General features: G+C 57.5%; 57 protein-coding genes (2 of these 57 only partly in view). 33 read left to right on the top strand and 24 right to left on the bottom strand.

Annotation, left to right across the window (positions count from 1 at the left end):
• Together PEL8287_RS00795 and PEL8287_RS00790 are read left to right on the top strand one after the other, a co-directional pair.
• Positions 1 to 1604, top strand: partial view of a dipeptide ABC transporter ATP-binding protein gene (locus PEL8287_RS00795; RefSeq protein ID WP_085890461.1) — the 3' portion only. 487 nt of this gene lie to the left of the window's left edge; only the last 1604 of its 2091 coding nucleotides appear in the window; its start codon lies beyond the left edge, outside the window; the stop codon is at positions 1602 to 1604.
• A gap of 118 nt (positions 1605 to 1722) precedes the next feature.
• Positions 1723 to 3207 carry an ABC transporter substrate-binding protein gene (locus PEL8287_RS00790; protein ID WP_235862099.1) on the top strand — a complete coding sequence of 495 codons (1485 nt, stop codon included), beginning with the start codon at positions 1723 to 1725 and terminating at the stop codon, positions 3205 to 3207.
• A 2-nt stretch (positions 3208 to 3209) separates the two neighbouring features.
• On the opposite strand, the gene PEL8287_RS00785 is transcribed toward PEL8287_RS00790, so the two are convergent.
• A complete protein-coding gene (locus PEL8287_RS00785; RefSeq protein ID WP_085890460.1) occupies positions 3210 to 3836 on the bottom strand; it encodes a response regulator transcription factor in 627 nt (208 codons plus the stop codon).
• A 246-nt stretch (positions 3837 to 4082) separates the two neighbouring features.
• Between PEL8287_RS00785 and PEL8287_RS00780 the strand changes: the two genes are divergently transcribed.
• From PEL8287_RS00780 to sucD, 5 genes are all read left to right on the top strand, one after another.
• The gene (locus PEL8287_RS00780) at positions 4083 to 5255 is read left to right on the top strand and encodes an aminotransferase class V-fold PLP-dependent enzyme (protein WP_085890459.1); all 1173 of its coding nucleotides are present in this window, start codon (positions 4083 to 4085) and stop codon (positions 5253 to 5255) included.
• 11 nt (positions 5256 to 5266) lie between these two features.
• Complete coding sequence (locus tag PEL8287_RS00775) at positions 5267 to 6241, top strand: 2-hydroxyacid dehydrogenase (RefSeq protein ID WP_085890458.1); 975 nt, start codon at positions 5267 to 5269, stop codon at positions 6239 to 6241.
• A 306-nt stretch (positions 6242 to 6547) separates the two neighbouring features.
• Positions 6548 to 7486, top strand: a complete 939-nt coding sequence (locus PEL8287_RS00770; protein WP_085890457.1) for an HpcH/HpaI aldolase/citrate lyase family protein — start codon at positions 6548 to 6550, stop codon at positions 7484 to 7486.
• Positions 7487 to 7498: 12 nt separating this feature from the next.
• Positions 7499 to 8683, top strand: a complete 1185-nt coding sequence (locus tag PEL8287_RS00765) for a malate--CoA ligase subunit beta (RefSeq protein ID WP_085890456.1) — start codon at positions 7499 to 7501, stop codon at positions 8681 to 8683.
• Positions 8683 to 9564: a succinate--CoA ligase subunit alpha gene (gene sucD, locus PEL8287_RS00760; RefSeq protein ID WP_139837652.1), complete on the top strand. Its 882-nt coding sequence runs from the start codon at positions 8683 to 8685 to the stop codon at positions 9562 to 9564. The genes PEL8287_RS00765 and sucD overlap by 1 nt, the downstream gene beginning before the upstream one ends.
• Before the next feature lie 238 nt (positions 9565 to 9802).
• On the opposite strand, the gene glnT is transcribed toward sucD, so the two are convergent.
• The 6 genes from glnT to PEL8287_RS00730 all read right to left on the bottom strand — a co-directional run bounded on the left by glnT (position 9803) and on the right by PEL8287_RS00730 (position 15347).
• Positions 9803 to 11140, bottom strand: a complete 1338-nt coding sequence (gene glnT / locus PEL8287_RS00755) for a type III glutamate--ammonia ligase (RefSeq protein WP_085890454.1) — start codon at positions 11138 to 11140, stop codon at positions 9803 to 9805.
• Positions 11141 to 11205: 65 nt separating this feature from the next.
• Positions 11206 to 12543 (bottom strand): FMN-binding glutamate synthase family protein, encoded by a 1338-nt coding sequence (locus PEL8287_RS00750; RefSeq protein WP_085890453.1) that lies wholly within the window; start codon positions 12541 to 12543, stop codon positions 11206 to 11208.
• A gap of 12 nt (positions 12544 to 12555) precedes the next feature.
• The gene (locus PEL8287_RS00745) at positions 12556 to 13239 is read right to left on the bottom strand and encodes a GltB/FmdC/FwdC-like GXGXG domain-containing protein (protein ID WP_085890452.1); all 684 of its coding nucleotides are present in this window, start codon (positions 13237 to 13239) and stop codon (positions 12556 to 12558) included.
• Between the two features lies 1 nt (position 13240).
• Complete coding sequence (locus PEL8287_RS00740) at positions 13241 to 14137, bottom strand: class II glutamine amidotransferase (protein WP_085890451.1); 897 nt, start codon at positions 14135 to 14137, stop codon at positions 13241 to 13243.
• A gap of 90 nt (positions 14138 to 14227) precedes the next feature.
• Positions 14228 to 14860 (bottom strand): helix-turn-helix domain-containing protein, encoded by a 633-nt coding sequence (locus PEL8287_RS00735; RefSeq protein WP_085890450.1) that lies wholly within the window; start codon positions 14858 to 14860, stop codon positions 14228 to 14230.
• A 238-nt stretch (positions 14861 to 15098) separates the two neighbouring features.
• Positions 15099 to 15347 (bottom strand): hypothetical protein, encoded by a 249-nt coding sequence (locus PEL8287_RS00730; RefSeq protein WP_085890449.1) that lies wholly within the window; start codon positions 15345 to 15347, stop codon positions 15099 to 15101.
• A 183-nt stretch (positions 15348 to 15530) separates the two neighbouring features.
• On the opposite strand from PEL8287_RS00730, the gene PEL8287_RS00725 reads away from it, so the two are divergent.
• Positions 15531 to 15902, top strand: coding sequence for a DUF4112 domain-containing protein (locus PEL8287_RS00725; protein WP_235862098.1), 372 nt, complete (start codon positions 15531 to 15533; stop codon positions 15900 to 15902).
• A gap of 62 nt (positions 15903 to 15964) precedes the next feature.
• Here PEL8287_RS00725 and ndk read toward each other — a convergent pair whose 3' ends face one another.
• Positions 15965 to 16387 (bottom strand): nucleoside-diphosphate kinase, encoded by a 423-nt coding sequence (gene ndk, locus PEL8287_RS00720; RefSeq protein WP_085890448.1) that lies wholly within the window; start codon positions 16385 to 16387, stop codon positions 15965 to 15967.
• Positions 16388 to 16518: 131 nt separating this feature from the next.
• On the opposite strand from ndk, the gene PEL8287_RS00715 reads away from it, so the two are divergent.
• Positions 16519 to 18363 carry an ABC-F family ATP-binding cassette domain-containing protein gene (locus PEL8287_RS00715; protein WP_085890935.1) on the top strand — a complete coding sequence of 615 codons (1845 nt, stop codon included), beginning with the start codon at positions 16519 to 16521 and terminating at the stop codon, positions 18361 to 18363.
• 72 nt (positions 18364 to 18435) lie between these two features.
• Here PEL8287_RS00715 and PEL8287_RS00710 read toward each other — a convergent pair whose 3' ends face one another.
• Complete coding sequence (locus PEL8287_RS00710) at positions 18436 to 19257, bottom strand: methyltransferase domain-containing protein (RefSeq protein ID WP_085890447.1); 822 nt, start codon at positions 19255 to 19257, stop codon at positions 18436 to 18438.
• A gap of 71 nt (positions 19258 to 19328) precedes the next feature.
• On the opposite strand from PEL8287_RS00710, the gene PEL8287_RS00705 reads away from it, so the two are divergent.
• Positions 19329 to 19946: a MarC family protein gene (locus PEL8287_RS00705; protein ID WP_085890446.1), complete on the top strand. Its 618-nt coding sequence runs from the start codon at positions 19329 to 19331 to the stop codon at positions 19944 to 19946.
• A gap of 37 nt (positions 19947 to 19983) precedes the next feature.
• Entirely contained in the window at positions 19984 to 20565 is a 582-nt protein-coding gene (locus PEL8287_RS00700) for a retropepsin-like aspartic protease family protein (protein ID WP_085890445.1), read from the top strand.
• A gap of 100 nt (positions 20566 to 20665) precedes the next feature.
• On the opposite strand, the gene PEL8287_RS00695 is transcribed toward PEL8287_RS00700, so the two are convergent.
• The 3 genes from PEL8287_RS00695 to PEL8287_RS00685 all read right to left on the bottom strand — a co-directional run bounded on the left by PEL8287_RS00695 (position 20666) and on the right by PEL8287_RS00685 (position 23236).
• Complete coding sequence (locus tag PEL8287_RS00695; RefSeq protein ID WP_217807655.1) at positions 20666 to 21157, bottom strand: GFA family protein; 492 nt, start codon at positions 21155 to 21157, stop codon at positions 20666 to 20668.
• A 148-nt stretch (positions 21158 to 21305) separates the two neighbouring features.
• On the bottom strand, positions 21306 to 21764 hold the full coding sequence (locus PEL8287_RS00690; RefSeq protein ID WP_085890443.1) for a DNA polymerase III subunit chi: 459 nt from the start codon (positions 21762 to 21764) through the stop codon (positions 21306 to 21308).
• Positions 21764 to 23236, bottom strand: a complete 1473-nt coding sequence (locus tag PEL8287_RS00685; protein ID WP_085890442.1) for a leucyl aminopeptidase — start codon at positions 23234 to 23236, stop codon at positions 21764 to 21766. The genes PEL8287_RS00690 and PEL8287_RS00685 overlap by 1 nt, the downstream gene beginning before the upstream one ends.
• Positions 23237 to 23463: 227 nt before the next feature.
• On the opposite strand from PEL8287_RS00685, the gene lptF reads away from it, so the two are divergent.
• From lptF to rsmA, 6 genes are read left to right on the top strand one after another with little or no spacing between them, the layout of a single operon-like run.
• Positions 23464 to 24585 (top strand): LPS export ABC transporter permease LptF, encoded by a 1122-nt coding sequence (gene lptF / locus PEL8287_RS00680; RefSeq protein ID WP_176228543.1) that lies wholly within the window; start codon positions 23464 to 23466, stop codon positions 24583 to 24585.
• Positions 24582 to 25673, top strand: a complete 1092-nt coding sequence (gene lptG / locus PEL8287_RS00675; protein ID WP_085890440.1) for an LPS export ABC transporter permease LptG — start codon at positions 24582 to 24584, stop codon at positions 25671 to 25673. The genes lptF and lptG overlap by 4 nt, the downstream gene beginning before the upstream one ends.
• Positions 25670 to 27859, top strand: a complete 2190-nt coding sequence (locus tag PEL8287_RS00670) for an LPS-assembly protein LptD (RefSeq protein ID WP_085890439.1) — start codon at positions 25670 to 25672, stop codon at positions 27857 to 27859. The genes lptG and PEL8287_RS00670 overlap by 4 nt, the downstream gene beginning before the upstream one ends.
• Positions 27860 to 27864: 5 nt before the next feature.
• Positions 27865 to 29109, top strand: coding sequence for a peptidylprolyl isomerase (locus tag PEL8287_RS00665; RefSeq protein ID WP_235862097.1), 1245 nt, complete (start codon positions 27865 to 27867; stop codon positions 29107 to 29109).
• Complete coding sequence (gene pdxA / locus PEL8287_RS00660) at positions 29106 to 30077, top strand: 4-hydroxythreonine-4-phosphate dehydrogenase PdxA (RefSeq protein ID WP_085890437.1); 972 nt, start codon at positions 29106 to 29108, stop codon at positions 30075 to 30077. The genes PEL8287_RS00665 and pdxA overlap by 4 nt, the downstream gene beginning before the upstream one ends.
• Positions 30074 to 30913 (top strand): 16S rRNA (adenine(1518)-N(6)/adenine(1519)-N(6))-dimethyltransferase RsmA, encoded by an 840-nt coding sequence (rsmA, locus tag PEL8287_RS00655; RefSeq protein WP_085890436.1) that lies wholly within the window; start codon positions 30074 to 30076, stop codon positions 30911 to 30913. Before pdxA ends, rsmA begins: the two co-directional genes overlap by 4 nt.
• A gap of 92 nt (positions 30914 to 31005) precedes the next feature.
• Here rsmA and PEL8287_RS00650 read toward each other — a convergent pair whose 3' ends face one another.
• The 3 genes from PEL8287_RS00650 to prfA all read right to left on the bottom strand — a co-directional run bounded on the left by PEL8287_RS00650 (position 31006) and on the right by prfA (position 33685).
• The gene (locus PEL8287_RS00650; protein WP_085890435.1) at positions 31006 to 31593 is read right to left on the bottom strand and encodes a DUF4167 domain-containing protein; all 588 of its coding nucleotides are present in this window, start codon (positions 31591 to 31593) and stop codon (positions 31006 to 31008) included.
• 227 nt (positions 31594 to 31820) lie between these two features.
• On the bottom strand, positions 31821 to 32639 hold the full coding sequence (gene prmC / locus PEL8287_RS00645) for a peptide chain release factor N(5)-glutamine methyltransferase (protein WP_085890434.1): 819 nt from the start codon (positions 32637 to 32639) through the stop codon (positions 31821 to 31823).
• Positions 32636 to 33685, bottom strand: a complete 1050-nt coding sequence (gene prfA / locus PEL8287_RS00640) for a peptide chain release factor 1 (RefSeq protein ID WP_085890433.1) — start codon at positions 33683 to 33685, stop codon at positions 32636 to 32638. The genes prmC and prfA overlap by 4 nt, the downstream gene beginning before the upstream one ends.
• Before the next feature lie 76 nt (positions 33686 to 33761).
• On the opposite strand from prfA, the gene PEL8287_RS00635 reads away from it, so the two are divergent.
• Positions 33762 to 34034, top strand: coding sequence for a hypothetical protein (locus tag PEL8287_RS00635; protein WP_370737909.1), 273 nt, complete (start codon positions 33762 to 33764; stop codon positions 34032 to 34034).
• On the opposite strand, the gene PEL8287_RS00630 is transcribed toward PEL8287_RS00635, so the two are convergent.
• From PEL8287_RS00630 to PEL8287_RS00620, 3 genes are all read right to left on the bottom strand, one after another.
• Positions 33969 to 34388, bottom strand: a complete 420-nt coding sequence (locus PEL8287_RS00630; RefSeq protein WP_085890934.1) for a DUF1499 domain-containing protein — start codon at positions 34386 to 34388, stop codon at positions 33969 to 33971. The two genes, PEL8287_RS00635 and PEL8287_RS00630, sit on opposite strands and share 66 nt — an antisense overlap.
• 123 nt (positions 34389 to 34511) lie before the next feature.
• Entirely contained in the window at positions 34512 to 34907 is a 396-nt protein-coding gene (locus tag PEL8287_RS00625; RefSeq protein ID WP_085890431.1) for a cell division protein ZapA, read from the bottom strand.
• The gene (locus tag PEL8287_RS00620) at positions 34907 to 35416 is read right to left on the bottom strand and encodes a hypothetical protein (RefSeq protein ID WP_085890430.1); all 510 of its coding nucleotides are present in this window, start codon (positions 35414 to 35416) and stop codon (positions 34907 to 34909) included. The genes PEL8287_RS00625 and PEL8287_RS00620 overlap by 1 nt, the downstream gene beginning before the upstream one ends.
• A 186-nt stretch (positions 35417 to 35602) precedes the next feature.
• Between PEL8287_RS00620 and tkt the strand changes: the two genes are divergently transcribed.
• A complete protein-coding gene (gene tkt, locus PEL8287_RS00615) occupies positions 35603 to 37621 on the top strand; it encodes a transketolase (protein WP_085890429.1) in 2019 nt (672 codons plus the stop codon).
• 37 nt (positions 37622 to 37658) lie between these two features.
• On the opposite strand, the gene PEL8287_RS00610 is transcribed toward tkt, so the two are convergent.
• Both PEL8287_RS00610 and PEL8287_RS00605 read right to left on the bottom strand, forming a co-directional pair.
• Positions 37659 to 38261 (bottom strand): hypothetical protein, encoded by a 603-nt coding sequence (locus PEL8287_RS00610; RefSeq protein ID WP_085890428.1) that lies wholly within the window; start codon positions 38259 to 38261, stop codon positions 37659 to 37661.
• Positions 38258 to 40228, bottom strand: coding sequence for a hypothetical protein (locus tag PEL8287_RS00605; RefSeq protein ID WP_085890427.1), 1971 nt, complete (start codon positions 40226 to 40228; stop codon positions 38258 to 38260). Before PEL8287_RS00605 ends, PEL8287_RS00610 begins: the two co-directional genes overlap by 4 nt.
• A 265-nt stretch (positions 40229 to 40493) precedes the next feature.
• Here PEL8287_RS00605 and gap point away from each other — a divergent pair, with 265 nt between their 5' ends.
• From gap to PEL8287_RS00580, 6 genes are all read left to right on the top strand, one after another.
• Positions 40494 to 41495, top strand: coding sequence for a type I glyceraldehyde-3-phosphate dehydrogenase (gene gap, locus PEL8287_RS00600; RefSeq protein ID WP_085890426.1), 1002 nt, complete (start codon positions 40494 to 40496; stop codon positions 41493 to 41495).
• A 207-nt stretch (positions 41496 to 41702) separates the two neighbouring features.
• The gene (locus PEL8287_RS00595; protein ID WP_085890425.1) at positions 41703 to 41966 is read left to right on the top strand and encodes a PepSY domain-containing protein; all 264 of its coding nucleotides are present in this window, start codon (positions 41703 to 41705) and stop codon (positions 41964 to 41966) included.
• Between the two features lie 68 nt (positions 41967 to 42034).
• Positions 42035 to 42574 (top strand): cytochrome b/b6 domain-containing protein, encoded by a 540-nt coding sequence (locus PEL8287_RS00590; protein ID WP_085890424.1) that lies wholly within the window; start codon positions 42035 to 42037, stop codon positions 42572 to 42574.
• The gene (locus PEL8287_RS00585; protein WP_085890423.1) at positions 42571 to 43104 is read left to right on the top strand and encodes a helix-turn-helix transcriptional regulator; all 534 of its coding nucleotides are present in this window, start codon (positions 42571 to 42573) and stop codon (positions 43102 to 43104) included. Before PEL8287_RS00590 ends, PEL8287_RS00585 begins: the two co-directional genes overlap by 4 nt.
• A 59-nt stretch (positions 43105 to 43163) precedes the next feature.
• The gene (locus tag PEL8287_RS19900) at positions 43164 to 43307 is read left to right on the top strand and encodes a hypothetical protein (RefSeq protein ID WP_176228521.1); all 144 of its coding nucleotides are present in this window, start codon (positions 43164 to 43166) and stop codon (positions 43305 to 43307) included.
• A gap of 158 nt (positions 43308 to 43465) precedes the next feature.
• Complete coding sequence (locus PEL8287_RS00580; protein WP_085890422.1) at positions 43466 to 44677, top strand: bifunctional alpha/beta hydrolase/OsmC family protein; 1212 nt, start codon at positions 43466 to 43468, stop codon at positions 44675 to 44677.
• A gap of 68 nt (positions 44678 to 44745) precedes the next feature.
• Here PEL8287_RS00580 and PEL8287_RS00575 read toward each other — a convergent pair whose 3' ends face one another.
• Positions 44746 to 45108: a response regulator transcription factor gene (locus PEL8287_RS00575; RefSeq protein WP_085890421.1), complete on the bottom strand. Its 363-nt coding sequence runs from the start codon at positions 45106 to 45108 to the stop codon at positions 44746 to 44748.
• A gap of 168 nt (positions 45109 to 45276) precedes the next feature.
• On the opposite strand from PEL8287_RS00575, the gene PEL8287_RS00570 reads away from it, so the two are divergent.
• From PEL8287_RS00570 to PEL8287_RS00555, 4 genes are all read left to right on the top strand, one after another.
• Positions 45277 to 45654: a DUF1636 family protein gene (locus tag PEL8287_RS00570; protein ID WP_085890420.1), complete on the top strand. Its 378-nt coding sequence runs from the start codon at positions 45277 to 45279 to the stop codon at positions 45652 to 45654.
• A gap of 73 nt (positions 45655 to 45727) precedes the next feature.
• Positions 45728 to 46630, top strand: a complete 903-nt coding sequence (gene cbiB, locus PEL8287_RS00565) for an adenosylcobinamide-phosphate synthase CbiB (RefSeq protein WP_085890419.1) — start codon at positions 45728 to 45730, stop codon at positions 46628 to 46630.
• A gap of 45 nt (positions 46631 to 46675) precedes the next feature.
• Positions 46676 to 47842, top strand: a complete 1167-nt coding sequence (locus PEL8287_RS00560; protein ID WP_085890418.1) for a lytic murein transglycosylase — start codon at positions 46676 to 46678, stop codon at positions 47840 to 47842.
• A gap of 136 nt (positions 47843 to 47978) precedes the next feature.
• Positions 47979 to 49091 (top strand): THUMP domain-containing class I SAM-dependent RNA methyltransferase, encoded by a 1113-nt coding sequence (locus PEL8287_RS00555; RefSeq protein ID WP_085890417.1) that lies wholly within the window; start codon positions 47979 to 47981, stop codon positions 49089 to 49091.
• A gap of 174 nt (positions 49092 to 49265) precedes the next feature.
• Here PEL8287_RS00555 and coaD read toward each other — a convergent pair whose 3' ends face one another.
• The 3 genes from coaD to PEL8287_RS00540 form a co-directional block, all read right to left on the bottom strand.
• Positions 49266 to 49757, bottom strand: coding sequence for a pantetheine-phosphate adenylyltransferase (coaD, locus tag PEL8287_RS00550; RefSeq protein WP_085890416.1), 492 nt, complete (start codon positions 49755 to 49757; stop codon positions 49266 to 49268).
• Between the two features lie 104 nt (positions 49758 to 49861).
• Positions 49862 to 50296: a CBS domain-containing protein gene (locus PEL8287_RS00545; protein WP_085890415.1), complete on the bottom strand. Its 435-nt coding sequence runs from the start codon at positions 50294 to 50296 to the stop codon at positions 49862 to 49864.
• Positions 50297 to 50356: 60 nt separating this feature from the next.
• Positions 50357 to 51253, bottom strand: a complete 897-nt coding sequence (locus PEL8287_RS00540; protein WP_085890414.1) for a LysR family transcriptional regulator — start codon at positions 51251 to 51253, stop codon at positions 50357 to 50359.
• A gap of 102 nt (positions 51254 to 51355) precedes the next feature.
• Here PEL8287_RS00540 and PEL8287_RS00535 point away from each other — a divergent pair, with 102 nt between their 5' ends.
• The 4 genes from PEL8287_RS00535 to PEL8287_RS20215 all read left to right on the top strand — a co-directional run.
• Positions 51356 to 52855, top strand: a complete 1500-nt coding sequence (locus tag PEL8287_RS00535) for a CoA-acylating methylmalonate-semialdehyde dehydrogenase (RefSeq protein ID WP_085890413.1) — start codon at positions 51356 to 51358, stop codon at positions 52853 to 52855.
• Positions 52856 to 53129: 274 nt separating this feature from the next.
• Positions 53130 to 54260: a carboxylate-amine ligase gene (locus PEL8287_RS00530; protein ID WP_235862096.1), complete on the top strand. Its 1131-nt coding sequence runs from the start codon at positions 53130 to 53132 to the stop codon at positions 54258 to 54260.
• Positions 54261 to 54345: 85 nt separating this feature from the next.
• Positions 54346 to 55488, top strand: coding sequence for an acyl-CoA dehydrogenase family protein (locus PEL8287_RS00525; protein ID WP_085890410.1), 1143 nt, complete (start codon positions 54346 to 54348; stop codon positions 55486 to 55488).
• A protein-coding gene (locus PEL8287_RS20215; RefSeq protein ID WP_235862095.1) for an enoyl-CoA hydratase/isomerase family protein crosses the window boundary here: on the top strand, positions 55485 to 55923 show its beginning. It continues 605 nt past the right edge of the window; only the first 439 of its 1044 coding nucleotides appear in the window; the start codon lies at positions 55485 to 55487; its stop codon lies beyond the right edge, outside the window. Before PEL8287_RS00525 ends, PEL8287_RS20215 begins: the two co-directional genes overlap by 4 nt.

The raw sequence follows: 55923 nt of genomic DNA, 5'->3' as shown, positions 1-55923 counted from the left end.
CGGGCGGGCAACAACAGCGCATCGTGATCGCCATGGCGTTGATGTCAAAGCCCTCTTTGCTGATCCTGGACGAACCGACAACTGCGCTGGATGTGACCGTCGAAGCCGCCGTTGTGGAACTGGTAAAGAATCTGGGTAAAAAATACGGCACCTCAATGCTGTTCATCTCGCATAACCTTGGGCTGATTCTGGAAACCTGCGACCGGTTGTGCGTAATGTACTCGGGCGAGGCCGTCGAGCGCGGTTCGATCGAGGATGTGTTCGACAAGATGCAGCACCCCTATACACAGGCATTGTTCCGCTCAATCCCCCTGCCCGGCGCCGACAAGAATGCCCGCCCGCTGGTTGCTATTCCGGGCAACTTTCCACTGCCACATGAACGGCCGCATGGTTGCAATTTCGGACCGCGCTGCGACTATTTCAAAGAAGGGTATTGCGACCAGGGCTTCATCCCGATGGCGCCGGTCGAAGGCGATGCGCGTCACGAAAGCCGCTGCCTGCGCTTCAGGGACATCGACTGGGACGCGCCGATAGTCGCAAAGGAAACGACCGAAAAAGGTAAGATCGGCAACGTTGTTCTGAAGGTGGACCACCTCATGAAATATTATCAGGTGGCAGCGAACGCATTGTTTGGTAGCTCTGGCAATATGAAAGTCGTCAAAGCCAACGAGACGTTAACCTTTGAGGCGCGCGAATCTGAAACCCTTGCGATTGTTGGCGAATCCGGCTGCGGCAAGTCTACATTTGCCAAGGTTCTGATGGGTCTAGAAACGGCAACTGACGGCAAGATTCTGCTAGGAAATACGGAAATTCAGGACATCCCGATCGAAGATCGCGACACGCAAACAGTGTCCTCGGTTCAGATGGTGTTCCAGAACCCGTTTGACACGCTGAACCCGTCCATGACGGTTGGCCGTCAGATCATCCGTGCGCTTGAGGTTTTTGGCATCGGAGCCAACGATACCGAACGCAGGGAGCGTATGCTGAAGCTGCTTGATCTGGTAAAACTGCCCCGTGCCTTTGCCGACCGCATGCCTCGGCAGTTGTCGGGAGGCCAGAAACAGCGCGTCGGCATCGCCCGAGCCTTTGCAGGTGACGCCAAAATTGTTGTCGCAGACGAACCTGTGTCAGCATTGGATGTTTCGGTTCAGGCTGCTGTAACCGATCTGTTGATGGAAATTCAGCGCGAAAACAAGACGACGCTCCTGTTTATCAGCCATGACTTGTCGATCGTCCGCTATCTCAGTGATCGAGTGATGGTGATGTATCTGGGCCATGTGGTTGAAATGGGCACAACAGATCAGGTTTTTGCCCCGCCTTACCATCCCTATACAGAGGCTTTGCTATCGGCAGTTCCGATTGCGGATACCTCGATCGTGAAGGAACATATCGTGCTTGACGGCGATATACCGTCTGCCATGAACCCGCCGCCGGGCTGCCCGTTCCAAACACGCTGCCGCTGGAAAACCGAAGTTGCGGGCGGACTTTGCGACAAGGAGGTTCCCTCTATTCGGTATCTGGAAGATGGCCATCAGATCAAATGCCATTTGCCTGACGAAATTCTCGCGAAAATGACACCTGTTATCAAATTGGCGGCAGAATAAAGTTCGTAGGACAATTTGCTCAGACAGTGAGACGGCCCGAATGCCATCGACCTCATTCAATTGATTTGTTCGGCGGGTTGCGTCACAAATGTATCATGGGTCTTTTAGGAATTTGGCAATGCGGTATCTGAGCAGCATCATTCTGGTTTCTTTAATTCTAACCTCGGCGGTTCAAGCCGAACCCAAAGGAACCTTTCGCCACGCCCATAATGTCGGATTTGGGGCTCACTCAAGCCTCGATCCGGCCTCGAAAGGCCGGGTGCTGCAAATCATCGAAAAAATCATGAACCGGCTTGTTCGCCCGGGCCCCAAGGGCAAACCGCAACCCGATCTGGCGACATCATGGCAAGCCAATGAAGACGGCACTGTCTGGACCTTCAAGTTGCGCGAAGGTGTACGTTTCCACGATGGCAGCACTTTTGATGCGGGCGATGTGGTGTATTCCTTTGAACGGGTCATGGACCCGGACCGCGCCAGCCCCGCACGATCTGCAGTCAAGATGGTCACCTCGGCCAAAGCATTGGATGACCACACGGTTCAGCTCACGCTTGGATCGCCTTTTGCAGACCTGCCTCTGCAACTTATGGACCCTCGACTCAGAATCATCCCTGAAAATTCCGGGGAAACGATTGCAGCCCTTGGCATCGGCACCGGTCCCTTCAAGGTTGATGTTTTTGATCCTGACGGCATAACCAAGCTGTCCGCCAACCTTGAATATTATGAAGGTCTTCCCGGTGTCGCCCATGTAGAGGTGATCGGCATTCCCGACGCTCAGGCCCGTCTGCAAGCCTTTCTGGGCGGGCAACTTGATATGGAGCGCGGCATTGTACCATTGCTGCGGCGTGCACTTATAAAATCAGACCGTTACAAAACTCAGGAGGTGCCTACCGGCAACTGGACTGGTCTGGTTTTCCGTACTGATGTCGCACCCTTTGATGACGTCCGCGTGCGCCGGGCCCTGCGCATGGTCGTCAACCGCGAAGACCTGTTGAAACTGGCCCTTGATGGGGGCGGTGTTGTTTCCTGTGACACACCAGTGGCGCCGAACGACCAGTATCGCGCGTCGATGGAATGCCCGCGCGATATCGAAACAGCACGCAAGCTTTTGTCAGAAGCGGGGTATGCGGACGGGTTGTCGTTTGATCTTTATATTTCGACAATCGACCAATCCTGGCCCGCCATGGCCGTTGCCTTTCAGGAACAGGCTGCTGCGGCAGGTATTCAGGTGAATATCATCAAGGCCGCTGCAGATGGCTATTGGTCAGAGGTCTGGCGCCAAAAGGATGCCGTAGCCACAGCATGGGGCGAGAGACCTGCTGACCAGGCCCTGAATGAGGCGTTCCATTCGACTGCTAAATGGAATGAGAGCTATTTTAAGGATCCTGAATTTGACCGATTGATTGAAGCCGCGCGAAAAGAATTGGAATTTGACAAGCGTCGTGCGCTCTATGTCGCTGCGCAGGAATATCTCAGACAAAATTCCGGCACGTTAATTCCATTCCATGTCACCCAGTTGGTTGGCGTTGGCGCGCGCGTGCATAATCTTGATCCGGTGCGAAATGATGCCGTGCGCTGGCATCTGATCGAAGTAGATGAACAATAAGTTCAGTAGTTGCCAGCCACGTATTTGGCGATGGCCCCCCCCCGCGAGTTGACATCCAACTTTTGATAAATGGCTTTGAGGTAATATTTCACGGTATTCTCAGACAAACCCAGCCGGGCCGAAATCTGAAAGTTGGTCAGCCCGTTTACAAGCAGCCCCAATATCTCGTGTTCGCGCCGCGACAGGGTATCCGTCTGCTCGCTGGTCAGGCGATTTAAGATATCGGTTGGCACGATACTGTGTCCCTCTACCAGTTTGCCCAAAATCTTTGGCAGGCTGGTCAGGATGTGGCTCATCATACAGACGGAATTCGCGCCTGACTTTACCGCCGTGCGGATAAACGCAAATTCCGTTTCTTCAGCCACGACAACGACCATTACCTTCGGATAGTCTTTGCGCAGATTGCCAAGCACCACGTTCAGGTCACCATCTGCCAGACGCACCCCCAAGATTACGATTGTCGGCCCATCCACCGATTCAATCGCTTTTCTAAGGCTTTTTTGATCGGTCGCGAATGGCCCAAGCCTGACCTCTTCAATCTGCGAAACAAGCGAACCCAGGCCCTGACAAACAATCAACTGTCTGTCGGCAACAATTACTTCCGGTACTGTCATGTCACGATTCTGCATGGCCCATCACATCACCTTAGCGAAAGATTAGAACAGCATATTGCGACAAATAAGCATTGGAAACCGATGAAATAAAACAATAATTTTGTATGCAGCCGCATGCCGTTCCGTCGCCACCCAAAGGGGTGGCTGCTCCTACCCGTTAGGTGGCACCACTTCGCCAATGCTCGTTACGACCATTCCAACGGGCGTTACCTGCCAGTGATTTCCCGCCGATAAATTCACAAACCATCGGAGAGACACACAATGTACGGCAACCAGCACCTATTCATTCCCGGCCCCACCAATGTTCCTGAGCCTGTGCGTCAGGCGATGAACATTCCTATGGAAGACATGCGCGCACCCGACTTTGGCGCATTTACCAAGCCGCTGCTTGCCGACTTGAAAAAAGTCTACCGCACCGAAACCGGCACAGTTTTTCTTTATCCGTCATCAGGCACGGGCATGTGGGAAACCGCCATCACCAACACCCTCAACGTTGGCGACCATGTACTGATGTCACGCTTTGGCCAGTTTTCGCTTTTGTGGGTCGATATGGCAGAACGTCTGGGGCTGGTTGTTGATGTGATCGACGTTGAATGGGGCAAAGGCGTACCGGTTGAGCAATACGCCAAAAAGCTGGCCGCCGATAAAGAGCACAAGATCAAGGCGGTCTTTGCCACCCAAAACGAAACAGCAACCGGCGTCGGATCAGACATCGCAGGTGTTCGCGCCGCCCTTGATGCAGCCAACCACCCTGCCCTGCTTTTTGTCGATGGGGTCAGCTCGATCGGGTCGGTCGAGTTCGAGATGGATAAATGGGGCGTCGATTGCGCGGTGTCCGGCTCTCAGAAAGGTTTCATGCTGCCGGCAGGCCTTGGTATACTGGGCGTCAGCCAAAAAGCACTGGATGCACGCGCCAACGCCCGGATGCCACGCTGTTATTTCGATCTTCAGGATATGCTGAACCTGAATGGTGATGGATATTTCCCCTACACGCCCGCCACGCAATTGTTTCGTGGATTGAGGGTCTCGCTTGATATGCTGCTTGAGGCCGGCATGGAAAATGTCTGGGCGCGTCAAGGCTGGCTGGCCGCAGGTGTGCACAAGGCAGTCGCCGCCTGGGACGGGTGCGAATTGGTCGCGCGGGGGCCTGAATGGGCATCGGATACCGTATCGGCAATCTATGCGCCCGAAGGCGTTGATGCCCGTGATGTGATCTCGGGGGCCTACAACAAGTACCAGACGTCACTGGGAACGGGCCTGAACAAGTTGATGGGCAAGGCATTCCGTATCGGGCATCTGGGGTCATTGAACCCGGTCATGCTGTGCGGTGCCATTTCGGCTGCCGAAATGGCCCTGCGTGATGCCGGGGCCAAGATCGTGCCAGGCTCGGGCGTGGCGGCCGCGCAGGAACATTATCGCAAGCCGGTGGCATAAGGAGAAAGATTATGGCAAAGCCCAAAATTCTGGTCACCCGTAAATGGCCGCAGGAAACGCTGGATCGCGTAGCGCAGGTTGGCGACGTAACCTTTCGCGACCCAGACACCACGATGAGTCATGACGAATTCATGGCCGCGGCAACGACCTATGACGTGATCATGCCCACGGTATCGGACAAAATCCCGGCCGAATTCTATCCGGCCGCCAAAGGCACGGTGAAAATTCTGGCCAGTTACGGCGTCGGGTATAACCATATCGACGTGGACGCCGCCCGCGCCAATGGTATCGCGGTTACCAACACACCGGACGTTCTGACCGATTGCACCGCCGATCTGGCCATGGGCCTATTGCTGGCCGCCGCACGCCGCATTGGCGAAGGCGAGCGTGAAACCCGCGCCGGAAAATGGGAGGGTTGGCGCCCCACCCATATGATTGGCAAAAAGGTTAGCGGTGCCACATTAGGGATCGTGGGCTTTGGCCGTATCGGACAGGCAACGGCGCGACGCGCGCATTTTGGCTTTGGCATGAAAATCGTGTTTCAGGATGCCTGGGACGTTCCGGATGACATCAAGGCGGCCAATGGCAACGCCACGCAATTGCCCAGCATTAACGACGTCGCCGCTCAGTCCGACTTCTTGTCGCTGCACTGCCCCGGTGGGGCTGACACCTATAAGCTGATCAATGCCGAGGTGTTTGGCGCAATGAAACAGGGCTGTATTCTGGTCAATTCAGCCCGCGGTGACGTGGTCGACGAGGACGCGTTATTTGACGCGTTGGACAGTGGCAAACTGACCGCTGCGGGCCTTGATGTTTACCACAATGAACCCGCGCTTGATCCGCGTTTCTTATCTTATGAAAATGTCGTTCTGGCCCCGCACCTTGGCAGTGCCACCGACGGCACACGTGCCGCCATGGGGTTTCGTGCGATTGAAAACCTTGAGGCGTTCCTTGCCGGAAAGACGCCGCGCGACTTGGTTAGTTAAGCACCCAAGGTTTGCCAGGCAAGCCTTTGTCTAAAAACAATTATCTCTCCCAAACATGATCACCCGGATGCTCCATCCGGGTGTTTTTTTATGTGCGTTCAACATCTCACCGGCTGGTGTGCTGACGCATCCCCAAAAGGGCAAAGTAGGTAGTCATCCCTACCCGGTCGGGCCCAGCCTCCAACCCCGGGCGTGCTTTGTTACCCGTGCGTAAGTGTCTCTCAAAACATTTCCGCGCGACACTCAATCTATGAAGAAATCAACCGAGCCGCCAATCCCGGCGAATCGTGGGAGGAAGGACAATCCATGAGCTACACGCTGCACCCTCTGAAAAAACAACGCCTGCAACGCTCTGAACTGGCGGTGCCGGGGTCAAACACGGCGATGTTCGAAAAAGCGGCGGCAAGTAACGTCGATTACATTTTTCTGGATCTCGAAGATGCCGTGGCCCCACCGGACAAGGTCCAGGCCCGTAAAAACATCATCGAGGCGCTGAACGACATCGACTGGAAAGGCAAAACCATGTCGATCCGCATCAATGGTCTGGATACGCATTACATGTACCGTGACGTGGTTGATATCCTTGAACAGGCCGGGCAGCACGTCGATACAATTCTTGTGCCCAAAGTGGGCGTACCCGCCGACATGTACACGGTCGAAACCATGGTCTCCCAGATCGAGGAATCCATGGGGTTCACCCATAAGATCGGTCTTGAGGCTTTGATTGAAACCGCCCTCGGCATGGCCAATGTCGAAGCCATCGCCGCCGCCCCCGGCCGTCTGGAAGCGATGCATTTTGGTGTGGCTGATTATGCCGCGTCAAACCGGGCGCGTACCGTTGTGATCGGTGGTCTGAATCCCGATTACCCGGGCGATCAATGGCATTTTGCTCTGTCGCGCATGACTGTTGCCTGCCGCGCTTATGGCCTGCGCGCCATTGACGGGCCTTTCGGTGATTTCAGCGATCCTGACAGCTATATCCTGTCGGCCAAACGCGCCGCTGCTTTGGGGATCGAAGGGAAATGGGCCATTCACCCCAGCCAGATTGATCTTGCCAACGATGTATTTTCGCCGCCCGAGGCCGAGGTTACCCGCGCCCGCCGCGTGATCGAAGAACTGCGCAAGGCCGAGGCCCAGGGCAAAGGGGCTGCCGCCCTTGATGGCAAACTGATCGACGCCGCATCAGAGCGCATGGCCAACAACGTGCTGACCGTGGCTGACGCCATCGCGGCCCAGAAAATATAAGGAGGCCCGAAGATGGACATTCATGAATATCAGGCCAAGGAGCTGCTGAAACGCTTTGGCGTGGCGGTCCCGCGCGGCGGCATCGCCTACAGCCCTGAACAGGCAGTTTACCGCAGTAACGAACTGTCCGGCGACAAATGGGTTGTCAAAGCTCAGATCCATTCGGGCGCACGTGGCAAGGCGGGTGGCGTCCGCATCTGTTCGTCCGAAGAAGAGGTCGCCGAGGCTGCCCAATGGATGCTTGGGCGTAAGCTCGTCACACATCAGACCGGCCCCCAGGGCAAGCTGGTGGGCCGCCTCTACATCGAGGAAGCCACGAACATTGCGCAGGAAATCTATCTGGGCTTCGTATTGGACCGTAAAGAAGAACGCGTTGTCGTTGTGGCCTCGGCCCAGGGGGGCATGGAAATCGAGGAAATCTCTTCAAACGAGCCCGATTCAATCATCCGCTCTGTGGTCGATCCAGCCGTTGGCATGCAGGCGTTTCAGGCGCGCGAAATTGCCTTTCAACTGGGGCTTGACGCCGCTCTCATCCCGCAGGCAACCAAGACCATCATCGGCTGCTATCGCGCGATGAGCGAACTGGACGCCAATATGGTCGAGGTCAACCCGCTGGTGGTTACTACATCCGGCGAGATCGTGGCGCTTGATGCCAAGCTGAGCTTTGATGAAAACGCACTATTCCGTCGCCCTGACATTTCCGAACTGCGCGACAAAAGCCAGGAAGATCAACGCGAGACATATGCCTCGGATCGTGGCCTTTCGTACATCGGACTTGAGGGTAAAATTGGATGTATCGTTAACGGTGCCGGGTTGGCTATGGCTACGCTCGACATGATCAAGATGGCCGGCGGTGAACCTGCCAACTTTCTTGATGTCGGCGGTGGTGCCTCACCAGAACGGGTGTTGATGTCATTCAAGGCCGTCCTCAACGATAAAAACGTCGAAGCAATTCTGGTCAACATCTTTGCCGGTATTAACCGCTGCGACTGGATCGCCGAGGGCGTGGTGCGTGCTGTCAAGGAACTTAATCTCAAATTGCCGCTCGTGGTGCGACTTGCGGGCACCAACGTAGAAGAAGGTCGCCAGCTTTTGGCCGACAGCGGGCTCAATATCACAACAGCAGACACTCTAACCGACGCCGCCAGCAAGGTCGTAGCGGCCTGGAAAGAAGCAAGCCAGAAGGAACCTGTATAATGGCTATTCTGATCGACAAGGATACTAAAGTTCTGGTTTTGGGCCTTACAGGTCGTATCGGCAGTTTTCACACGCAGGACATGATCAACCACGGCACCAACGTGGTGGGCGGCGTAACACCCGGCAAGGGCGGTACCACCCATAATGGACTGCCTGTGTTCAACACCGTCAAAGGGGCCGTGGCCGAAACCGGGGCCGACTTGGCCATTTGTTTTGTGCCGCCCCCTTTTGCTGCTGATTCAATCATGGAAGCGGCCGATGCGGGCATCAAGACCTGCGTTTGCATCGCGGACGGCATCCCGGCGCAGGATATGATTCACGTCAAACGTTATATGCGGCGCTATAAATCGGAAAACCGCATGCGTCTGATCGGCCCCAACTGTGCAGGGATCATCACACCGGGTCAGGCCTTTGCGGGGCTTATGCCGCCGCATATTTACCTGCCCGGTCGCATCGGCATCATTGGCCGCTCGGGCACTTTGGGGTACGAGGCCGCCAGTCAGATGAAGGAAAAAGGAATCGGTGTATCCTCCTCCATCGGTATCGGCGGTGATCCAATCAACGGCTCATCGTTCCGCGATATTCTGGAACTGTTCGAAAACGACCCCGACACCGATGCCGTAGTGATGGTGGGCGAAATCGGCGGCCCGCAAGAGGCCGAAGCCGCCGCCTATATCCGCGATCACATGAAAAAGCCTGTTGCGGCCTATATCGCAGGTCTGTCGGCGCCTAAAGGGCGTCGCATGGGACATGCGGGCGCAATTGTGTCAGCCTTTGGGGAATCCGCGCAGGAAAAGGTGGAAATCCTCAGCGAGGCAGGCGTTACAATCGTCCCCACCCCGTCCTCCTTTGGCGAGGTTGTGGAAAAAATGATTGCCTGACGCTTCTGACGGCGCGACTGAAACTCCTCCCAAAAGCAGCCGCGCCGTTCGGATTGCCGCCACGAAAATTGAAAAAGCAGACCATGCTGCCTTTCTACTTGCCAAAATTCCCCAAGGTGCTCGAGGAACAGCGTCCCTCTATATAAAAAATGGGCGGCAAAGCCGCTCAATCGGACCATCCCATCTGACAGGTTTCAACCAAGGCATGGGGCGGGGTTTCCCGCCCCATGCCTTGCCTTTAGATATCCAGCGTGTGCTCTTTTTCCCAAGCGGAAAAATGGCTTGTGAACGCATCCCATTCCTTTTGTTTCAGCTTCAGATAGGCGGCTGAAAACTCTTCGCCCATCATCGCCTTCAACTCTGTGTCACTGTCATATTGACGCATCGCATCCAGCATGTTCAGCGGCAGCAAGGGGGCCCCTTTCACGGTGTGCCCTTCGGCATACATGTCGATATCATACCGTGGACCCGGATCGGCTTTGGTGCGGATACCTGACATTCCCGCCGCGATGATCACCGCCTGCAACAGGTAAGGATTCACCGCCCCGTCCGGCAAGCGCAGCTCAAAACGACCGGGCCCCGGAACACGTACCATATGCGTGCGGTTGTTACCGGTCCAGGTGACGGTATTCGGGGCCCATGTGGCCCCTGACATGGTCCGCGGCGCATTGATGCGCTTGTAGGAATTCACCGTCGGGTTGGTAATTGCGGCCAGAGAAGAGGCGTGTTTCATGATCCCGCCCAGAAAATACGCACCTTTCTCTGACAGACCAAGCTCACCGACCTGTCCCTTGCCAGTGCCCTTTTCGATCGCAAAAACATTGGTTTTCGCCTTGTCGCCCGGCGCATCCCAGACCGAGATATGTGCGTGGCAACCGTTACCGGTCAGGCCTTCAACGGGCTTGGGCATGAATGTTGCGCGGAAACCGTGTTTTTCCGCGACCGATTTGGTCATGAATTTGAAAAAGCTGTGTTTATCCGCAGTTTTCAGAGCGTCATCAAACTCCCAGTTCATCTCGAACTGGCCATTGGCATCCTCGTGGTCATTCTGGTACGGCCCCCAGCCAAGATCCAGCATGTAGTCGCAGATCTCACGCACGACATCATAACGCCGCATCACGGCCTGCTGATCATAACAGGGTTTGGCTGCCGTATCGTACTCGTCGCTTAGCGCGCTGCCATCGGCGGTGAGAAGAAAATACTCTGCCTCAATTCCTGTTTTCACATGCAGACCTTCTGCAGCGGCTTCGTTAATCAGGCGACGCAAGACATTGCGAGGGGCTTGCGCCACATCTTCCCCTTCCATCACGCAATTCCCGGCAACCCAGGCCACTTCGGGCTTCCAGGGTAGTTGGATCACGCTGTCAGGATCAGGCACGGCCAGCATATCGGGATGGGCCGGCGTCATGTCCAGATAAGTGGCAAACCCGGCAAAACCCGCGCCATCCTCCTGCATGTCGGCAATCGCCTGTGCCGGCACCAGTTTGGCCCGCTGACCACCGAAAAGGTCGGTAAAGGAAATCATGAAATACTTAACGCCATTTTCTGCGGCATAAGCGGCCAGATCTTTTGTCATGGTTTTTTGTCCTCTCGCTGTTGTCACCCAAAAGGGGCAGCCGATGGCTACCCCTCTCACTTGTCTCAGAAACTGCTTCCCGGCTTGCCTGGCCACCATTCTGTGCCTGCCAAGGGCACCTGTGCCATGGCAGCAGCCTCCATTGTCAGCGCTACCAGATCCTCGGGCTCCAGATTGTGCAGATGGTTCTTGCCGCAGGCCCGCGCTATCGTCTGCGCCTCCAACGTCATTACCTTCAGATAATTGCGCAACCGGCGTCCGCCCTCGATCGGGTCAAGACGCTTTTCCAGTTCCGGGTCCTGCGTGGTGATGCCCGCCGGGTCACGACCTTCGTGCCAGTCGTCATAAGCCCCTGTGGTGCTGCCCAACTTCTGATACTCGGCCTCCCACTTGGGATCATTGTCGCCGATCGCGATCATCGCCGCTGTGCCGATCGAGACCGCATCGGCGCCCAGTGCCATCGCCTTGGCCACATCCGCGCCCGAGCGGATACCGCCCGACAGGATCAGCTGCACCTTGCGGTGCATGCCAAGATCCTGCAGCGCCTGAACCGCGGGCCGGATAATTGCCAGTGTGGGCTGACCGACATGTTCGATAAACACATCCTGCGTCGCCGCCGTACCGCCCTGCATCCCGTCCAGCACAATCGCGTCCGCCCCCGCCTTGATGGCCAGCGTGGTGTCGTAATAAGGTCGTGCGCCCGCCACCTTGACGTATATCGGGACTTTCCAACCAGTTATCTCGCGAAGCTCAAGTATCTTGATCTCCAGGTCATCCGGCCCGGTCCAGTCGGGATGCCGACAGGCCGACCGCTGGTCGATCCCTTTGGGCAAATTGCGCATTTCTGCCACCCGGTCACTGATCTTTTGACCCAGCAGCATGCCGCCGCCACCGGGCTTGGCGCCCTGACCCACAACAATCTCAATCGCATCGGCCTTGCGCAGGTCGTCGGGGTTCATCCCATAGCGCGACGGCAAATACTGATAGACCAGCTTGGTCGAATGCCCGCGCTCTTCGGGTGTCATGCCGCCATCACCGGTGGTGGTAGACGTCCCCGCCGCCGAGGCCCCCCGCCCCAAGGCCTCTTTCGCCGGACCGCTCAGCGCGCCAAAGCTCATGCCAGCAATGGTGATCGGAATATCCAGCTCAATCGGGTTTTCGGCATGCAGCCCGCCGATGGTGACCGAGGTCTCGCATTTTTCTCGGTAGCCTTCCAACGGGTAGCGCGAGATCGACGCGCCCATGAAAAGCAGATCGTCAAAGTTGGGCACGCGCCGCTTGGCCCCGCCGCCGCGAATGTCATAAATGCCCGTCGCTGCCGCCCGGCGAATTTCACTGTTCACCTCGTTGGTGAAGGTGGCCGACTGGCGTGGCAGGGTCATGGGGATTTTTTTATCTGTCATCTTTTCAACCCCTTAGTACGCCGCAGCGTTATCAACATCAAAATTATAGAGCTTCCGGGCAGAACCATAGCGCGTAAACTCTTCCGGTTTGGCATCGCATCCTGCCTCGGCCAGCAGCCGCGTCAGTATCTCGATATGCTCGGGTCGCATTTCCTTTTTCTCGCAATCCGCGCCCAGGCTTTTGACCTTGCCGCGCACAAAAAACCGCGCCTCGTAGCAGCTGTCGCCAAGCGCATCGCCCGCATCGCCGCACACCACCAGATTGCCCGACTGTGCCATGAATGCCGACATATGCCCGACATTGCCATGTACCACGATATCGACCCCCTTCATCGAAATCCCGCAGCGCGATGCGGCATTGCCCTTGACGACAATCAGCCCGCCATGCGCTGTGGCGCCCAGATACTGGCTGGCATCGCCTTCGATCACGATCTTGCCGGACATCATGTTCTCGCCCGTGCCCGGCCCGGCCGAGCCGTCAATGGTTATCGTCGCCTGCTTGTTCATGCCGCCGCAATAGTACCCTGTCGATCCGCGCACCGTTACTTCAATCGGCGCATCCAGACCCACGGCGATCGCGTGGCTGCCGCGGGCATTCACCACTTCCCAAGCGGTCTGATTGCTGGCTGGATCGGTTACCTGCAAGGCTTTGTTCAGGGCGCGCAGCCCGTTTTGTTCCAAATCAAATGTCTGCATCTTAGTGGTTCCAGAAATAAACGGTTGCGGGTTCGGGCTCCCATACGCGGGCGTTTTCAATCCCGGGCAGATTGACCAGTGCGCGATATTCACTGCCGAAGGCGACATATTGATCTGTCTCGGCCATTACCGCAGGTTTGCAGGCGATCGGATCGCGCAAAACGCCAAAGCCGTCTTTGGTCCCGACGACAAAGGTGTAGAAGCCATCCAGATCATTCAGTCCGCTTTCCAGTGCTTCCCCCAGAGTGCTGCCGTTCTGCATCTTCCAGGTCAGGTAGGCTGCCGCCACCTCGGTGTCGTTTTCTGTTTCAACAGTCACACCCTCTCGGGCCAGTTTTCGCCGCAAAGAATTGTGATTCGACAATGAACCGTTGTGCACAAGACATTGATCCGCCCCGGTCGAAAACGGGTGCGCACCAAGAGTTGTCACCGCAGATTCCGTTGCCATCCGCGTATGCCCAATGCCATGTGTGCCGGTAAGCTTGGGAATATCAAAGCGTTTCGCGACGTCGCCGGGAAGGCCGACTTCTTTATAAATCTCAATCACTTCCCCGGCACTCATCACCCGGGCACCTGGCCGCAACTCTTTCAGCGCCGCACGTGCCTCGGCCATCTTGTCTTCAGGTAGATCAATAACAGCGTGGGTATCTATTACCCGGACCGTGACATGTTCGTTGATCGCAGCGGCAAGGTCTTTGTCCAGATTTTCAAAAGCTGTCGCAGGGTCTGCGGCCTGAATTGTCAGCTTGGCAAAGCCCTCGTGATCATCCCCATAAACCGCAATCCCGGCGCTGTCGGGGCCGCGATCCGACATGGTGATCAGCATATCCGTCAGCATTTCACCCAACTTGGGTTCCAGTGACTTGTCCTTCAGAAATAGTCCGACAATCCCACACATTTGACATCTCCATGAGTCGTTCCGACGCAGGCTATCCAATCCCCATCAGGTTTTCAACCATAAGAATTTTTGTTTCCTGCCAGGAATAATTTAGTGATTTGATTGCGGGTATGCAATGACGGACAGGTAGCGGATCGGTAATTTGATCAGTTCGTCCGGGCCATGTGGTGCGTCGGCATCAAAGAAAAGGCTGTCGCCGGGACGCAGATGAAAACTTTGGTCACCGTGGCGGTAGCCCACTTCGCCCTCCAGTACATAGAGCAGTTCAATTCCCTCATGCTGAAACGTCGGGAAAATATCAGAAGTTTCAGTCAGCGTGATGAGATAAGGCTCTACCACCACACCGCTGTTGTTCGAACCCAAATGACCCAACAGATTGTACTGATGCCCTGCGCGCGTTCCCGCACGTTCCATCTCGATTGCCTGTCCGGTCTTGACATGCACTGCCTCTCGCCGTTCTTCAAACCGACGGAAAAACAATGTTACCGGCACGCTCAGCGCTGCCGACAGGGCCTGCAGGGTTGTCAGCGATGGTGACGTTACGCCATTTTCGATCTTGGATAACATCCCGACAGACAACCCCGTGACTTCGGCCAGATCAGCGACCGTCATATTGCGTTGTCGGCGGCATTCCCGCACCTCACGGCCAATTGCCGTTTCCAGGTTTTTTTCCCTGTTTTCTTTTGTCTTGTGTGGATCCTGGCTAAACTTGCTGCCGGGCATTGAATGTCCTTTTTCTACCGCAGGTTACATCGTCAAACGATACCAGGGATGCCTTAGGATGCGAAATGTCATACTGAATTGCAAGCGTAAGCAAATATCGCCTTGAAACATCATAAAAACTGGCATTCACAACCTGAAGCCTTCGACAAATTTTTCCCGATAAACCGGGTGGATGCCCTGAACTGACCTGATTTCCGAAGCAATTCGACCAAAAATACGCCCATTTCATGTGTTTTTCTTACAGAATAATCAGTTGGCGCCAGTCGGGCGCTCTCCGACTGGACTGCCTTTTTGAAAGGAGCAGCCCAATGGCAAGTTCAAAGCCGAAACCAAGAGAACAAGAGACGCCCCAATCCACGGCCAAGCCCAAACCCAAGCCAGAAACCACCAAGTCAAAGCCGATCATTACTGACTTCGCAAGTATCTGACTTTTAGCGGTTAAAGCCCGGCCGGCTAAACGGCGCATGTTGATTGGAACCTCATCCATTCACATCAGCTTCCAGTATTTACTTACTGTTTATAATATATATTTTTTTGCAGTAAGGTTTTCTTGCTCTTCAGAACACCCGGTACCGCGGCAATATTTTTCCGATTTCGACTTAGAAATCATATTATGCATACATATGTATACATAATGCGAAATCATACTCAACAGGACCTGAATTCCGAGTTGGAACGCCTGAAACACGTCGCCCAAAGGCTTGATGCGCTGTTCCGCATTCCCGGCACAAAACTTACGGTGGGGCTGGATAACCTGCTGGGTTTCATTCCCGTCATCGGCGACGCAGCAGCCATGGCGCCTGCCCTTTGGTTGGTCTGGAAAGCGCGCCAGCTTGGCGCCACTCCTGGTGCTTTAGCTTACATGATGTTCAATCTGGTAATAGACTTTGTGATAGGGTCCATTCCGCTGATCGGTGATTTATTCGACATCGCCTACAATGCGAATGTCCGGAATATCAACCTGCTTGAGGTCAATCTTGCCAGGCGCACACAGCGCGCTCAACCCGTTGTTGAAAGATCCGTGCAAAATTTACCAGTTTGAAAACAAAGGGCGACCCACCAGTGTTGATGAGCCGCCCCAAGCATTGTGTTCGGATGAATAGCTTAACCGACCAGTTCCAGACCAGAGAAGAAATAAGCGATTTCAACTGCTGCTGTTTCAGGAGCATCCGATCCGTGGACCGAGTTTTCGCCAACCGATTCAGCAAATTCGGCGCGGATTGTGCCGGGGGCTGCATCTGCGGGGTTCGTTGCGCCCATCACTTCGCGGTTCTTGGCGATGGCGCCTTCACCTTCTAACACCTGAACCACAACCGGTTCGCTTGCCATGAACTCACACAGTTCACCATAGAACGGGCGCTCTTTGTGCACCTCGTAGAACACACCGGCCTGTGCCGGCGTCAGGTGAATACGTTTTTGTGCAATGATACGCAGTCCTGCGTCTTCAAACTTTGCATTGATCTTGCCGGTCAGGTTACGTTTGGTTGCATCGGGTTTGATGATGCTCAGCGTGCGTTCAACAGCCATGTCAGCCTCTTTTCAGTTGTTCCGGTCGGGCCCTTTGCCCGCCCCTTCAGGATTGCGGCCCCGATACCATGGCCAAACCCACTTGAAAAGCCGCGATTGACGCCAGCGCGCGCATGCGGCATGCGTGCCCCATGTTGCGCATATCTGATATATCCTATTCCGTCGCGGGCCGCCCGCTGATCGAGCACGCCTCGGCCACCATTCCTGATGGCCACAAGGTGGGCATCGTCGGTCGCAATGGCACCGGCAAGACCACTCTTTTCCGCCTGATCCGTGGCGAGTTGGCGCTTGAGACCGGCGAGATCACCCTGCCCAAGCGCGCCCGCATCGGCGGCGTGGCCCAAGAGGTGCCGTCAAACGAGGTTTCACTGCTCAATACAGTCCTGGCCGCAGACACGGAACGTGCCGAATTACTAGAAGAATCACACACTGCCACTGATGCTGCAAGGATCTCTGAAATCCAGACCCGACTGGCTGATATCGACGCCTGGTCGGCCGAGGCCCGGGCCTCTTCCATCCTGCGTGGCCTTGGGTTTACCAGTGCTGAACAGCAGATGCCGTGCTCGGATTTCTCGGGCGGGTGGCGGATGCGGGTGGCGCTGGCGGGGGTGTTGTTTTCTCAGCCTGACCTGCTGCTGTTGGACGAACCGACCAACTATCTGGACCTTGAAGGGGCCTTGTGGCTTGAAACCTATCTGGCGCGCTATCCGCACACGGTGCTGATCGTCAGCCATGACCGCGAACTTTTAAACCGCGCGGTGGGGTCAATCCTGCACCTTGAGGACAAGAAACTTACATTATATCAAGGCGGTTACGAGACTTTTGCCGAAGCCCGCGCGGCCCGTCTGGCCGCCGCAGAATCCGAAGCGCGCAAGCAAGACGCGCGGCGCGCACATCTGCAAAGTTTCGTTGACCGGTTCCGCGCCAAGGCCAGCAAGGCGGTTCAGGCGCAATCGCGTCTCAAGATGATTGCCAAGCTCAAACCTATCACCACACCGCAAGAAGCCGCGCTGAAACGATTCACTTTTCCAACGCCGGAAGAGCTGTCTCCGCCGATTATCCGGATCGAAAACGGTGTTGTCGGCTATGACGGCAAACCGGTCCTGTCACGGTTGGATCTGCGCATTGATCAAGATGACCGGATTGCCCTTCTGGGTCGGAACGGTGAAGGAAAATCAACTCTTTCCAAACTGTTATCTGACAGACTTGATCTAATGCAGGGCCGCATGACCAAAGCGTCAAAGTTGCGCGTGGGCTATTTTGCGCAGCATCAGGTGGATGAGTTGCACATTGATGAAACCCCGATTGATCACATCCGCCGTCTGCGCCCGACCGAGACCCCATCGCGCCTGCGTGCCCGGCTGGGGGGCTTTGGTATCGGGTCGGAACAGGCCGAAACGCTGGTTGGACGGCTTTCCGGGGGGCAGAAGGCAAGGCTTTCGCTGATGCTGGCGACATTGGATGCGCCGCATATGCTGATCCTGGATGAGCCGACCAACCACCTGGATATCGAATCGCGCGAAGCCTTGGTGGAGGCGCTAACAGCTTATTCTGGTGCGGTAATTCTGGTCAGCCACGATATGCACCTGCTAAGTCTGGTGGCGGACCGGTTGTGGCTGGTCAAGGATGGCGCAGTCGCCCCATACGAGGGTGATCTGCAAAGTTACCGGGCGATGTTGCTGGGCAATGACAAGCCTGCCAAGGTCGAAAAACCCAAAACCAATAAGCCTAAACGCCCGTCGCGCGATGCAATTCTTGCGCTCAAGAAAGACGTGAAGATATGCGAGCAACGCGTTGAAAAGCTGAATGAAATGCGCGAAAAAGTGGCTGCTAAACTGGCGGACCCTGCGATCTATGAAGATACTTACGGTGTCGCCGATTGGCAGAAGAAATATGCCGAAATCGAAGACGGCCTGGTGCGTGCCGAAGCCCTTTGGATGGCCGCGCTTGAGCGGTTGGAACACGCCGAAATCTGATTTGCACAAGGGGACGCGCTGCGTTTTAATACCTGGTAGGTTTTTACGCGAATACCCTAAGGTCCGATCAGATCAGGCGATACCCGAAACCATGGCTGCCGGAACGGGCAATGTCCACGGTCCCGTGGCGCCGAATTTCGACAGCACCTTATCGATGACCCCCTGACGGATCGCAGCTTGACAGGCCTCCGACTGCGCGCGCAGCACGGCGCCGCCGCGCACAGTGCCTTCGTAGAAAAAGTCGAATGGCGCACCGGGGTCATCCACAACCCAATGAGACGCTATCGTTTGGATCTTCGCATCCAGGAACCCTTCCGTGGCCATCTCAGGCAAAGAGAACTCGGGGTCGGCGCGGATATGGGCATCGGGACCGGGCGGCAAGGCAACCAAAGGATCGCCATGCTGCTTGATCGCCCCAAAGACGTCTCCGACAACCGAAACAGACGGATCACCATGCCACACTGTATAGGCCAGGCGACCGCCGGGGCGCAGCACACGCTTGGCCTCGGAAAGGGCGCGCTGCGGTTCGGGAATATGCGGCATCCCGAATCCGATGGTGACCGAATCAAAGCTGTTATCCTCAAACGGCAGTTCCATGGCATTGCCTTCGATAATATCTGCTTCGGGCACTGCACGGCGAGCAAGTTCCAGCATCGCAGGAGAGAAATCGAGCGCCGTTACGTCAGCGCCGGCATCCACTAGGCCGCGCGCGACAACGCCATGACCGCAACACATGTCGAGTGCCTGGACCCCAGGCCTGGCCTGCACTGTCGCTACAAACACCGGAACGCATTGTGCTGCTGCTTTTGCAAAGCACCCGGCATAGGATCCGGCCGTCGCATTATCCGACCAACCCTGGTACTCCAGTGCTGCAAATTCTTCAAATTTCGGCATTTTACGCTCCTCTTGGCTTGCACATCCTGAACGGGCCCCCTACCCCTGAGTGCACTTACCCGGAAAGTACCATGGATTCATCCTTTCTGATTACCGCATTTGTGACGCTGTTTGTCATTATGGACCCTCCGGGGCTGGTGCCTGCCTTTCTTGCGGTCACCCAGGGGCTAAACAGCAGGCAAAGACGCAAGATTGCCCTGCGCGCCTGTCTTGTGGCCATCGGCGTTCTGGCTGTTTTTGCGGCTTTTGGCGATTCGGTTTTGGAATTTGTCGGCATTTCAATGTCGGCTTTCCGCGTTGCCGGGGGGATTTTGCTGTTTCTCACGGCACTGGACATGCTGTTCGAACGCCGTACGCAACGGCGCGAACACCGGGCTGATGACGACGACCACCCTGACCCCTCGGTCTTTCCCCTGGCCATCCCGCTGATTGCGGGTCCGGGTGCGATTGCCTCGGTCATCCTGCTGGTGGGCCAGCAGCCCGGTTGGGTTGGATTTTCGTGGGTCATGCTAGTGACCTGCTTTGTCGTGGTGCTGGTTTTTGTCAGTTTCCTTATTGCCGGACTTTTCGAGCGGTTGTTGGGCAAAACCGGGATCATCGTTGTCACGCGCCTGTTCGGGATGCTGCTGGCGGCACTGGCGGTACAATTCGTGCTGGATGGTCTGAAAGGATTCGGTTTTGCCGGGTAATCTTTAAGTCCCGGCCCGACCTGCATATATGGATCCCATGAGTGAATTTGATACCGCCCGACTTATGTATCTTGTCCTTCTTGGGGGCGCGATACTGGCATGGTTTTTTGCCCAAAACCGCAACTCGCTTGGCAAGCTGACGCAGCAGGCACTGGTCTGGGGCCTGATTTTTGTAGGTGTGATCGCCGCCGTTGGCCTTTGGGGCGATATCCGCCAGACGGTGCGCCCGACGCAAATAGTGCTGGCGCAGGACGGCCGGATTGAACTACCTCGCGCGATGGACGGGCATTACTACCTAATCGCCGAGGTTAACGGCGAGCCCATTCATTTTGTTGTCGATACCGGGGCGTCAGAAATTGTTCTGACCAAGGAAGATGCGCAAAGCGCCGGCATCGATACAGCCAATCTGGCCTATGCGGGCCGCGCCTATACCGCCAATGGAGAGGTGCGCACAGCCCCGGTTCGCCTGGAAAGCATTGCTATTGGCCCCATCCGCGACGAAGGCGTGCGTGCAGTGGTCAACGAAGGGCAGATGGACAAATCATTGCTGGGAATGAGCTATCTGCAGCGTTGGACAAGCGTTGAGATCGGTGGCGGCAAGTTGGTTCTGACACGGTAAACGTTCGATGTCGGCCAAGCCGGAAAGCGACTTTTTAAAAAACCGCCACCCGTTGAAGTTTCGCCACCGATGGCGTCAGATGACCGGTGCCCTGGCAGGTCTACTCCGGAACAGTCTCTCCTGAACCGCCGAATTCAGAAGGAAAGTCCTTCATCTTTGGCAATCCATCTTTCATGGGAAGAACAGTTTCAGCGTAATTGACGTGGATTCCGGGTTTGAAATCAACCGTCGGGATAATTGCCGCGTAAACATCCGTGAGACCAAGCCCAGGGTGTCCTGACATCAGGTGGCCGCCGCATTTATCGCACCATTTCCGATCGCTGTTTTCGGTCTTGTTATATTGCCGGATGTGCTCTTCGCCCTTTACCACCTTTACCGCATCGGGGTCCCAGAGGGTAAAGGCGTTAACCGGGCCCGCAGACCACGTTCGACAACTTTCACAATGGCAATAGCCCATCCCTGCGGGTTCGCCCGTCACTTCGATTTCGACAGCTCCGCAAAAACACTGACCTTTGTGTGTATCAGACATGATTTCCCCCATTTTTTCTAATGATTGCAACGTAGCACAAAACAACGGCAAAAATGGAAACATTTGTTCGGCCAGCGCGAAGATCGGTTATGGATTGACTGCAGTGGGCTCAGATATGCCCTTGGCGTTGATCCCGCCTGGAACCGCGTGAAGGCACCGGGCATCCCAATCTGGAACGTGTATTGTCAGGAGTATACGCGTTTCAAAAACTTTATTTCTCGGCCTTCTTCTCCCAACGACCACCCTCTTCCGACCAGTATTGCGCCGGGCACCCCGCGTCGGTCAGAGCCTTCCATTGGCCACGTGCGGTCTGCAACGCGGGTTCATCGTTGCCGTCAAACAGCACGCAGACCCGATCAAGCGACTGCACCTCGTCGGGCGCCACATCGGCGCCGTCGACCGTCATCAGGCAGGTGGCCCCGTTTGGCATGGCCACATCGGTGGTCAGCAGAACCGGCTGGTCGGCAGCGTGCGGGCGGCCAGCCAGCCCGTGGGGCAAAAACGCGTCATCCCCCCCCAGCCACAGCTTTTCATCCAGCCACTCCATCCGGGCCTGATCGCGCCCGCGAACGGCCACGCGCCAACCTGCCTGCCGCGCCTTGCCCAGAAGCATGGGCAAGGTCACCTCAAGAGGGTGCCGTGTCAGGTGATAGAAATAGGCCGCCCCCATCAATCGCCCTCAAGCATATCCGCGACCAGACGGTTGAGCGACATGACACCCCAGCCAGTCGCCCCTTTGGGGGCATAGGTCGTCTCGGCCTTGACCGAAGCGACACCGGCGATATCCAGATGGACCCATGGCATATCTTCGGCCACGAACCGGCGCAGGAATTGCGCGGCGGTGATGGTGCCGGCAGGACGTCCGCCGCTGTTCTTGATGTCGGCGATCTGGCTATCCATCATCTTGTCATAGGCTTTGCCCATTGGCATCTGCCAGGCGCCTTCGCCCTCGGCCTCGGCGGCCTTGAGGAAGGCCTTGCAGAGGTCATCATTATTGGTAAGAACAGCGGCGTTTTCATGGCCAAGTGCCACGATGGCGGCACCCGTAAGGGTAGCCAGGTCGATGATGCCGCGGGGCTTGTAGTGCTCCTGCGCGTACCACAGCACGTCGGCCAGCACGAGACGGCCTTCGGCGTCGGTGTTGATCACCTCGATGGTGTCACCTTTCATCGAGGTCACCACATCACCGGGGCGGGTGGCACGATCAGAGGGCATGTTTTCAACCAGACCGACAAGGCCGACAACATTAGCCTTGGCCTTGCGCAAGGCCAGCACACGCATCACGCCGGCCACCACGCCCGCACCGCCCATGTCCATGGTCATGTCTTCCATGCCGGCAGCGGGTTTGAGGCTAATGCCGCCGGTATCAAACACCACGCCCTTGCCGACCAGCGCCAATGGGGCGTCACCTTTTTTACCGCCATTCCATTCCATCACCGCCACTTTCGAAGGGCTGATACTGCCATGTCCAACGCTAAGCAGCGCCCCCATGCCCAGCTTTTCCAGCTTGTCCTCGTCCAGCACGGTGATCTTGAGACCAAGATCCTTCATCGCGCTGATGCGGTTGGCAAATTCGGTGGTCGTCAGGTGGTTGGCCGGTTCACTGACCAGATCGCGGGTAAAGAATACGCCCTCGGCGACGGCCAACGCCGGGGCCGTCTCGGCGCGGACCTCTTCGGGTTTGGCGACCATCAGGGTGACGTCGCCATTTTCTTTTGCCTCAGAAGTCTTGTGGGCCGTGAAGCTGTAGGCGCGCAGAACAATACCCAGCGTCAGCTCGGCAGGTTTACGAACCTGACCTGCCAGCACCAGCAGCGCGGCATCACCCTTGGCGCGGCCCAGGGAAACGCCGGCCGCGCGGAAATCCTCTGTCTTGGCAGCGCGTGGCAGACAGACCACATCGAGGGCATCCGCCGCCATACCCGCAGGCCAGGCCAGGGTTTTGATCTCACCCGGTTTCATCTTTTCGACGGCCCCGCTTTCGACCATCCGCGTCAACGCACCTTTGGTCAGGCGGTTCACCCGGCGCGCCCCGGCATCCAGTTTGCCGTCAGGGGTGACAACAACTGCCACGCGGCCCTTGGCGGTGGCAATCTGGTCAAGGTCGGTATCCTGAAAAGATACGGAAACGGGTGTAGTCATCAAGCTGCTCCTTAGGTGGATTTGCCTTAGTCCTAGCGCGCCATGACGGCCTTGACCAGTTAAAGCGTTTGCAACGGTCACCACACCGCCGGATCCGATTGCAGCGACGCAACGAGCCTTGAGTCGGACAGCGCTTTTTAGCAGTTTTCCCCCGCGCTCAATTCCGATAGGTTGACACCCAAATCAGCTGTCGCAGGGGGAAATGAGTGACCAGATTCGACAGATACATGCTGTCGCAATTGATGGTAATGTTCGGTTTTTTTGCACTGGTTCTGGTGTCGATCTTCTGGATCAACAGGGCCGTGCGCATGTTCGACAAACTGATCGGTGATGGCCAGCCAGCATGGATTTTTCTTGAGTTTACGGCGCTTACACTGCCGGCGGTGATCAGTGCCACCTTGCCAATCGCCACCTTTGCTTCGTCGGTTTTTGTCACCAACCGTCTGAGTACCGAAAGTGAGCTGACGGTGATGCAGGCGACGGGATATTCGCCATGGCGCCTGATCCGGCCGGTTTTTGTCTACGGTGTGATTATCGCGGCGATGATGTCGCTGCTGACCCACGTTCTGGTGCCCGCAAGCCAGAGCCAGCTAAAGCTGCGCCGCGCCGAGATCAGCCAGAACATCACGGCCAAATTGCTGACCGAAGGCGAATTTCTGCACCCTGCCCCCGGAATTACCTTTTATATCCGCGACATCACCCCCGAAGGTGAGTTGAGAAACGTATTTCTGTCAGACCGGCGCAATGCCGATGTGCCCGTTACCTATTCATCGACCCAAGCCTATCTTGTTCAGGAGGGCGATGGCACAAAACTGGTCATGGTTGCCGGGCTGGCGCAGAATCTTCGGCGCGACGGGAACCGACTATTCACAACACATTTCGACGATTTTTCCTATGATATCAGCAGCCTGATCACCAAGGGGCCGACCAATCTGGATAATGTCCAGTTTGCCACCACACCTGACCTTGTGCTGCGCCCTGACGAGGTGATGAAACGCAGCGGGGCGACATACGGCAATGTCATGTACGAGTTGCACAGCAGGTTCACTCAGGCCCTGATCTGCATTCTGGCAGCGATGATCGGATTTGCCACCCTGCTATTGGGGACCTATAGCCGCTTTGGCGTCTGGTGGCAGATTCTGACGGCCTTTGTTCTTCTGGTGGGGATCAAGATGATCGAAGGCGCGGTCGCAGGGCCTGTTCTGAAAAACGGCACCATGTGGCCGCTGATGTATTTTCCGGTGCTGGTCGGCATTATAACGACAATTGTGCTGCTTTTCTGGTCCTCGCGCCCGGGGGCGCTGAAACGCCTTGTATTCCGACGCTTTACCGCAGGAGAAGCCACATGATCCTGCATGCCTATTTCGCGCGTAAATTTCTGTGGACCTTTCTTGGCATTTTCATGATTTTTGTGGTTTTGCTGACTCTGGTCGACCTTATGGACGAGTTGCAGGATTTCTCGGAGTTGCCTTTTGGCGGTGTGCTTGAAATTGTTCTTTTGAACTTGCCGAGCGCCAATTATGAAATGCTGCCTCTGATCATGATCCTGTCCACCGCAGCCCTGTTCGTGCGACTGGCACGCAGTTCCGAGTTGGTTGTGGTGCGCGCTGTCGGACGTTCAGCCCTGCGCGCCCTGATCGGCCCACTTGTGGTAGCGTCGGCAGTGGGAGTGATATCGGTGACGATGCTGAACCCGATCGTTGCAGCCTCGTCCAAGCGATACAGTGATCTGGTTAAAGGCTATCGCCAGGGCGGATCGAATGTTCTGGCAATTTCCAGCGAAGGATTATGGCTGCGGCAGGGCGATTTGCATGGGCAGATAGTGATCCATGCCAGCCGCGCCAGTTCGGATCTCAGCACACTCTATGACACCTCATTCATAGCCTTTACGCAGGACGGCGCGCCGCTGCGCCGGATCAATGCAGAAGAGGCAACGCTGGGAAATGGCGAATGGCTGCTGAGCAATGTGAAGCTGTGGGATCTCATGCGCGGGGGAAACCCTGAATCCACAGCCCTGACGCTGGCGACATACTCGGTTCCCTCGGCACTGACAAAAGAGGGGATCATCGACAGTTTTGGCAAACCTGAATACATCCCGCTTTGGGATCTGCCCGCTTTTATACGACAACTGGAAAAGGCCGGATTTTCAGCCCGACGCTATTCGGTCTGGTTTCAGATGGAGCTGGCAAAGCCAATCTTCCTTATCGCGCTTGTGCTGGTTACCGCAGCCTTTTCGATGCGCCACACTCGGCTTGGCAATACCGGGGTTTCAGTCCTGACAGCAATCATGCTGGGGTTCGGTTTGTATTACATCCGGAATTTCGCGCAGATTTTAGGTGAGAACGGGCAGATACCTGTGCTGCTGGCCGCATGGGCGCCACCGGTGGCCTCGCTTTTTCTGGCGATTGGCATCCTTCTGCACATGGAGGACGGATGAAGCGATTGCATCTGCTTTTAGGGGTGCTGCTGGCCTGCGTCAGCCTGCCTGTGATCCTTGCTGCGCAAACGGCGCCGGGCGCACCATCACTGCCTGCGATATTGGTGGCGGATGACGTGTATCTGTCGGGCGACGATACGCTTGTCGCCGAAGGTAATGTTGAGGCGATATATCAGGGCCGACGCCTGCAAGCCAAGGCGATCACCTATGACCGCGCCAAGGACACGCTGGAAATTACCGGGCCGATCATCCTGCAGGAACAGGGCAATACGCTGATTCTGGCGGATGCCGGAATGCTGGACGGTGATTTGCAAAACGGTCTGTTGTCGGGTGCGCGGATCGTGATGGAAAACCAGGTCCAACTAGCTGCCAACGAACTGCGCCGCGTCAACGGCCGTTACATGCAGCTTTACAAAACATCGGTGACCTCGTGCAAGGTTTGCCACGACGGACGCCCACCACTCTGGCAGATCCGGGCGCGGCGGGTGATCCATGATCTGCAGGAACGGCAACTGTATTTTGATGACGCACAGTTGCGGGTACTGGATACACCGGTGTTCTATCTTCCACGCCTGCGGTTACCCGATCCGACACTGGAGCGCGCGACGGGCTTTCTGATCCCATCGCTGAAAAATTCGACGCTGCTGGGTTTCGGTGCCAAGGTTCCGTATTTCATTCGTATTGGAGATCACAAAGACCTGACGCTGACGCCCTTTTTGTCCACCAAGACGCGGACACTTGAATTTCGCTATCGGCAGGCTTTTCGCAACGGCACGATCGAAGTTGAAGGGGCGGCGTCGGATGATGATCTGGGCGGGCGCAGTCAGCGTGGGTATATCTTTGCCGAAGGTGAATTTGATTTGCCAAAGGATTTCCAGCTGACCTTCAATCTGGAGGCAGTGAACGATGATACCTACCTGGTAGATTATTCCTATTCCAACAAGGACCGGCTGAGCAGCGAAGTGGCGGCCGAACGGGCCCGGCGCGATGAATACATCCGCGGAGCGGTCACGCACTTCCGAACCCTGCGGGTTGGTGAAAGCAACTCGACCCTGCCGACATTGGTCACCAATGCCGAATACCAGCGGCGGATTTTCCCCAACCGGCTGGGAGGGGAGTTGTTTCTGGCGGCGGCAGCCCACAATCACTTCCGTTCATCTGATCTGGAAATAGATGGCGCCGACTTTGACCGGTTTGCAGACGGCCGCGACGTAACCCGCCTGACCGCCAGCGCAGACTGGCATCGCAACTGGATTCTACCCGGCGGCGTTCTGGGTAAGGTCCAGACCGGGCTTGCCTTCGATGGCTTTGAAATCAACCAGGCCGGTACAACCAGTGCGTCATCAGCCAGCGAAGTCACGCCTTCTGCTGCCGTCCACTTGCGTTGGCCGCTGCAAAAGGTAACCGGCACCGGGGTGTCACATGTGATTGAACCGATGGTGCAACTGGCCTGGGTTGGCGGATCGAACCCGGACGTTCCCAATGATGAAAATACACGTATCGAATTTGACGAGGGGAACCTTTTCAACCTGTCGCATTACTCAGCACCAGACCGGCGCGAACGCGGAACGATGGCCGCTTACGGTGTAAACTGGACCCGGATTGATCCCGATGGATGGCAAAGTTCGCTGGCTCTTGGCCAGGTTGTCCGTGACGAACAACAACTGGAAAGCGATGGCTCGCCCAGCTTCAGCAAGGTGTCCGGACTGCAGACCAGATTTTCCGATGTACTGGTTGCAGGGCAGTTCAAAAATGCCAATGGTCTGACCGTGACCGCGCGCAGCCTTTTTGACGATGCATTTGACCCGACCAAAGCCGAAGCCCGAGCCAGCTGGCGCAACGATCTTGCCGATATCGGCGCGACCTTTGTTTGGCTGCGCAATGACCCTGCCGAAGAGCGGCCCGGAACGGTTTCGGAATGGGCGTTTGACGGCAGTTACCGGGTGGCAAAGCATTGGACCGGCAATGCCGAATGGCGCTACGACGCTATTGCAGATCGCAGCATTCGCGCAGGTGTTGGGGTGAATTATACCAATGAGTGTGTTGATATCGCGATTTCGGTCTCGCGTCGGTTTACCTCTTCCACTATTCTTGAACCATCGACCGATATCGGCTTCACTGTTGGGCTTAGGGGCTTTACGACAAAAACCGGCGATAAGAGCTACGTCCGGACTTGCAGGAAATAAGCAGTATGACATCTACAATGCGCAATTTCATCGCCGCGATGGCCCTGCCGGCTGTGCTGGCAAGCTTTGGATGGCTTGCCCCGACACCCGTCGTGGCCCAAAACCTGTTTGAACCCGTGATCAAGGTCAACGACCAGGCCATTACCCGCTATGAAATCGAACAGCGTGCGCGGATGCTGACGCTGTTTCGCGCGCCGGGGGACCCCCAGAGGCTGGCCCGTGAACAATTGATCGAGGACCGGCTGAAACTGGATGCGGCACGGGTAAACGGCCTCATTCTGGAAGACAGCGATATTGCCGATGGCATGGAGGAATTCGCCGGGCGTGCTAACATGACCACAGAACAGTTCACTCGGGCACTCGATGGCGCAGGCGTTTCAGAACCGTCCTTCCGTGAATTTGTACGCGCGGGCCTGACCTGGCGCGAATTGTCACGCGCTAAATTCGCGCCGCGTGTCTCGGTCAGCGACGCTGATATAGAACGCGCCGAAGCGGCTATTTCTGGCGGCTCTGGTGTCAGGGTTCTTCTCTCCGAGATCATCATGCCAGCCCCCCCAAGCCAGGCCCAGACGGTTCAGGCGCGGGCAGCCCGTATTTCTGAAATCACCACCGAAGCTGAATTTGCAGCCGAGGCACGCAAGTATTCGGCAGCCCCCAGCCGCGGGCGTAGCGGGCGCCTGGATTGGGTGCCAATCACCAATCTTCCCCCGGCGTTACGCTCGGTTGTGATCGCACTGGCGCCCGGCGAGGTATCAGACCCCCTGCCGCTGGATGGTGCCGTGGCGCTTTTCCAACTGCGCGACATCGAAGAACTGGATACGCCAGCGCCCGAATATTCGGCCATTGAATACGCGGCCTATTACATTCCCGGCGGTCGCAGCGATCAGGCCCGCGCCAGAGCGGCCCGCGTGAAGGCCGATACGGATACCTGCGACGATCTTTACGGCATTGCTCAGGGTCAGCCGCCCGAGGTGCTTGAACGCGGGAGCAAGGCCCCCGAGGAGATTCCGCAGGATATCGCCATGGAACTGGCCAAGCTGGACCCCGGCGAAGTGTCAACCACACTGACGCGTTCTGATGGCCAGACGCTTGTATTCCTGATGCTGTGCGGTCGCGCGCCAAAAATAGATGGTGAAGGCCCGTCAACCGACGAGCTGACCAATTTCATCCGCAGCCGGCGACTTGAATCCTTTGCCAACGGTTATCTTGAGCAGTTGCGTGCCGAGGCACGGATCATCGAGTTTGAATGACCCTGCCTGTCGCACTCAGCTGCGGCGAACCGGCAGGTATCGGGCCGGAACTTGCGGCCATGGCCTGGGCGCAGCTAGGGGCGGAATTGCCGTTTTTCCTGTTGGGGGATCCCCTACATGTACCCCCAGGAACGCCATTGGTTGAAATCACCCATCCGGCTGAAACTTCTGAGGCGGCGGTACGCGGTCTGCCGGTCTTGCGTCATGATTTCACCGGCAAGCTGACCCACGGAGTGCCGAACCCGGCCCACGCGCAGGCCGTTATCGACGTGATCGCACGCGGTGTGGAACTGGTAGACTCCGGCGCAGCACTGGCCCTGTGCACGGCGCCCATTCACAAGCAGGCGCTGCAGGATGGCGCCGGGTTTGCCTATCCCGGCCATACTGAATATCTGGCCGCCCTGGCGGGTGTGGACCGCGTGGTGATGATGCTGGCCAGCGACCAGTTGCGGGTGGTGCCCACAACAATTCATATCCCTTTGGCCAAGGTTCCCGACGCGCTGACATCTGATCTTTTGTCCGAAACGATCCGCATAACACATGCCGCACTAATCCGAGATTTCAGCGTCAAAGCGCCACGCCTTTCTGTTGCAGGCCTGAACCCGCATGCCGGCGAAGGTGGCAAGATGGGACGTGAAGAGATCGAACTGATCACTCCGGTGTTGGATATGCTGCGTGCTGAAGGGCTTGACCTGCGCGGACCGCTTTCAGCAGATACGATGTTTCACGCCCGCGCCCGCAAGGGTTATGACGCCGCGATCTGCATGTACCATGATCAGGCACTCATTCCTATAAAGACACTGGATTTCGACCAAGGAGTAAATGTGACTCTTGGTCTGCCGTTCATTCGCACCTCGCCCGATCATGGCACGGCGTTTGATATTGCAGGGCAAGGTATTGCCAACCCGACCTCGATGATCGAAGCGCTGAAGATGGCAGCCCGGATGGGCGCTGCGCGGCAGGCATGAGCACAATCGACGATCTTCCCCCGTTGCGGCAGGTGATCGCCGATCATGCGCTTTCGGCGCGTAAATCTCTGGGGCAGAATTTTCTGCTGGATCTGAACCTGACCGCCAAGATCGCCCGACAGGCAGGTGATCTGACTGCATGCGATGTGCTTGAGATTGGCCCGGGCCCTGGCGGGTTGACCCGGGGTTTGCTGTCAGAAGGCGCCCGTCACGTGCTGGCAATTGAAAAGGACATCCGCTGCCTGCCCGCACTGAAACAGATCGCCGCCGCCTTTCCGGGGCGGCTGGACGTGATCAATGCCGACGCGTTGGAGCTTGACCCGCTGGCGCACCTCGCCCCGCCTATCCGCGTAGTTGCCAACCTGCCTTATAACGTTGGCACCGAATTGCTGATCCGCTGGCTTACACCGAAAGACTGGCCACCGTTCTGGCAAAGCCTGACGCTGATGTTCCAGCGCGAAGTGGCCGAGCGGATTGTGGCAAAGCCAGGAAGCAAGGCCTATGGTCGGCTGGCGTTATTGGCGCAGTGGCGTTCCGAGGCACAGATTGTCATGCACCTGCCGCCCGGCGCCTTTACCCCGCCGCCCAAAGTGTCCAGCGCCGTGGTGCATCTGACCGCCCTGCCCGAACCGCGCTTTCCGGCGAATCCCAGAATTCTGGAGCAGGTTGTTGCCAAAGCCTTTAATCAACGCCGTAAGATGCTGCGCGCGGCCCTCAAGGGACTGGCGCCTGACATCGAAGATCGCCTGACGCAGGCCGGAATCAAGCCCACTGACCGCGCCGAGACCGTGGGACTGGAACAGTTTTGCGCACTGGCCCGGTTGATGGAAAGCTGATCCGAAACGACTTGAACAACTTCACATACTAAAAAGGCGAGATGGCCCTGTGGCCACGCGCCTTTGATGTCATGTCCGAAAATGCGCGACGGCTACTCGGCCGCTTCAGGCGCGTCGGGTTTCGACGCCGGGGCCTCGTCACCGATGGGCGCTTCGGACGCGACCGACTGAGGTGGCTTTTTCGCGCGCGGCTTGCGCGGGCGTTTCTGCGGGGGGGGATCCTGAGTTTCGGGGGTTTCTACCAACCCGCTGTCAGCACTATCTGTACCCAAAATGTCGGGCTGTGGGGCTTCGGAAGGGTCGCTGCCACCGACATTCGATTCGCGCTCTTGGCGCTGAATACGTTCGCGGTCGCGTTCGGCCTGCCGATCCCGTTCGGCCTGACGGTCGCGGTTTTCACGCTCTTGCTGCTCGCGGCGGGCGTCCTGTTCTTTCTGGGCCTCGCCCAGCAGGCGCAGATAATGCTCGGCGTGTTGCTGAAAGTTTTCCGTGGCAACACGGTCGCCCGACAACTGGGCATCGCGTGCCAGCTGATTATACTTCTCAATAATTTGTTGCGGGGTACCGCGCACCTTGCCCTCGGGGCCCGAGCTGTCGAATACCCGATTTACGACATTGCCGACCGACCGGTTGCTATTGCGGTTCGACTTATTACGCGAACGTGACTTGGATGATCTCATGTTTTGGTTGTCCAGCCCTATGCTTAAATTGCCTTGTGATCCGATTGGCGCCCCTTGCGCCGAAAAATTTACCCGGATCGGACATATATTGGCTTGGTGTCAAGCGGGACCGCCCAAAAGGCATCCACCATCTTGACCGGACCACACTAACCATGGGATTTGCCGGTACACAAGAGGAAACGAACGTTTTTATTAGTTTTGTGACCTGTTTGGCTGCAAACGGCACGTCACCCGGGCCAGATTCCACTAACCACCCGGTCACGGCCATCAAGGTCGGGCAGCACGCGTATCCTGTCAAAACCGGCTTGCGCAAACATGTCACGCACCGCCCTGCCCTGCTGCCAGCCAATTTCAACCATCAGCCGCCCGGCAGGCTTCAGATGTGCCGGTGCCCCCGGCACGATCACGCGATAGGCACCCAGCCCGTCACCTTCATCAGTCAGGGCCTTACGGGGTTCAAAGGACAGTTCCGGTGCCAGGCCTTCCATCTCGTCCAGCGCGATATAGGGCGGGTTCGAGACGATCAGATCGAACGACCCCTCGATCATGTCATACCAGTCGGACTGTATCAGCGCGGCACGGCCTTCAAGTTCCAAGCTGGCAAGGTTTGAGCGCGCAACGCGCAAGGCGGCGTCCGACACGTCAGTGCCGACACCTGTTGCCTCTGGCCGCGCAGCAAGAAGGCTGAGCAAAATACAGCCCGACCCTGTCCCCAGATCAAGCAATCGGGAGAAGGCCCCTTCAAGCGCCGCGATAACCAAAGTTTCCGTCTCGGGGCGTGGATCAAGCGCATCACCGCTGACATTGAAACGATGTTCGTAAAAATCCCGATATCCCAGAAGGTGCGACATCGGCTCTCGTGCGCAGCGACGCTTGATAAGGTCAAAAAACGACTCTTCCATTCCACCGGCCATCGCGGCCTCGTAATCTGCGTAGCGGCGCGGGATGGCGGCCCTCAATAGTAGGCGCGCCTCTCTTTGGGCGTCAGTAATGCCATGTTCTGCCAGGATGCCTGCGCCACGGGAAAGGGTCTCGGTCTCGTTCACCCGTCCATCTCCGCCAGCATCGTCGCCTGCGCATCTGCTGTCAGGGCATCAATCACCTCATCCAGATCGCCCTGCATCACCTGATCCAGCTTGTATAGCGTCAGGTTGATGCGGTGGTCAGTCATGCGGCCCTGCGGAAAATTATAAGTGCGGATGCGTTCGCTACGGTCGCCGCTGCCCACCTGAGCGGCGCGATTGGCCGAGCGTTCGTCATCCATACGTTGACGTTCCAGATCAAACAGCCGGCTCTTCAGCACCTGCAGGGCAATCTCGCGATTGCGATGCTGGGATTTTTCCGAACTTGTCACCACAATGCCGGTGGGCAGGTGGGTAATCCGCACAGCGGAATCGGTTGTGTTAACGTGCTGCCCCCCCGCGCCCGAACTGCGCATCGTATCGATCCGCAGATCATTCGCGTCGATCTGGATGTCCACATCCTCGGCTTCGGGAAGAACGGCCACGGTGGCCGCTGACGTGTGGATACGCCCGCCGCTTTCGGTTTCAGGCACGCGCTGCACCCGGTGCACACCGGATTCGAACTTGAGCCGGGCAAAGACGTTTGTGCCTTTAACATGGGCAACAACCTCTTTGATGCCGCCCAGTTCGCTTTCGCTCAATTCGATGATCTCAAAATTCCAGCCCTTGTTTTCGGCATAGCGCTGATACATGCGCAACAGGTCGCCGGCAAAAAGCGCGGCTTCATCCCCTCCCGTACCGGGCCGGATTTCGATGATCGCGGGGCGGGCATCGGCCTTGTCCCTGGGCAACAGGGCCAGTTGCAGGGCCGCTTCCAATTCGGGTTGGCGCGCGCGCAGTTCTACTAGTTCCTCCTGCGCCAGATCCTTCATTTCAGGATCGCTCAGCATCGCCTGTGCGGTTTCGATATCAGCCAGAAGCTGCCGGTAGGCCTGAATTTCGGCAACCACCGGGCGCAACTCGGCATACTCGCGTCCAAGCTTGGCAAAATCGCTGCCCCCGTCGGCCATCTTGGCCTCGAGAAATTCAAAGCGTTGCGTGATCTGTTCTAGTCTGTCCAAAGGCACCATGGGCTGAGCATCTGTCGTATCCTTAGGATTTGGTCAAGGGGCATGACTGTGCTATCGTTGCGCCATGAGACTGATCGTGATCCTTTTTCTGGGCGCAACCCCAGTTCTGGCGGACGCAACGATTGGCGGGAAAACGGTGGAATGCTATTGCACCGACCGCGACGGCAGCCGGGTGGAACTGGGCGAAATGACCTGCATACGCGTAGATGGCAGGGCCTATATGGCGCAGTGCCAGATGTCGTTGAACGTACCCATGTGGCGCGAAATTTCGGATGGGTGCCTTTCATCCTCCCTTTCGGAAAAGCTCAAGCCAGCGGTCGATGCGGGCGGCGTTGACGCCCATATCTGAATAGCCAAAGCGCAGCCGGCCGTAGATTTCGATCTGTGGTCCGGCCTGTCGTATGGTGGTGTAATCCGGAAAACCAAACAGGGCCGAGCGGGTGACATAGGTGATCATCCCCTCTTCCACCGTACCAGCCAATTGTCGGGTGCGCGCCGTTTGGCGAATAATAGCATCAAGCCGGGCCAGACCGTCGTCACCCGCCCCGGTGATACGCATGGCGCCGCTGGTGGTGTCGCGGTTGGTAATGGCCGCAGGCATCTGGTGCCAGACCGCCCCTTCGGTGGGCGCCATTCGCACGACAACCATCAAACCAACAGTCAAAAGCACAATGATCAGCAAAAGCGTCAGAAACCATTTCATCGCCAGGGTCTTGCCTTTCTGCGGCGCCGCCAAGTGCACCGTTGCGCGTGTGCCTTGTGCGGCAGGAGTAACGCCGGATGAGCCTTTTCAGCTTCGTGATTTCTTAGGAGCGCCCTTGGGTATCTATCCGCTTACCTTGCCATCCACAGTTTCAGCCAGTGCTTCGGCCCGCGCGGCAATTTCTGCCAGCGCATCGGTCACGTCGGTGGGGACAACCGGCACCTCGACTCTCAGGGGTTCGGGGTGTGGCGCATTGCGCAGCTGTTCCAGCTCGGCCTCTTTTTCGGCCATTTTGTCTTCGATCTCGCGCAGCTTGTCCTGAACCCCTGCCGTTTTGTCGGCAAGCATCAGCCCGGCCATCAGCAGCATCCGGTCTTCCGGTATGCGCCCGATCTGGGCCGACAGAACCGTCGCTTCTTCGTTCAGCATTCGGGCGGCCGATTGAAGGTAGTGTTCTTCACCGGCCTGGCAGGCCACATCAAAGCTTCGTCCGCCAATCTCGATCTGTACTTCGGGCATCAGGCTTCCTCCACCTCGGCTGTTTCGTTTCCGCCATCTTCGGCTGTGCTGATTGCCTGACCAAGATCAGCCAGAACCGCATCAATCTCGGCGCGGTCCGCCGCGCGTGCCGCGCGCAGTCCATCCAGTTCGGCCAGCATTGCCTTGTTGATCAGATGCGGTTCGCCCACACCGGCGGCATTGGCGTCGCGCAGGGCCTGGTTGTTTTCGCGCAGCTGCTGGTTTGCCTTGCGCAGCGATTGCAGTTCGGCATCCAGTTTACGCAGGGCTTCAGCCTGCTCGGACTGGGCCAGCTCTGCCATCGCGGCCTGCGCCTGCTGTTTTTCCTTCAGTGCCTTTACCCGCTCTTGCAATTGGGCGTTTGCCAGAGTTTCTTCTTCCAGTTGCTGCCTGAGGCCTTCGTCCTCGGACGCTGACGGACCGGCTGCAGTGGATAGCCCATCCAGCCCCTGCCCGATGCGGTCCAAAGCCGCCGTTATCCGGCGCTGAAGCTCGTCTATCTGGCTCATCTCCTCATATCCCCGTTTACTGGTTGCCTGTTTCACGAATCGCCTTTTGGGCGGATTTGGCCCAAGTCTACATAAAGGCCCAGGAAAATGCTCCCCCCTTGAAGTCACTCTGCGCGCTGCGCTTGATCTTTGAGGCTGGGCTGATATGCAGCCTGCATCTGTTGCCACTTTAAAGGATGACCCGCCGTGGATATCTCTGCTCTGCGCTCTGCCAATCCCGAACACTGGTCCAAGGCAGCCGCGATCCGCGCGCTGACGCTGGATGCGGTTCACGCTGCCAATTCCGGACATTCCGGCATGCCCATGGGCATGGCCGATGTGGCGACGGTGTTGTTTGAAAAACATCTGAAATTCGATGCGAAGGCACCCGACTGGCCTGACCGCGACCGGTTTATCCTGTCGGCGGGCCACGGTTCGATGCTGCTTTATTCGCTGCTGCACCTGACCGGCTACGAAGACATGACGCTGGAAGAGGTGAAAAACTTTCGCCAGTGGGGTGCGAAAACAGCAGGTCACCCCGAATATGGCCACGCCAAAGGCATTGAAACCACGACCGGCCCGTTGGGACAAGGCATTTCCAATGCCGTGGGCTTTGCCATGGCCGAAGAAATGCTGCGCGCCCGGTTCGGCCGCAAACTGATTGATCACCACACCTATGTGATCGCCGGCGACGGTTGCCTGATGGAGGGTGTCAGCCAGGAGGCGATAACCCTTGCGGGCCGCCATGCCCTGGGCAAGCTAATTGTGTTCTGGGACAACAACAACATCACCATCGACGGCACGGTCGACCTGTCGGATCGGACCGATCAGATCAAACGCTTCCGCTCGGCGGGATGGCAGGTTCTGGAAATTGACGGTCACAACCCGGCCGAGATTGACGAGGCCATTACAGCCGCCAAGAAAACCCGCAAGCCCACCATGATCGCGTGCAAGACCCACATCGCGTTGGGGCACGCGGCGCAGGATACCTCAAAGGGTCACGGCGCGCTGACCAACGAAGATCAGATGGCCGCCGCCAAAGCTGCCTACGGCTGGACAAGCGGACCCTTCGAAGTGCCCCGTGATATCAAGGCCGCATGGGAGGCGATTGGCCGCCGTGGTGCCGCTGACCGTGCCGCTTGGGAGGCAGGTTTTGCCGAGCTGTCCGACCAGCGCCAGGCGCTGTTCAACCGAATCTTTGCCCGCGAAACACCGAAAAAGCTGAGCGCCGTAATCAAGGCGCTGAAAAAGCAGATCAGCGAAGAGGCCCCAAAAGTTGCAACCCGCAAGTCCAGCGAAATGGTGCTTGAGGTGGTCAACCCGATCATGCCCGAAACGGTAGGCGGTTCGGCCGACCTGACGGGATCGAACAATACCAAGTCGGGCGATATGACAGTGTTTGACGTGGACAACCGCAAGGGCCGTTATGTCTATTGGGGCATTCGCGAGCACGGCATGGCCGCAGCCATGAACGGCATGTTGCTGCATGGCGGCATTCGCCCCTATGGTGGCACCTTCATGTGTTTCACCGATTATGCCCGCCCGTCGATGCGGCTGGCCGCTCTGATGCGTATCCCGACGGTCTTTGTCATGACACATGACAGCATTGGTCTGGGCGAAGACGGACCCACCCACCAGCCGGTGGAACATCTGGCGATTTCCCGCGCTACCCCCAACACCTGGGTTTTCCGGCCCTGCGACACGGTGGAAACCGCCGAAGCCTGGGAACTGGCGCTGATGTCAAAGGAAACCCCATCAGTTCTGTCGTTGACCCGTCAGGGCCTGCCCACCCTGCGGCTTGAACATAAGAACAAGAACCTCACCGCACAGGGTGCCTATGTTCTGGCTGAGGCCGAGGGCAAGCGCGAAGCAATTCTGCTGGCCACCGGATCGGAAGTGGAAATCGCGATGAAAGCCCGCGACATGCTGCACGCCGAAGGTATCGGCACACGCGTTGTGTCAATGCCCTGCTGGGAGCTTTTCGAGCAGCAGGACGAAGCCTATCGCAAGCGTGTCCTGCCCGCCGGCAGTGCCGTGCGCGTCGGTGTCGAGGCTTCCGTGCGTCAGGGCTGGGATCGCTGGCTGTGTGGCGAGCGTGGCCGCGAGGCGCGAGCGGGCTTTGTCGGGATGGAAGGCTTTGGCGCCTCGGCCCCGGCCGAAACGCTATTTGAAAAATTCGGCATCACGGCCGAAGGCGTGGCTGCAAAGGTCAAATCGCTGCTCTGACGGCGGATATTTAGCCAAGACCCCCTAGCGCCCGGTGTCAGCTTGCGACGCCGGGCGCATTTGCGCCAGCCGCATGATTTGCACCCTCGACAGAACGCGGGGACAGCAGATTCCCCGATAGTTCAATCCTCTGCAGCTTGGTCTCGGCAAGTTTCACTTTCTCGACCATCACCGTTATCTTGGGCTGCAAATAGCCAGCAGTTGCTGCCGTTATCTTGCGATTGACAACCGTCAAGGCCACACCCGTCGCCTCGACTTCCAGCGTGATCGGTATCGAAACTTTTCGCAGATCAACCAGATCACCGATACTCAGATGTATCTCGGGCACATAGCGAACCTTCAATTTATGACTGGCCAGCCCCGCGACCCGGGGTTTGTCATCTGTGGGGCCATCCTCGCCAATCAGATTTTTAATAGCCTTGGCCCCGTACCAGCCTTTCAAAAGGGCGTCGAACAGGGTGATCGACAATGCGCTTTCCACCGCGCTGGCAACACTTTTTTGCAACGTGCTGCCATCCAGTGCGGCACCTGCCAGACGAACACCCGGATCGCCCTTTGTCAGGGCCGATTTTACGGCTTCGACAAGATTGCTGAACTCAACGGGCGAAATGCTTTTTGCCACTGTTCTGTTATCGTTCATGACCCGTCTCCATCCTCTTTTTCATCAAATACGATCTCAGGTTCAGCCGGATCTCCGGGTTCGACCCGCAGGGTAAAAGACGGCACCAGTTCTGGCAAAATCTCCACCTCGGGAGCGCTGTCAGGTACACTAACCACCCGCACTGTGGGCGTCGGTGTCTTGGGTGGACGCCGGCGAAAGCCCTTACGGACGACAGACACCAGACCAGAAATCAAACCTGTGAGCAGGATAAATCCAACAACAGCGGGGATCACCCACGTCGGTAACTGCGCCGCCGGACGGACAAGCGTCACAGGCTGCGATCTTACCAATTCAGCCCCAAAACTGTCGAATGCTACTGCGACTACGTTTTCACGCCCGCCGGGTTCTGGCATCTTTACGCGAGCTGTCCAGCTCTGGTTTGGGCGGTGCCGACCACGGTCCAGCACCTGGCCATCCGGCCCTTGCACTTCAAGGCGCGTACCCACCCGTGCCCCGATCAGAAGTACGCTCAGCTGGCCTGTGCCCTCATCAAGTTCCAGCTCCGGGCCAGGTGCGATACTGATCGTCACCTTCTGACGCATCAGAATAATCTCGCGCGTGTCGTGCGTATTGCGTTGGCTGTCCAGCGCTACAAACTGCAGGGTATGGCTTTGGCCCGGTAGCGGCATAGCCACTTCAAATTCTACCGGTCGACCCCGGAAATCTGCGACATCGCCCTGCCCACCCGTGCTGCGATAGCCCACCTGCCCTGCTGCCAGGCCGGAAATCGCAACCCGCAGAACGACACTTGATTCCTCTGAACTCAGCCTCCCGTCCGACAACCCATCGGCACTGATATTCAGTTGAACAGGGGCACTGCGGGCAACCTGTGTTTTATCCCGGGCAAGCACGCGGTTTCGCGCGTCAACCGCCCGGAATTCCAGTATTTCGCGTGTACCTTCGTTCAACGCGACGTCAAAACGTGCCAAACCGGACTGCACGTCACGAAAAGCAGCAACCCGTCCGCCGCGCAGCATCTCTACCCGACGCACGGCCCCTGTGCGCCGGGGGTCGCTTACCGTAACCGACACTGGAATGCGCGCCTCTGGGCCTTCAACCCGGTCAGGTGCGTCAAGCGTAATTCTGTCAAGCGCCAGTTGCCCCGCCAGCACGGGCCACTCAAACGATTCACCAAATCCATATTCAGCTATTGCGCGACATGTTCCCGGACCGGCCAACCCATCAACCTGCCCCCCAGCCCGCCCTAGCGCGTTCAGATCCTCTTGTACCCGTTTTACAAGATCAACGTTGACGCCCTCGCTCCTGCCACATGCGGGCAGACGGCGAACAACCGTTTTGGCCTCACTCTCGTTGCCGCGGCCATCGCGCGCCCGCACGATCAGGCTTTGTTGCAAATAGTCACCGGGCAACGGAAACTGCACCTGATAAACACGCCCCGATGAGTTTGCCATTGGCCGCACACCATCAGGCCCTTCAATTACAGCCCGTGCCACACCGCTTGGATCGGTAATAGCTGCCTGAATCTGCACCGCGCCGGTTGTGCCCGTAAATTCATTCTGGCGGAATTGGATAACGGGACCTTCGTTATCAATCTCCGGTGGAGGGACATTAACGTCTCCAACATCATCCGGGGGTGCATACATGATGTTTAGCCGCCGCGCTGCTTCGCCGGAAATGAACAGATTGCACTCTCGCAATCGGATTGCTTCGGCCAAATTGTTTTGGTTGATCAAAACAACGCGAACATCCCTTGCCCCCAGCCTTTCAGAAAGTTGTCGGGAAGAAACGCAAACCACCAGCCTTCGCAAAAGCTGCAGCAAACCCGACTCGGTGGTCGGCTGCGCCAATGCCTGTTTTACCCTTTCCTGTGTGGTCAAGAACCCCGGTATCTGCGCCGGAACAAATTCCTGTGCCGTCACAACAGAGGGTAGCCAGAATAGCAGTACCACGATTGCCCATCGCGCGTATCGTAATCGCTCGCGCATATTTATTTACCTTCGAACGCCTTTCGGCTATTTCAACTATGCCACGCATCATAGCACATTTTGCGATAAACAGCCGAGTCAGGAGAGCCCCACCCGGCCCAGTCCACCCAGGCAACAGTGCCAAAGCCTGCCCGTGACCCGGGAAAAACCCGCCTTTTGCGATAACGGTTAACGCTAGCAGCATGTGTTTTGGTGATTTTCACCTTTCGGCACACCGCCCGTAGGTCTATATCGCAGGCAACTTCACGCTCGCAGGAGACATCCCATGACCATCACCGTCGGTATCAACGGCTTTGGCCGGATCGGCCGTTGCACCCTTGCCCATATTGCTCAGAGCAGCCGCAGCGACATCAAGGTCGTCAAGGTCAACGCGACCGGCCCGCTGGAAACCGCCGCCCACCTGATCAAATATGACAGCGTACACGGTCGTTTCGCCAACGAGATTACCCTTGGCGATGGTACGATGGATCTGGGCCGCGGCCCGATGCAGATGTTTTCGACCTATGACATGGACGAGCTGGACTGGTCCGGTGTTGATGTGGTTCTGGAATGTACCGGTAAATTCAACGACGGCGAAAAAGCCAGCAAGCACCTTGAACGTGGCGCCGGCAAGGTTCTGCTGTCGGCCCCCGGCAAGAACGTCGACCGTACTGTGGTTTTTGGCGTGAACGACGCCGAACTGCAGGCTGGTGAGCGGATGATCTCGAACGGATCGTGCACCACCAACTGTCTGGCGCCGGTGGCCAAGGTTCTACACGAAGGCATCGGCATTGAATCGGGTATCATGACAACGATCCACGCCTATACCGGCGACCAGCCGACGCTGGACCGCCGCCACAAGGATCTGTATCGCGCCCGCGCTGCCGCCATGTCGATGATCCCTACCTCGACCGGTGCGGCCAAGGCATTGGGTGAGGTTCTTCCGGCGCTGAAAGGCAAGCTTGACGGATCGGCCATCCGGGTACCTACCGCGAATGTCTCGGCGGTTGACCTTACTTTTATCGCGAAAAAGGATGTGACCGAGGCCGACGTGAATCAGATCGTCGCCGAAGCCGCAGCAGGGCCGATGAAAGGTGTGCTGGGCTATGACCCCGAGCCCAAGGTTTCGATCGATTTCAATCATACCGAAGAAAGCTCGATCTTCGCGCCCGAGCAGACCAAGGTGATCGGTGGCCGTCTGGTACGGGTACTGGCCTGGTACGACAACGAATGGGGTTTCTCGTGCCGCATGGCCGATGTCGCCGTGGCAATGGGAAGTCTGCGATAATCCGCCGACAACCCTGAATAGTATTTCAACCCCGGTACCCTCGGCGGTATCGGGGTTTTTTTATGCCCGGTCGGCAAAAACCGTCTCAACCATAGTTGCAGAAAGCAACGGATAAACCTTTGACCGATATTGTAAGTTTTCGGAAAGGTTCATGTAGCAGTCACTGCAGCATCAGACGCTGCATCCCCCACTGAAAGGAATGACTACATGAAACGCATCATCGCTCTTTCGCTCGCTATTCTGGCCGGCACGGCAACAACCACTCTGGCGACCAGCAGCGAGATCTCGGGCACCCCGGACGCGGCTGTCGTAGAACAGATCAAAACCAACCTGGCCGACCAGGGTTATGAGGTTCGCAAAGTCAAAACCGAAGACGGCATGTACGAAACCTATGCCATGAAAGATGGTGAAAAGTTCGAGATCTATTTCGACAAGGATCTGAATGTCGTCAAAACCAAATCTGACGATTGATAATCCGATGCGCCGGGCCTGGGTGCAGGCCCGGCGCAGCACAATTTTTCGCAAAATAGAGAATAGACATGAAAAGCTATAAAATTTGGGATCCGCTGGTCCGGGTTTTTCACTGGTCATTGGTTGCGGGATTTACCGCAAACGCTCTTATCCTGGATGATGACAGCAAGATACACGAATGGGTGGGCTATGCGATTGTCGCCCTTGTTCTGCTGCGGACGCTCTGGGGCTTTGTTGGGCCTGACAGTGCACAATTTACCAGTTTCACCCCCGGCAAGGCCGAGGTCATCGGGCAGATTTCTGATATCGCGACCCGGCGCAGACGCACGCATCTGGGGCATTCCCCGCTTGGGGCGCTGATGATCTTTAATATACTGGCGTCAATGCTGCTGATTGGCCTGACCGGTCACCTGATGACAACAGATATTTTCTGGGGCGTCGAATGGGTGGAAGAAGCACACGAGGTTTTCGTGCACTGGGCCGAACTGTCAATCATCGCGCATATCGCCGCCGTCTTGTGGGAAAGCCGCCGCACAGGCGTTAACCTGCCACGTGCCATGATAACAGGTGTTAAATCGGTACCGGATGACATAAATCTGGTGAGATGATCCACGCCAATCCAAACAAACCTGTCGCGTTGTTTGCACTGATTCTGATACAGGCTATCTGCGTCACCTTTTTCCTGTGGGATGTGCTGGAAGATGCGCGCCCCGAAGGCATAGGTGCTTTGGCCAATCTGCATATTGCAATCGAAGCGATGGCCGCCCTGTGCCTGATTGCCGCGGTAATGTTCGAAACCCGCTACCTGATGACCCTGCTGCGGCGCAAGTCGCATCTGGAACGTCAGGTATCGGTGGCAGCGGGCGCGTTTCACGACATTATTCAGGGCCATTTCGACCGCTGGAAACTGACACCGGCCGAACAGGATGTGGCAAACTTTACCATCAAGGGCCTGTCGATCCCTGAAATTGCGGCGCTACGCGGCTCTGCCGAGGGTACGGTAAAATCCCATCTCAACGGGATATACCGCAAAGCCGGCGTTACCGGGCGCGGGGCACTCGTCGGTCTTCTGATCGAAGATCTGTTTGAGACACCTCTGGTTAAGGACAATGTTTTAGAGGTCAAACAACAAGCGTGACAGCAAGAGGCCACTCTGGCATCAAGGCGCGCGTTTAGGTTGACGGAGTGTGCCCGATCATGACCAACAAGATTGCCCTGGCCCTGGGTGCGATTATTCTTAGCGCACTGGTCTTGGACCAGCTTATGAACGACGGCTTGGCGCTGCTGTTTCTTAGCCGAAAACTGGCAGACCTCATCGAATGGATGGCATTCTGGCGCTAAATGGTTTCGCCGTAAACCTGAGGCTGGGTTAAGGCCAAACCCGGAGAACAACTTCAACATTTCGGGCACCTCACCTTACCGTTACGCAGTTGTCACAGGGGTGGCACTTGGTCACCGGCTTTCTTACCCTGTAGGCAACACCGTCGAAAGGAGCCGTCATGGCCACCGAACGTATCACTTTTACCGGCCATGCCGGTCATGAACTGGCCGCGCGTCTGGATATGCCCGCCGGGCCACATCTGGCAACGGCGCTTTTTGCGCATTGTTTTACCTGTTCCAAGGATATTCCGGCGGCGAAACGTATCTCGGCCCGGCTGGCGGGGGCCGGCATTGCGGTTATGCGGTTCGATTTCACCGGGCTGGGGCATTCGAAGGGTGAGTTTGAAAACACTTCGTTCACGTCGAATATCCGCGATCTTGTGTTGGCCGCCGAGGCCCTGGACGGGCGTGGCATGGCGCCTTCGTTGCTAATCGGGCATTCATTGGGCGGGGCGGCCGTACTGGGGGCGGCACGTCAGATCGACAGCGTCAAGGCGGTGGTGACCATAGGGGCGCCGTTTGACCCTGGGCATGTGACGCACAACTTTGGCGATGCGCTGGCCAAGATCGAAAACGATGGGGTGGCCGAGGTCAATCTGGGTGGACGGCCTGTGCGGATCGGCAAGGGGTTTGTCGATGACGTCAAGGCCGAAACACTGGAAGGAGAGATTGCCGGGTTGCACCGGGCGTTGCTGGTGTTGCACGCCCCGCGCGATCAGATCGTCGGGATCGAGAACGCAGCCGAGATTTTTCGGGTAGCCAAACATCCCAAAAGCTTTGTCACGCTGGACGATGCCGATCACCTGATCACCGACCCCTCAGATGCGGAATATGCAGCCCAGGTGATTGCCGCTTGGGTCACACGTTATCTGGATCTGAACCCGCCTGCCCCACCGCCTGGCGCCCCCGAAGGTGTTGTCCGCGTCAGCGAGGCTGATCCAAACGGATTTTTGCAGGATGTCAATTCAGGCCCGGATCATCATGTGCTGGCCGATGAACCGCTGGCCTATGGCGGTGCCAACAGGGGCATGTCGCCCTACGGTTTCCTGACAGCAGGGCTGGGGGCGTGTACCTCGATGACCATCCGGATGTATGCGCGGCGCAAAAAATGGCCGCTGGAGCACATAAGCGTGGATGTCTGCCACGACAAGGTGCATGCACAGGACGCAGATGCACACACGGAGGCCAAGGTGGACAAGTTCATCCGCGTGATCCATCTGACCGGTGATCTGGACGATGAACAACGTGCGAAATTGCTGGAAATTGCCGACAAATGCCCGGTGCATCGCACGCTTGAACGCAGTTCGGTGGTGGATACCAGACTGGGATGAACCAGAACCGGGCAGCAGGTTGTGGAAGCGGGGCAATCGGTAATTCCCGCCCAGGCCTGCCCCGGCCCTCAGACCGAATTGCCGTAATGTTCGACCAAGGCTGTCAGGTCTTCGGGCGGGGTGTCGGATTGCAGGTAGGCACAGGCATTGGCGCTGAGTGCAAAGATTGATCCATCCGAGAAAAAAGACGTGTTGGTGACAAAGATCACCTGAGTATCCGGGTAGCGGTAGCTGACCAGATCGGCGATGGCGAAGGCGCTGCCGGTTTTCAGGATCAGGTCCAGTACGATGACGTCAAAGCTATGTATTTCAAGCGCCGCGATGGCGCCGGTCTGCTCGGTTTCAAGCTGAACTTCCAACCCCTGGCGCTGCATGTGGCGTTGCCACAGGCAGCCGAGGGCAGGTTCGCTTTCAACAATCAGAACTTTCATAGGCACCGTCACGAAGGTAAATGGTTTACGCAATATACATCTACTTTGATTGGCCCGAAGTGTTAACAAATCGTTAACATCCTTTTTCCGAGAGCGTTTTGCGTGCTGGACGCTTGTTTCTTGTGCGGAATTCCGCTTGAAAGGGCCGTCCTAACCTGTGGAGCCTTTATGACAACCTGGATCACCATTTGTGACACCTGCAAACGCGACGACTGGAACGAGGCGCATCATAGCCGTCCCCATGGCGAGGATATGGCCGAACTGGTCGAACAGCACGCACAGGGGCGCGACGTGAAAACCCGGCGGGTGTCGTGCCTGATGGGCTGCAAGCATGGCTGCAACGTTGCCATTCAGGCGGCAGGCAAGCTGACCTATACGCTGGGCAACTTCGAACCAGGCGCCGAGGCGGCCGCGGCGATTGTGGACTATGCCGAGATGCATGCACAATCAGACAGCGGACAGGTGCCGTTCCGGCAATGGCCGCAAGGCGTGAAGGGGCATTTCATCACCCGCCATCCGCCACTGCCCGAAAGTGACGAAAGCTAATCATGACCAATAGCCGAAATCATGGCGGCGGTTTGAGTGCGGCCACCGGGCACAACCGTCCGGAGGCGACGTTGTGATTTTGGCGTTCGGAATGCTGCTGGACGCTGTTCTGGGCGAGCCGAAGTGGCTGTGGGACCGGGTGCCGCATCCGGCCGTTGTGATGGGACGCGCAGTAGGCTGGCTGGACCAGAAGCTGAACCACGGCACGACGCGGCGCGCCAAGGGGGTGGCGGCGATGTTCCTGCTGGGCTGTGGTGCCGTACTGCTGGGGCTGATCCTGCAAACCCTTGGCGGGATGGTGCAGGTTCTGGTGGTCGCCGTTCTGCTGGCACAGAGATCTTTGGTGAACCACGTGCGCGCGGTGGCAGATGCGTTACGCCTGTCACTGGCTGACGGGCGACGCGCGGTGGCCATGATCGTGGGCCGCGACACCAAGACAATGGATGGCCCGGCTGTGGCGCGAGGGGCGATTGAATCGGCCGCTGAAAACCTGAGCGACGGGGTGATCGCCCCGGTTTTCTGGTTCGCCGTTGCGGGCCTGCCGGGGCTGCTGCTGTATAAAATCACCAACACTGCTGACAGCATGATCGGCTATCGCAACGCACGTTATGAGGCATTCGGCTGGGCTGCGGCAAGGTTTGACGACCTGCTGAATATGGTGCCTGCGCGACTTACGGCTCTGCTGATCGTGGCCACACACGGGCTGTGGCACAGATGGGTCGAGATTAAGCGCGAGGCGCCGATGCACCGCTCGCCCAATGCCGGCTGGCCCGAAGCGGCGATGGCACGCGCGCTGGATGTGGCGTTGGCCGGGCCAAGATCCTATGACGGGGAGATGCGCGATTTTCCTTTCGTCAATGCGGCCGGAAAGACAACGATAGGGCCGTCCGAGATCGACGCCGCCTGCGACGCACTTTGGCGCACCTGGGCCGCCGCGCTTGGGCTGGTTGTTGCCATCGCGGTTGTCTTGGGCTGATGCGAACCGTAACCTGACGCGAATTTTCCAGTAACGAGGGGACCCATGCGTTTCATCATCACATTGGCCGCCGCCGCTTTGACGGCGGGTTCGGCGCTGGCGCAATGCGGAGGCAGTTTTTCAGGGTTCATTGGCGATCTGAAACAAGAGGCCGTGGCCAAAGGCCACGACCGGGCAACAGTTGACCAGTTCTTTGCCAGCGCGCGGCAAGACGTCAGGGTGATCAATGCGGACAGACGGCAGGGGGTTTTTCAAATGCCCTTTTCCGAATTCGCCCGGCGACTGATCAGCGCAAACCGCCTGAACAAGGGCCGCTCAATGGCCAAAAATTACGATGCCGTGTTTGACCGGATCGCGCGGGACTATGGCATTGATCGCGGTGTCTTGCTGGCCTTTTGGGCGTTCGAGACGGATTTTGGCGCGTTTCAGGGCGATTTCAATACGCTCAATGCTCTGGTCACGCTGGCGCATGATTGCCGCCGCCCGCATCTGTTTCGCCCGCAGGTGTTTGCCGCGCTGGAGCTTTTCGAACAGGGCGATTTCAGCCCGACAGGTACCTCCGGCGCCTGGGCAGGTGAGATTGGCATGGTACAGATGCTGCCGCGCGACATTCTGGAAAACGGTGTGGATGGCGATGGTGACGGGCACGTGAACCTAAAGGGGTCTGCACCGGATGCGTTGATGTCGGGCGCCAGGATGCTGAGCGGGCTGGGCTGGCGCAGAGGCGAGCCGTGGCTGCAGGAGGTGAGCGTTCCGGATGGGCTGGACTGGTCACAGACTGGGCTGCGGACCACGAAAAAGGCCGATGACTGGGCCAGGCTGGGCGTCCGGCCGCGCCATGGGCAGATCGCTGGGCACCTGCCCGCCAGCGTGATTCTGCCGCAAGGGCGCAAGGGCCCTGCGTTTCTGGCCTATCCGAACTTCAACGTCTATTTCGAATGGAACCAGAGCTTTGTCTATGTTTTGACCGCGGGATATTTTGCCAACCGACTACAGGGAGCGCCGGTATTTGACGCAGGCAGCCCTGAGCCGGGTCTGTCGGGGCCGGACATGAAACGCTTACAGAAAAAGCTGTCAGCGCTCGGTCATGACGTGGGCAAGATCGACGGCATATTGGGCGCGGGCACACGGGCTGCAGTGCAGGACATGCAGAAGAAGCTGGGGCTTCCAGCCGACGGCTGGCCCACCCCTGCGCTATTGTCAAAGCTGTGAGCGGGACATTTTCACAATGAGTGGCTGCGCCACGCTTTATGTATTCATGGGGGCCCAGCCCCCCAAGGTTGAAATCAAGGGAGATTTCAACCCAGTCCCCCGGAGTATTTCCGGAAAAATGAAAGATTGAAGTGCCATGCATGAGCGTGCTTTCGAGATTTTCCTGACGGCCCCCCCGGGGCTAGAGCTGGCTTTGAAGCAAGAGGTCCTGGCCTGCGGGTTTCCCAAGCCCAAGGCGATGGTGGGAGGCGTGCGGTTCAGGGGCAAATGGCCGGATGTCTGGCGCGCCAATCTTGAGATCCGCGGCGCGGCCCGGGTGCTGGCAAGAGTGGCACGGTTTCAGGCGATGCATCTGGATCAGTTAGAAGCCCAAACGCATGAATTGGATTGGAACAAGGTGCTGCGCCCGGGTGTTGCGGTGGAGGTCGAGGCAACCAGCCACAAGTCGAAAATATACCACCAGGGCGCTGCTGCCGAGCGCGTGGCGCGTGCGGTTCAGGATGTAACCGGGGCGCCTGCAGCTGGCGAGCCCCCCCTGCGCCTGCACCTGCGCATCGAGGATAACCAATGCACGCTCAGTGTCGATACCTCAGGCGAATTGTTGCACAAGCGCGGCCACAAGGGGGCGGTGGGCAAGGCCCCGATGCGCGAAAATCTGGCGGCGCTGTTTTTGCGCCAATGCGGATATGACGGGACCGAGCCGGTGGTCGACCCGATGTGCGGATCAGGCACTTTTGTGATTGAGGCCGCCGAGATCGCCGCAGGGCTGAAACCGGGGCGGTCGCGGCGGTTTGCCTTTGAAGACCTGGCCAGCTTTGATGCCGACGCCTGGAGCAAGCTGCGCAGCGCCGGCGGGCCCGCCGAGACTTCTTTTCGATTTTATGGCAGCGACCGCGACGCCGGCGCTGTCGCGTCGGCCAGGGCCAATGCCGAACGCGCCGGTGTGTCACACCTGACCGATTTTGCGCAGCACGCGGTCAGTGATCTGGAACCGCCCGACGGCGCGCCGGGGCTGGTAATCGTGAACCCGCCCTACGGCGCGCGGATCGGCGAGAAAAAGCAGCTTTACGGGCTTTACGGCGCCCTTGGCAAAACCCTGTTGGACCGGTTTTCCGGCTGGCGCGTGGGGATTGTGACCTCCGAAACCGGGCTGGTGAAGGCGACGGGATTGCCCTTCCGGCCAGTGGGTACGCCCGTGTCACATGGCGGGATGAAGGTCCGGTTGTTCAAGACAGAGGAGCTGCGGTAAGGTCACGCAACGGGGAACCGACCTGAAGGCGGCAGCCAACGAACGATCGGGACAGACCCTGAATCACCACACTCCTGAAGAGGAATTGGGACAGTGTCTCGCCGCGATTCGGAGGCACTACCGGATAAAGCCGATCGGTCGAACCTGCGGTAAGGTGAAGTGTCGGCCGAACTTTCAGCCAAACCTGGCCAGCAGGGCCTCTTTCACCGGCGGGCTGACAAATTTGGTCACGTCGCCGCCCAACCGGGCAATTTCCTTGACCAGCTTTGACGCAATCGCCTGATGCTGGACATCGGCCATAAGGAACACTGTCTCAACCGAATTATCCAGCGCCCGGTTCATGCCAACCATCTGAAATTCGTATTCAAAATCCGCTACAGCCCGCAGGCCGCGGATGATAACCTGTGCCCCCACATCATTGGCGCAGTCGATCAGCAGGTTTTCAAACGGATGCACCACAATCTCGGTTCCGGTCATATCTGAAAGCCTTGCGCATTCGCGCTCGATCATCACGACACGTTCTTCCAATGTGAACAGCGGCCCCTTGTCGCGATTGATCGCCACACCAATCACCAGCCTGTCCACCAGCACCGAGGCACGTCGGATAATATCGATATGTCCATGGGTGATCGGATCAAATGTTCCGGGGTAAAGGCCTATGCGCATGGAACGCCTCTTAAGCTATGAATTCGGGCCACACGCAACAATACCGCGTCGCAGAATGCAAGTGGGTAGTACCCGTAATAGGTCCAGAACAGTAAAAACCGGGGTCAGTGGCCCATGATCATGCCTTGCAAGGCATCCTTTTCCATCGACAGTTCCTGCAGGCGCGCCTTGACCACGTCGCCGATTGTCACGATGCCGATCAGTTTGCCGTCTTCCACCACCGGCATATGGCGAAACCGCCCGTCGGTCATCCGCGTCAGCACTGCATCTGAGGTGTCCTGCCGCGAACAGCAGACCGGGTTGCGCGTCATCAGGTCTTCGGCCTTGTCCGTCAGGCAGGTCGCCCCGCGCATCGCCAGGGACCGAACGATATCACGCTCTGAAAGGATACCATCGGCTGTATCGCCTTTTTTTGATACAATCAGACCGCCTATGCGTTTTTCGGCCAGAATACTTGCCGCTTCCGAAATCAAAGTCTTGGGCGTGATTGTGATCACGCCGTTATCCCCTTTGGACGCAAGGATTTGCTGTACCAGCATGGCGGGCCTCCACAATTAAGTGTTTCAATTACCCAAGGTTCCCGCATGCGCACGGCCCTGTCAAGTCAGCGCTTCCAGCCGCGCCACTTCGTGCCGCATGCCTTCAACCAGGGCGGCGGCAAACCGGTTCAGCCTTTCCAGCCGCCGGTCATCGGCATGGCGCACCAGATAAAAGCTGCGCGTCAGGCTGATTTCATCGGTCAGAATCTTTTCTATGCCCTGGGTCCAGGGGATGGCAAAATCATGAACGATACCTATGCCACTGCCCTGCCGGACCCAGTTGATCTGCACCGAAACCGAGTTTGATGCCAGATTGACCCGCTCGACCCCGGTTTCGCTGAGGTAATCCAGTTCCTTGTCAAAAATCATGTCGGGAATATAGCCGACAATCCGGTGCCCGCTGAGATCAGCCAGAGTGTTGATCGGCGGATATTTTTCCAGGTATTTGCGGGACGCGGCCAGGTGCAGTTTGTAGTCGGCGACTTTTTGCACAGTCAGGCGTCCGGCATTGGGCGGGCTGACGGCCACCACCATATCAGCCTCGCGCCGTGTCAGGTTAAAAACACGCGGCAGGGCAACCAGTTGAATGTCCAGATCGGGGTTGTCGTCTGATATCTTTTCCAAAACCTGCGGCAGCAGGAAGTTGGCCGAGCCGTCCGGCGCACCGATACGGATCTGGCCACTTAGCCCGCCGGTCTTGCCCATCATCTCTTCGGCGGCATCCTCAATCGCCTGCTCCACGCGCACCGCATGGCCCATCAGGCGCTGGCCCGCATCGGTCAGCGCATACCCTGTGGGGGATTTGGCAAACAAGGGCGCGCCATAGGCGGCCTCAAGCCGGGCAATCCGCCGCCCCACCGTGGCGGGATCGATCTTTAGTACCCGCCCTGCCCCCGACAGGCTTTCGCGGCGGGCCACAGCCAGAAAGATTTTCAGATCATCCCATTGCGCGTCCATTCACCTCACCTTTTGCATTTTTGCAAATCTCTTTTGGAACATTGCCTCTTTTACAATCAAAATTGCAACGGTACGCTGCGCGCAATTTCATAGGAGGATGTGATGCAAGAGCTGACCCATTTCATTAACGGCGAACATGTCAAAGGGACATCCGGCCGTTTCTCGGACGTTTTCAACCCGGCAATCGGCGAAGTACAGTCCAGCTGCCCGATGGCCACGGCGGCCGAGACCAGCAAGGCCGTCGAAGATGCCGCAGCGGCACAAGTGGCTTGGGCGGCGATGAACCCGCAGCGGCGTGCCCGGGTAATGATGGCCATGGTGGGCCTGATGAACCGCGACATGAACAAGCTGGCCGAAATGCTGAGCCGAGAACATGGCAAAACCATCCCCGACGCCAAAGGCGATCTGCAGCGCGGGCTGGAGGTGATCGAATACTGCATTGGCGCGCCGCACATGCTGAAAGGCGAATACACCGACGACGCGGGCCCCGGGATTGACATTTTCTCCATGCGTCAGCCCGTGGGCGTTGTAGCCGCCATCATGCCCTTCAACTTTCCAGCCATGATGCCACTGTGGCACGTCGGCCCGGCACTGGCCTGCGGCAATGCCGTGGTGCTGAAACCGTCCGAACGTGACCCTTCGGTGCCTCTGGCCCTGGCCGAGCTTTTTGTTGAAGCGGGTCTGCCAAAAGGCGTCTTCCAGGTTGTGAACGGCGACAAAGAGGCCGTGGATACCCTGCTGGATCACGAGATCATCGGGGGGGTGTCCTTTGTCGGTTCCACTCCCATCGCGCAGTATATCTACAGCCGCGCCACGGCCAACGGCAAACGGGCGCAATGCTTTGGCGGGGCCAAGAACCATCTGATTGTCATGCCCGATGCCGATATGGATCAGGCCGCCGACGCCCTGATCGGGGCAGGTTTTGGCGCTGCAGGCGAACGCTGCATGGCCGTTTCGGTTGCGGTTCCGGTGGGTGATGAAACCGCTGACCGCCTGATCGAGAAACTTGTACCACGCATTGAGAAATTGCGTGTGGCCCCCTACACCGACGGCGATGATGTTGATTTTGGCCCCGTGGTGACCCGCGAAGCCAAAGAGCGTATTCTTGGGCTGATCCAGTCCGGCGTCGATCAGGGTGCCAAACTTGTCGTCGACAACCGGGATTTCTCGCTTCAGGGGTATGAGAACGGCTTTTTTGTCGGCCCGCATCTTTTCGACCACGTCACACCGGACATGGATATCTACAAGCAAGAGATCTTTGGCCCCGTGTTGTCGACCGTGCGCGCCGCCTCTTACGAAGAAGCTGTCGGCTTGGCCATGGACCATGAATATGGCAACGGCACTGCGATCTTTACCCGTGACGGCGACGCCGCGCGCGACTTTGCCCACCGGATCAATATCGGCATGGTCGGGATAAACGTGCCGATCCCGGTGCCGCTGGCGTATCACACCTTTGGTGGCTGGAAGAAGTCGATGTTCGGCGACCTGAACCAGCACGGCCCGGATTCGTTCAAATTCTACACCCGCACCAAGACCGTCACAGCGCGCTGGCCGAGCGGTATCAAAGAAGGCGGCGAGTTTAACTTCAAGGCGATGGACTGATCGGATGGCGCGGCATCCGGCCCCACTTAGGGCCGGTTGCCCCTGGCGTTCACCGGGGCTTGCCGGGTTTGAATTAAATTTAAATGGGCGGCCTTTCGAGGCCGCCTTTGCGTTTCAGACCAAGAAAACCGACCTTCATAGTAGACGTAACAATCACCCCTTAGTGCTGCGCGGCCCATTTCCTCGATAGCACAGCACAGATCAACGCCTCTAACTTGCAAACCGCTCGCAGGCCGGGCATCGTTACAGGATTACCTGAATAAGGAGTATGCAAGTGTCGGCAGCACCAGATTTCACCATCGGCATCGAAGAAGAATATTTGCTTGTTGATCGCGACAGCCTTGCCCTTGCCGACGCCCCGCCCGAATTGCTGACCGCCTGCCAGAATGACCTTGAGGATCAGGTCAGCCCTGAATTCCTGACTTGCCAGATCGAAATCGGCACCAAGGTCTGCCGCACTGTCGGCGAGGCCCGTGAAGACCTAAAACGTCTGCGCAGCAGCGTGGCCCGCGAAGCGGCCAAATTCAACCTCGCTCCGATTGCGGCCTCGTGCCATCCGTTCTCGGACTGGCGCAACCAGACCCACACCGACAAAGAACGCTATAACGACCTGTCCAGCGATCTGGCGGGCGTCGTACAGCGTATGCTGATCTGTGGGATGCATGTGCATGTCGGTATCGCGGAACCTGACCGCCGTGTCGATCTGATGAATCAACTCAGCTATTTTTTACCTCATATTCTTGCGCTTAGCTGCTCCTCACCTTTCTGGCAGGGGTATGACACCGGGCTTAGTTGCTACCGGTTGACGGTGTTCGACAACCTGCCGCGTACCGGTCTGCCCCCTCGTATGGAGAGCTTCGGCGAATTTGAACGTGCCGTCGGGGCGCTGGTTGATCTGGGTGTCATCGAAGACGGGTCGAAAATCTGGTGGGATCTTCGACCTTCATCCAAGTTTCCCACCATTGAATCGCGTATCTGCGATGTGCAGCCGCGGCTGGAACACACACTGACTTTGGCCGCGCTGACCCAGGCCCTGACCCGCATGCTTTGGCGGTTGGCGGCAAAGAACCAGCGCTGGCGCATCTACGATACATTCCTGATCGGCGAAAACCGCTGGCGCGCGCAGCGCTATGGTATCCGCGAGGGGCTGATTGATTTTGGGCGCGGTGAAATCGTATCGCTCACCGATCTTATGAATGAAATGATCGAGCTGGTTTCCGAAGATGCCGAATTTTTCGACTCGCTCACCGAAATCGAAAAATCACGCGACATTCTGAAGTCTGGAAACAGTTCAGACCGTCAGCGACAGGTTTATCTGGACGCGCTTGAGGCCGGAGATGACAAAAAGCACGCCATGCAGGCGGTGGTGAAGCATCTGATCGAAGAATTCCACGCTGACCTCTGAAAATTGCCAGCGCAGGCCTTGCAAAACTCCTGTAAGATTTGGCAATTAAACAGGTGTTCAATTAGACGTTTTGGAGAGCGCCTTTATGGATTTTGCCCTGAGTGAAGAACAAACCGCCATTTTCGACATGGCTTATGCTTTCGGGCAGGACAAGATCGCGCCCCATGCCCGCGACTGGGAACGCGACGGCACCATACCGAAAGAACTTTGGCCGCAGATCGCCGAACTGGGTTTTGGCGGGCTTTACGTCTCTGAGGAAACTGGAGGATCGGGCCTGACACGGCTGGATGCAACGCTGGTGTTCGAGGCGCTCAGCATGGCCTGCCCATCGGTTGCGGCCTTTCTGTCAATCCATAACATGTGCGCCAAGATGCTGGATACCTTCGCCAGCGACGACATGAAGGCGCGGGTCATGCCGGGTGTGCTGAGTATGCAAACCGTGCTGAGCTATTGTCTGACCGAACCGGGGTCAGGCAGCGATGCCGCGGCCCTCAAAACCCGGGCTGAGCGTACCAATGAAGGCTATACGCTGAATGGCTCCAAGGCGTTTATTTCGGGCGGCGGATATTCCGATGCCTATGTCGTCATGGTTCGCACCGGTCAGGACGGACCCAAGGGCATTTCCACTGTCTATGTCGAGGACGGCGCAGAGGGCCTGAGTTTTGGCGGGCTTGAGGATAAAATGGGCTGGCGCAGCCAACCCACTCGACAGGTTCAATTTGATAATTGCAACATTTCCTCTGACAATCTGGTCGGTGAAGAGGGTAAAGGTTTCACATATGCGATGGCTGGTCTTGATGGCGGGCGTCTGAACATTTCCGCCTGTTCCTTGGGCGCGGCCCAGACTGCACTGAACCTGACACTGCAATATATGTCTGAACGCAAGGCATTTGGAAAATCCATCGACCAGTTTCAGGCACTGCAATTCCGGCTGGCCGACCTAGAGATTGAGCTGCAGGCCGCCCGCACCTTCCTGCGGCAGGCCGCGTGGAAGCTGGACACCGGCGCGGCCGATGCCACCAAATTCTGCGCCATGGCCAAGAAATTCGTAACCGAGGCTGGGAGCAACATCGTCAACCAATGCCTGCAACTGCATGGCGGCTATGGGTACCTTGCCGATTACGGCATCGAAAAGCTGGTGCGTGACCTGCGGGTGCACGAAATTCTGGAAGGCACCAACGAAATCATGCGCCTTATCGTGGCGCGGCAGTTGTTGGCGGACCAATGAGCGACATCAATATCCGTATCGCGGGACAGGCAGGCCGCATCACTTTGACCCGCCCTCAGGCGCTCAATGCCCTGACCTATGACATGGCCTTGGCAATTGAAGACGCGCTTGATCGGTGGGGCGATGATGACGCGGTGAAGCTGGTGATCATCGACGCCGAAGGTGACAAGGCGTTTTGTGCCGGTGGGGATATCCAGAAACTGTATGAGACGGGCAAAGCAGGTGATTTCGCCTACGGCCGCAAATTCTGGGCCGATGAATACCGCCTGAATGCCAAGATCGCCGAATACGCCAAACCCTATGTCGCCTTCATGCAGGGCTTTACCATGGGTGGGGGCGTGGGCATTTCGTGCCACGGCTCGCATCGCATTGTCTGCGACAACAGTCAGATCGCCATGCCCGAATGCGGTATCGGGCTGGTGCCGGATGTGGGCG

Source organism: Roseovarius litorisediminis (assembly GCF_900172295.1).
Lineage (GTDB): Bacteria > Pseudomonadota > Alphaproteobacteria > Rhodobacterales > Rhodobacteraceae > Roseovarius > Roseovarius litorisediminis.
Note: the sequence above shows the minus strand (reverse complement) of the source record. Positions and strands in the feature narration are given on the sequence as shown.

What these genes read in the sequence shown, in the direction of transcription:
- PEL8287_RS00535 (WP_085890413.1), top strand. Translation starts at nt 51,356, where the DNA reads ATGCAAGAGCTGACCCATTTCATTAACGGCGAACATGTCAAAGGGACA.
- PEL8287_RS00775 (WP_085890458.1), top strand. Translation starts at nt 5,267, where the DNA reads ATGGCAAAGCCCAAAATTCTGGTCACCCGTAAATGGCCGCAGGAAACG.
- PEL8287_RS00685 (WP_085890442.1), bottom strand. Translation starts at nt 23,236, where the DNA reads ATGACTACACCCGTTTCCGTATCTTTTCAGGATACCGACCTTGACCAG.
- sucD (WP_139837652.1), top strand. Translation starts at nt 8,683, where the DNA reads ATGGCTATTCTGATCGACAAGGATACTAAAGTTCTGGTTTTGGGCCTT.
- PEL8287_RS00545 (WP_085890415.1), bottom strand. Translation starts at nt 50,296, where the DNA reads ATGCTGGTACAGCAAATCCTTGCGTCCAAAGGGGATAACGGCGTGATC.
- prfA (WP_085890433.1), bottom strand. Translation starts at nt 33,685, where the DNA reads ATGGTGCCTTTGGACAGACTAGAACAGATCACGCAACGCTTTGAATTT.
- PEL8287_RS00580 (WP_085890422.1), top strand. Translation starts at nt 43,466, where the DNA reads ATGGCCACCGAACGTATCACTTTTACCGGCCATGCCGGTCATGAACTG.
- PEL8287_RS00745 (WP_085890452.1), bottom strand. Translation starts at nt 13,239, where the DNA reads ATGCAGACATTTGATTTGGAACAAAACGGGCTGCGCGCCCTGAACAAA.
- lptG (WP_085890440.1), top strand. Translation starts at nt 24,582, where the DNA reads ATGATCCTGCATGCCTATTTCGCGCGTAAATTTCTGTGGACCTTTCTT.
- rsmA (WP_085890436.1), top strand. Translation starts at nt 30,074, where the DNA reads ATGAGCACAATCGACGATCTTCCCCCGTTGCGGCAGGTGATCGCCGAT.
- PEL8287_RS00560 (WP_085890418.1), top strand. Translation starts at nt 46,676, where the DNA reads ATGCGTTTCATCATCACATTGGCCGCCGCCGCTTTGACGGCGGGTTCG.
- PEL8287_RS00650 (WP_085890435.1), bottom strand. Translation starts at nt 31,593, where the DNA reads ATGAGATCATCCAAGTCACGTTCGCGTAATAAGTCGAACCGCAATAGC.
- PEL8287_RS00705 (WP_085890446.1), top strand. Translation starts at nt 19,329, where the DNA reads ATGGATTCATCCTTTCTGATTACCGCATTTGTGACGCTGTTTGTCATT.
- PEL8287_RS00605 (WP_085890427.1), bottom strand. Translation starts at nt 40,228, where the DNA reads ATGCGCGAGCGATTACGATACGCGCGATGGGCAATCGTGGTACTGCTA.
- PEL8287_RS00540 (WP_085890414.1), bottom strand. Translation starts at nt 51,253, where the DNA reads ATGGACGCGCAATGGGATGATCTGAAAATCTTTCTGGCTGTGGCCCGC.
- PEL8287_RS00780 (WP_085890459.1), top strand. Translation starts at nt 4,083, where the DNA reads ATGTACGGCAACCAGCACCTATTCATTCCCGGCCCCACCAATGTTCCT.
- PEL8287_RS00570 (WP_085890420.1), top strand. Translation starts at nt 45,277, where the DNA reads ATGACAACCTGGATCACCATTTGTGACACCTGCAAACGCGACGACTGG.
- PEL8287_RS00790 (WP_235862099.1), top strand. Translation starts at nt 1,723, where the DNA reads ATGCGGTATCTGAGCAGCATCATTCTGGTTTCTTTAATTCTAACCTCG.
- PEL8287_RS00700 (WP_085890445.1), top strand. Translation starts at nt 19,984, where the DNA reads ATGAGTGAATTTGATACCGCCCGACTTATGTATCTTGTCCTTCTTGGG.
- PEL8287_RS00610 (WP_085890428.1), bottom strand. Translation starts at nt 38,261, where the DNA reads ATGAACGATAACAGAACAGTGGCAAAAAGCATTTCGCCCGTTGAGTTC.
- PEL8287_RS00735 (WP_085890450.1), bottom strand. Translation starts at nt 14,860, where the DNA reads ATGCCCGGCAGCAAGTTTAGCCAGGATCCACACAAGACAAAAGAAAAC.
- PEL8287_RS00625 (WP_085890431.1), bottom strand. Translation starts at nt 34,907, where the DNA reads ATGCCCGAAGTACAGATCGAGATTGGCGGACGAAGCTTTGATGTGGCC.
- PEL8287_RS00630 (WP_085890934.1), bottom strand. Translation starts at nt 34,388, where the DNA reads ATGAAATGGTTTCTGACGCTTTTGCTGATCATTGTGCTTTTGACTGTT.
- PEL8287_RS00620 (WP_085890430.1), bottom strand. Translation starts at nt 35,416, where the DNA reads ATGAGCCAGATAGACGAGCTTCAGCGCCGGATAACGGCGGCTTTGGAC.
- gap (WP_085890426.1), top strand. Translation starts at nt 40,494, where the DNA reads ATGACCATCACCGTCGGTATCAACGGCTTTGGCCGGATCGGCCGTTGC.
- PEL8287_RS00740 (WP_085890451.1), bottom strand. Translation starts at nt 14,137, where the DNA reads ATGTGTGGGATTGTCGGACTATTTCTGAAGGACAAGTCACTGGAACCC.
- lptF (WP_176228543.1), top strand. Translation starts at nt 23,464, where the DNA reads ATGCTGTCGCAATTGATGGTAATGTTCGGTTTTTTTGCACTGGTTCTG.
- PEL8287_RS00730 (WP_085890449.1), bottom strand. Translation starts at nt 15,347, where the DNA reads ATGGATGAGGTTCCAATCAACATGCGCCGTTTAGCCGGCCGGGCTTTA.
- PEL8287_RS00525 (WP_085890410.1), top strand. Translation starts at nt 54,346, where the DNA reads ATGGATTTTGCCCTGAGTGAAGAACAAACCGCCATTTTCGACATGGCT.
- PEL8287_RS00750 (WP_085890453.1), bottom strand. Translation starts at nt 12,543, where the DNA reads ATGACAGATAAAAAAATCCCCATGACCCTGCCACGCCAGTCGGCCACC.
- PEL8287_RS00765 (WP_085890456.1), top strand. Translation starts at nt 7,499, where the DNA reads ATGGACATTCATGAATATCAGGCCAAGGAGCTGCTGAAACGCTTTGGC.
- PEL8287_RS00585 (WP_085890423.1), top strand. Translation starts at nt 42,571, where the DNA reads ATGATCCACGCCAATCCAAACAAACCTGTCGCGTTGTTTGCACTGATT.
- PEL8287_RS00785 (WP_085890460.1), bottom strand. Translation starts at nt 3,836, where the DNA reads ATGCAGAATCGTGACATGACAGTACCGGAAGTAATTGTTGCCGACAGA.
- PEL8287_RS00715 (WP_085890935.1), top strand. Translation starts at nt 16,519, where the DNA reads ATGTTGCGCATATCTGATATATCCTATTCCGTCGCGGGCCGCCCGCTG.
- PEL8287_RS00770 (WP_085890457.1), top strand. Translation starts at nt 6,548, where the DNA reads ATGAGCTACACGCTGCACCCTCTGAAAAAACAACGCCTGCAACGCTCT.
- pdxA (WP_085890437.1), top strand. Translation starts at nt 29,106, where the DNA reads ATGACCCTGCCTGTCGCACTCAGCTGCGGCGAACCGGCAGGTATCGGG.
- PEL8287_RS00555 (WP_085890417.1), top strand. Translation starts at nt 47,979, where the DNA reads ATGCATGAGCGTGCTTTCGAGATTTTCCTGACGGCCCCCCCGGGGCTA.
- glnT (WP_085890454.1), bottom strand. Translation starts at nt 11,140, where the DNA reads ATGACAAAAGATCTGGCCGCTTATGCCGCAGAAAATGGCGTTAAGTAT.
- PEL8287_RS00575 (WP_085890421.1), bottom strand. Translation starts at nt 45,108, where the DNA reads ATGAAAGTTCTGATTGTTGAAAGCGAACCTGCCCTCGGCTGCCTGTGG.
- PEL8287_RS00695 (WP_217807655.1), bottom strand. Translation starts at nt 21,157, where the DNA reads ATGTTTCCATTTTTGCCGTTGTTTTGTGCTACGTTGCAATCATTAGAA.
- ndk (WP_085890448.1), bottom strand. Translation starts at nt 16,387, where the DNA reads ATGGCTGTTGAACGCACGCTGAGCATCATCAAACCCGATGCAACCAAA.
- PEL8287_RS00595 (WP_085890425.1), top strand. Translation starts at nt 41,703, where the DNA reads ATGAAACGCATCATCGCTCTTTCGCTCGCTATTCTGGCCGGCACGGCA.
- PEL8287_RS00590 (WP_085890424.1), top strand. Translation starts at nt 42,035, where the DNA reads ATGAAAAGCTATAAAATTTGGGATCCGCTGGTCCGGGTTTTTCACTGG.
- PEL8287_RS00665 (WP_235862097.1), top strand. Translation starts at nt 27,865, where the DNA reads ATGACATCTACAATGCGCAATTTCATCGCCGCGATGGCCCTGCCGGCT.
- PEL8287_RS00670 (WP_085890439.1), top strand. Translation starts at nt 25,670, where the DNA reads ATGAAGCGATTGCATCTGCTTTTAGGGGTGCTGCTGGCCTGCGTCAGC.
- coaD (WP_085890416.1), bottom strand. Translation starts at nt 49,757, where the DNA reads ATGCGCATAGGCCTTTACCCCGGAACATTTGATCCGATCACCCATGGA.
- PEL8287_RS00710 (WP_085890447.1), bottom strand. Translation starts at nt 19,257, where the DNA reads ATGCCGAAATTTGAAGAATTTGCAGCACTGGAGTACCAGGGTTGGTCG.
- PEL8287_RS00690 (WP_085890443.1), bottom strand. Translation starts at nt 21,764, where the DNA reads ATGGGGGCGGCCTATTTCTATCACCTGACACGGCACCCTCTTGAGGTG.
- PEL8287_RS19900 (WP_176228521.1), top strand. Translation starts at nt 43,164, where the DNA reads ATGACCAACAAGATTGCCCTGGCCCTGGGTGCGATTATTCTTAGCGCA.